The following is a 53,078-nucleotide window of genomic DNA, read 5'->3' as shown; positions in this document are numbered from 1 at the left end:
CCACCCCCCCCCCCCCCACTCCCCCCCCCCCTCCCCTCTCCCCCCCCCCCCCCCCCCCCCCCCCCCCCCCCCCCCCCCCCCCCCCCCCCCCCCCCCCCCCCCCCCCCCCCCCCCCCCCCCGCTTCCGCGTGTGCCCGCCCATGTCGTGAGCCGCATCCCGAGCCACGTCGTGAGCCTTCTCTCCCATGGTGCGAAAGGTCACAAAAGCTGACTTACGGCTCCTTCGGCAGGGGGAGGGGGTGCGTTCGCCGTGTAGATTCCGGGGGCCGAGAGCCATGGAAGGGACCAATCCGGTGAACAAGAAGCTCGCGGCCGCACTGTCCGGCGGTGCGGTACTGGTGGTGGCGGTGTCGGGGTGCAGCAGCAGCGGTGAGGAGGGGCCCGACCCCAAGCTGGTGTCCTGGGCCAAGACGGTGTGCGACGCGGTGCCCGCGCCCAACGCCAAGATCCGGTCGGCCAACGCCGCGATAGCGGCCATCGCCACGGACAGCAACCTCCCGCCCAAGAACGCGCAGAAAACGTACGCGGACGCCTTCCAGGACATGGCCGACGGCTACAAGGCGCTCGCGAACGCCCTCGACACCGCCGGCGCGCCCCCCGGTGTCGACGGTGGCGCCAAGCTGCAAAAGGACGCGGCCAAGAACCTTTCCGGCCTGGCCACGTCGTACGCCGATCTGAAGAAGAAGGTCGACGGGCTCAACACCAAGGACCAGGGCAAGTTCGCCCGTGGCCTCAAGGAGGTCGCCGCCCAGTCGAAGGAGATCGGCAAGCAGAGCGACAGCGGTACGCAGGCGCTGAAGCGGCTGGAGCAGGAGGACGTCAAGAAGGCCATGGCCAAGCAGCCCAGCTGCAAGGTCGCCGCGTCCGCCTCGGCCTCCGCACCGGCACCGGCGACCGCGGGCTGACGTCGGCGGACGCCGCGCGTGAAGTCGGCCCCGGGCAGCCGCCCCGGGCCACAATGGGGGCGTGACTGACTCCGGACTCGCTCCCCTGCCCGCTTCCGACCGGCCCGACATCGCCGCGCGTCTGAGGGACGCGCTGCTCGCCGCCTCCTTCACCGCCGACGGGCTGCTCGACCTGCTCGGCGCCGCCGCGTACGCGGCGCTGGCCCGCAGCGAGACCGTGCCCGCTCTCCGGGTGACCCGCGGCGACACGCCGCTGGAGACGCTCGTACGGCTGTTCCTGCTCCAGCAGCCGGTGCCGCACGCGCGCGTGGCGGCCGTTCTGCCGGTCGAGGAGGCCCTGGAGGCCGGCTGGCTCACGCGCGTGGGCGGCGACGAGGTGGCCGCCACCGTGGACGTACGGCCGTACGGCGGTCCCGGCGGCGAGGACTGGTTCATCGTCTCCGACCTCGGCTGCGCGGTCGGCGGGGCCGGCGGCATCGGGCAGCGCGCGGAGGGCGTCGTGCTGGGCGTCGGCGGCGCCTCGACGACCCTCGCCGGCATCACCGTCCGCACCCCCGTCGCCTCCGCCCTCGACCTCGGCACCGGCTCCGGCATCCAGGCCCTGCACGCGTCGCAGCACGCCACCCGCGTGACGGCGACCGACCTCAACCCGCGCGCGCTGCACATCACGGCGCTCACCCTGGCGCTCTCCGGGGCCCCGTCCGCCGACCTGCGCGAGGGCTCGCTGTTCGAACCGGTCAGGGACGACGAGACCTTCGACCTGATCGTCTCCAACCCGCCGTTCGTGATCTCCCCGCGCGCCCGGCTGACGTACCGGGACGGTGGCATGGGCGGGGACGATCTGTGCCGCTCGCTCGTTCAGGAAGCGGGGGAACGGCTGAACGAGGGCGGGTTCGCGCAGTTCCTCGCGAACTGGCAGCACGTCGCAGGGGAGGACTGGCAGGACAGACTCAGGTCGTGGGTGCCGCGCGGGTGCGATGCCTGGATCGTGCAGCGCGAGGTACAGGACGTCACACAGTACGCCGAGCTGTGGCTGAGGGACGCCGGTGACCACCGCGGGGACCCTGCGGAGTACCAGGCGCGGTACGACGCCTGGCTCGACGAGTTCGAGGCGCGCAAGGTCAAGGGGGTCGGCTTCGGCTGGATCACCCTGCGCCGGACCGGGTCCGCCGAACCCGTGGTCACCGTGGAGGAGTGGCCGCACCCGGTGGAGCAGCCGCTCGGCGAGACGATCCGGGCGCACTTCGACCGGCTCGACTATCTCCGGACGCACGACGACGCGGCGCTGCTGGACAGCCATTTCAAGCTCGCCGCCGAAGTGGTCCAGGAGCAGGTCGGGCTGCCCGGCGCCGAGGACCCGGAGCATGTGGTGCTGCGCCAGCACCGCGGGATGCGCCGGGCGACGAAGGTGGACACGGTCGGTGCCGGATTCGCGGGCGTGTGCGACGGCACGCTGAGCGCGGGCCGCATCCTGGACGCCATCGCGCAGCTCGTCGGCGAGGACGCCGTGCTGCTCCGCGACCGCACGCCCGCGCAGATCCGGCTGCTGGTGGAGCAGGGCTTCCTGGAGCCGGTGCGCTGAGTGGGGCGCGCGGGCCGGAGTGCCGTGCGCGGCGGAGTGCGGTGCGCGGGTGGAGTCCGGCGCGCGGCGGAGTGCGGCGCGGGTCGGAGTCTCGTGCGGGCGGTGCCGGGGGAGGTGCCGCACCCCGGACGCCCGTGCCGTGCCGTCGTGAGCGCGCGGTCCGGTCGTAGGGGCGGTCCGGCCGTCTTGCGAGCGGGGTGTGGGCAGCGTCGTATGCCGGGGGCACGGGCCTGGAGGCGATGCCGGTCGGGGCCGGCATCGGACCCTTTCCGGAAAACGGCCGGAAAAATATGTACGCCGCGTCCGGAGGGCCCCCGTTCGAGCAAAGGTTCGAATATGTCCCGGCCTCCCGTTCACCCCGAAGTCGCCTGTCCGTCTCCCGCGCGTGCCACCCTCCCGGCGCTGGGCGGAGCCGACGGCAGGGAAGGGGTGGGCGGGCGATGGAGAGTGGTCCGGCGATCTTCGCGGGAGTGGTGTTCGCCCTGTTCGGGGCCGGTCTGCTGGCCTGGACGGGGACTCGCCTCCGGCGCCAGGAGCCGGTTGCCCACGGTGTGAGCCGTGTCGCATCTGCCGTGTCCGCGAGCATGGCCGGAACGGTGGCGCTGGCCCTCGGTGTGTACTGCCTGACCCGGCTCTGAGACCGGTGGGCGCCATGTCCACCCGGTAAGGGGAGCGTCACGCTCCGGACAGGGGTGCGGGGGTGGCCGGGCAGTCCGGGCGGCAGGAATGGCGGTAGTCGGGTTACCGTTCGAGTGGCCGTTGTGGGCTTTTCCCGTTTGACACGGGGGCGGGATGTAGCGTCACACTCCGCAGCGTCACACGAGCCAGTAGTACGCCGCGACCCCGGGACCAAGGCCTGGGGAGGCCCCAGCGTCGACCGGAGAGAAGAGCGAAGTTGTCCCCGACCAGCGAGACCGCACAGGGCGGTCGCCGACTCGTCATCGTCGAGTCGCCTGCCAAGGCGAAGACGATCAAGGGCTACCTCGGCCCCGGCTACACCGTCGAGGCGAGCGTCGGGCACATCCGCGACCTTCCCAACGGCGCCGCGGAGGTGCCCGAGAAGTACACCGGCGAGGTCCGCCGCCTCGGTGTGGACGTCGAACATGACTTCCAGCCGATCTATGTGGTCAACGCCGACAAGAAGGCCCAGGTCAAGAAGCTCAAGGACCTGCTCAAGGAGTCCGACGAGCTGTTCCTCGCCACCGATGAGGACCGGGAGGGCGAGGCGATCGCCTGGCACCTCCAGGAGGTCCTGAAGCCGAAGATCCCGGTCAAGCGCATGGTGTTCCACGAGATCACCAAGGACGCGATCCGCGAGGCCGTCGCCAACCCGCGCCAGCTCAACCAGAAGCTGGTCGACGCCCAGGAGACCCGCCGCATCCTCGACCGCCTCTACGGCTACGAGGTCTCCCCGGTGCTGTGGAAGAAGGTCATGCCCCGGCTGTCGGCCGGCCGCGTGCAGTCCGTCGCCACACGACTCGTCGTGGAGCGGGAACGCGATCGCATCGCTTTTCGTTCTGCCGAGTACTGGGACCTGACGGGCACCTTCGCGACCGGCCGCGCGGGAGACTCGTCGGACCCGTCGTCGCTGGTCGCCCGCCTCCAGACCGTCGACGGCAGGCGGATCGCGCAGGGCCGCGACTTCGACTCCCTGGGACAACTCAAGAGCGCGAACATCCTCCACCTCGACGAGGCGACCGCCCGCGCCCTCGCCGCCGCCCTGGAGAACACCCGCTTCTCCGTGCGGTCCGTCGAGTCCAAGCCGTACCGCCGCTCGCCGTACGCCCCGTTCCGTACGACGACGCTGCAGCAGGAGGCCAGCCGCAAGCTCGGCTTCGGCGCGAAGGCGACGATGCAGATCGCGCAGAAGCTGTACGAGAACGGCTACATCACGTACATGCGTACGGACTCGACGACGCTGAGCGACACCGCGATCGCCGCGGCCCGCGCCCAGGTCACGCAGCTGTACGGCGCCGACTACCTGCCGCCGCAGCCGCGCACCTACGCGGCGAAGGTGAAGAACGCGCAGGAGGCCCACGAGGCGATCCGTCCCTCGGGTGATCGTTTCCGCACGCCCGCGGAGACCGGCCTGACCGGCGACCAGTTCAAGCTGTACGAGCTGATCTGGAAGCGGACCGTCGCCTCCCAGATGAAGGACGCGACCGGTAACAGCGTCACGGTGAAGATCGGCGGTACGGCCGCCGACGGCCGGGACGTCGAGTTCAGCGCCTCCGGCAAGACGATCACCTTCCACGGCTTCCTGAAGGCCTACGTCGAGGGTGCCGACGACCCGAACGCCGAGCTGGACGACCGTGAGCGCCGGCTGCCGCAGGTCGCCGAGGGCGACGCGCTGTCCGCCGAGGAGATCACCGCCGACGGCCACGCCACCAAGCCCCCGGCCCGCTACACCGAGGCCAGCCTGGTCAAGGAGCTGGAAGAGCGGGAGATCGGCCGCCCGTCGACGTACGCGTCGATCATCGGCACGATCCTGGACCGCGGCTACGTCTTCAAGAAGGGCACGGCTCTCGTGCCGTCCTTCCTGTCCTTCGCCGTGGTCAACCTCCTGGAGAAGCACTTCGGTCGGCTCGTCGACTACGACTTCACCGCCAAGATGGAGGACGATCTCGACCGTATCGCCGCGGGCGAGGCCCAGGCCGTGCCGTGGCTGAAGCGGTTCTACTTCGGCGAGGGCCACGACGGCGTCGGCAGCGCGGCCGAGGCGGGCAACGGCGACGGGGACCACCTCGGCGGTCTCAAGGAGCTGGTGACCGACCTGGGCGCGATCGACGCGCGCGAGGTGTCCTCGTTCCCGGTGGGCAACGACATCGTGCTGCGGGTCGGCCGCTACGGCCCGTACATCGAGCGCGGCGAGAAGGACACCGAACAGCACCAGCGCGCCGACATCCCGGACGACCTGGCGCCGGACGAGCTGACCGTCGAGCTGGCCGAGGAACTGCTGGCCAAGCCCAGTGGCGACTTCGAGCTGGGCACCGACCCGGCCACCGGCCACACGATCGTCGCCAAGGACGGCCGGTACGGCCCGTACGTCACGGAGATCCTCCCCGAGGGCACCCCGAAGACCGGCAAGAACGCGGTCAAGCCGCGGACGGCGTCGCTCTTCAAGTCGATGTCACTCGACACGGTGACGCTCGAGGACGCGCTGAAGCTGATGTCGCTGCCGCGAGTCGTCGGCACCGACGCCGACGGCGTGGAGATCACCGCGCAGAACGGCCGGTACGGCCCCTATCTGAAGAAGGGCACGGACTCGCGCTCGCTGCAGTCCGAGGACCAGATCTTCACGATCACGCTGGAAGAGGCCCAGGCGATCTACGCCCAGCCGAAGCAGCGTGGCCGGGCCGCCGCCAAGCCGCCGCTGAAGGAGCTGGGCGAGGACCCGGTCTCCGGCAAGCCGGTCGTGGTCAAGGACGGCCGCTTCGGTCCGTACGTCACCGACGGCGAGACCAACGCGACCCTCCGCTCCGGCGACAGTGTCGAAACGATCACTCCGGAGCGTGGCTTCGAGCTGCTCGCCGAGAAGCGGGCGAAGGCTCCCGCCAAGAAGACCGCGAAGAAGGCGGCGGCTAAGAAGACCGCCCCGGCGAAGAAGACCGCTGCCAAGAAGACGGCCGCGAAGAAGACGACGGCCGCCGCCGCGAAGAAGACGACCGCCAAGAAGACCACCGCGAAGAAGGCGGCGGCTTCCAAGACGACGGCTTCCGGCACGGAGGACTGACGGCGGGGTCGGCAAGGGGCGACCGACAGCGGGCTCCGGCACGGTGGACTGCCAGCGGGTCGGGGCGGCGATGGCCTGCGTGACCGGGCTGTTGGTGTCTGGCCGGGCGGCGCCGGCCTCGCCGGGCGGTTGACGCCCGGCGGGCGGGAAGTGGCCGGCGGCCCGGCTGCCCGAGGCGGCGACAGCCTGGGCGGGGCGGCGTCCCCTGGCCGGGGCGGGACCGTCTGATTGGGTCGGTGCTCTACCCGCCGGGCCGGTGCTCTGCCGACCGGGCTGGCGATTTCCCCACCGGGTCGGTGCTCTGCCGACCGGGTCGGCGATCTGCTCACCGGGCCGGCGCTCCGCCCAGCGGGCCGAGGCTCTGCCCCCGGCCGGTGACCTCTCCACGCAAGCCGGTGGCCTCCCCATCAAGCCAGCGGCCTCTCCACCGGGTCGGCGCTCCGCCCAGCGGGCCGGCGCTCTGCCGACCGGTCCGGCGCTCCGCCCAGGGGTCGGTGCTCTGCCCCCAGCCCGGTGACCTCTCCACGCGTGCCGGTGGCCTCCCCATCAAGCCAGCGCGGCCTCCCCATCACGCCGGTGGCCTCCTCACCAAGCCGGCGGCCTCTCCGCCAAGCCGGTGGATGTTCTCCCGGGTTCGCTGAGCGAACGGGTCGGCGTCGTCCGGTGTCGGGTGGGCGGACGGTCGGACACGCGAGGTGTGGTGTCAGTGGCTGCGGATAGGCTGAACGCATGACGCGAGCCGAGCAGCCAACGGCCCACCCCACAGCACCGGACGACGCCCTGGTCGCGGACTCCCGCGAGCGCGCCGTCCGTTCCCTGCTGCGCCGACCGCAGCTGAGGCGCCTGTGGAGCGCGCAGCTGGTGAGCGGTGTCGGCGACACCCTGTCCCTCCTCGTGCTGGTCCTCCTGGTCCTCCAGGCGGCCATAGCCGAGGGGGCCTTCGGCGGTGGTTACCGGGGCGTGGCGTTCGCAGTGGCGACCGTCTTCGCGGCCCGCATCCTCGCCGCGCTGCTCTTCGGCGCCGTCCTCCTCGGCCCGCTGACCTCGCTCACCGCCCAGGAGGGCCCGCTCGACCGCCGCTGGACCATGGTCGGCGCCGACGGCCTGCGCGCCGCCCTGCTGATCGTCGCGCCCCTGTGGATCGACTGGACGCCGGACAACGCGCTCGCCGTCCTGCTGGTCACCGCCTTCGTCACCGGCGTCGCCGAGCGGCTGTGGACGGTGTGCCGGGAGAGCGCCGCCCCCGCTCTGCTGCCGGGCCCGCCCCCGGAGGGCGCGACGGTACGACCGCTTCCGGACCACCTGGACGCGCTGCGCCGCCTGTCGCTGCGGACGACCTTCCTGGCGGTACCGCTGGCCGCCGCCTCCCTGGTCGTCGCCGCCCTGCTGAACAACCTGCTGGGCACCGGCGTGGCCTGGTTCGACCAGCACCAGGCGGCCCTCGGGTCATATGTGGCGGCGGGCCTGTTCGCCGCCTCGCTGTCCGTGCTGACCTACCTGGAACTGCCCGACACGCGCACCCCGCGCGCGCGGTCCCCGCTGGAGGGCCTGCGCCGCCCGCGCACCGGCACCGGCGTCGACAAGGGCCGTACGGGCGCCATCCCGCTGCTCGTCCCGGCCTGCGCCGGAGTCGCCGGCGCGATCGCCGCGGCCGTCGCGGTGTGCGTGCTGCACGCCAAGGACCTCGGCGGCGGCCCGGTGCTCTACGGTCTGCTGGTGCTGGGCCTGACCGGCGGTGTCGCCGTGGGCATCCGTACCGCCCCCGCGCTGCTGCCCTCGCTCTCCCGCCGCCGCCTCCTGGCCCTGGCGATCGCCCTCACCGGCATCGCGCTGCTGGCCGCCGGGCTGGTCCCGGACGTCACCACGGTCCTGCTGATCGTCACGCTGGCCGGTGCCGCCGCGGGCGTGGCCGCCAACACCGGGCACACCCTGCTCGACCAGGAGACCGAGGACTACCGCCGGGCGCGCACCACCGAGCACCTGCACGCCGTGGTCCGCGTCTTCATAGCGCTCGGCGCCCTGGTCGCGCCCCTGGTCGCGGCCCTGATCGGCCCGCACCGGCTGGAGAACGGCAGGTTTGTCTTCGCGCACGGCGGTGCCGCCTTCACCCTGATGCTGGTCGGCGCGCTGCTGCTGCCGGTGGCCGCGCTGGTGCTCGCCAAGGTCGACGACCGCTCCGGCGTACCGCTGCGCCAGGACCTCAAGGACGCCCTGCTGGGCGGCGACGACCCGGTCACGGAACCGGCGGCGAACGGCTTCTTCATCGCCCTGGAGGGCGGCGACGGCGCCGGCAAGTCCACCCAGGCCGAGGCCCTCGCCGAGTGGATCCGCGGCAAGGGCCACGAGGTCGTGCTCACCCGCGAGCCCGGCGCCACCCCGGTGGGCAAGCGGCTCCGCTCGATCCTGCTGGACGTGTCCTCGGCGGGCCTGTCGCACCGCGCGGAGGCGCTGCTGTACGCCGCCGACCGCGCCGAGCACGTCGACACGGTCGTACGCCCCGCCCTGGAGCGCGGCGCCGTGGTGATCTCCGACCGGTACATCGACTCGTCCGTCGCCTACCAGGGCGCCGGCCGCGATCTGTCCCCGACCGAGATCGCCCGCATCAACCGCTGGGCCACCAACGGGCTCGTCCCGCACCTTACCGTCCTGCTGGACGTCTCCCCGGAGACCGCCCGGGAGCGGTTCACCGAGGCGCCGGACCGGCTGGAGTCGGAGCCGGCGGAGTTCCACGCGCGCGTGCGGGCCGGTTTCCTCACGCTCGCCGCCTCCGACCCCGGCCGTTACCTGGTCGTGGACGCCGGGCAGGAGCCCGAGGCCGTGACCACCGTGATCCGGCACCGCCTGGACACCGTGCTGCCGCTCTCCGAGGCCGAGATCAAGGCCCAGGAGGAGGCCCGCAGGAAGGCCGAGGAGGAGGCCCGCCGCAAGGCCGAGGAAGAGGCCGCCCGCAAGGCCGAGGAGGAGCGACTGGAGCGCGAGCGCCAGGAACAGCTCGCCAAGCTGCGCGCCGAGGAGGAGGAGCGCAAGCGCCGCGAGCTGGAGGAGGCGCAGCGGCGCGAGGCCGAACGGCAGGCGGAGGAGGCCCGGCAGCGGGCCGAGGAAGCGCGTCGGCGCGCGGAGGAGGAGCGGCAGCGGCTGCTCGCCGAGGAGAAGGCACGCGCCGAGGAGGAGGCCCGCCGCAGGGCCGAGGAGGAGCGGCGCCGCAAGCAGGCCGAGGAGGAGGCCCGGCTGCGCGCCGAGGAAGAGGCCCGGCAGGCCCGGCTGCGTGCCGAGGAGGAGGCCCGGCAGGCCCGGCTGCGTGCCGAGGAGGAGGCCCGGCGTCTGGAGGCGCAGCGCAAGGCCGAGGAGGCGCTGCTGCGCGCCGAGGAGGCCCGTCGGCAGGCTGCCGAGGCCGCGGCGGCGGCCGATGCGGCGGCCCGCAGGCCCAGCGCCCCCCTGCCCAAGGCGCCGGGTGTGGTCCCCGACGCGGTGACGGTCCCCACGCCGGTGGTGTCGCCCGAGGCTGCCGCGCGCGGTACGGACACGCGGGGCACGGACACGCGGGGCACGGACGACGAGACGACGGTGCTGCGGCCGGTGCGCGAGGAGCGCGGCGGTTCCGCCGACTCCGAGGTGACCGCCGAGCTGCCGCAGCCTCCGGCGTCCTCGGGGCCGGCCGAGGAGACCGCGGTGCTCCCGCAGGTGCCGCCGGGCGCGGCGGACGAGACGGCAGTGCTGCCGCCGGTGTCCGCCGACGAGACGGCCGAGCTGCCGTCGGTGGCGCCCGGCGCGGCCGACGAGACCGCCGTCCTGCCGCCCGTACGGAGCGACGATCCGGCGGACCGGGTGCCGCCCGGTTTCTTCCGCGACGAGCGGCCGGCCCCTGGCCCCGACGGTTCCGACGCACGCACCCGCGAGATGCCCCAGATCGACGCCGACGGCACCCCCCGCAGCCGGCGGCGCTCCGACTGGGCCGAGGAAACCCCCCTGGACGATCTGCCGACACTGGCCGACGAGCTGCTGGGCTCGTACGACGAGGGAGAGTACGGCGACCAGCCCGACGGCGAGGAACAGGGCCGTAGGGGCCGTGGCCGGGGCCGCCGGGGCTGACCTGACAGGTGCCGTCCGGGAGGAGGGGCGGGCCGGGGATTCCGGGCGCTGACGAAGAGCGGCAGCGGTACTTGCGGGCGCCGGTGCGGGCCGATGCCAGGGGCATGGGACATCGCCGGGCGGCGGTGCTCCCCGGCATCGGTGACTGCCGGCGCCGGCCGCCGCTCTCGCCCCATCCACCGAGGGTCGCGCGACCGTCACCGGCACAGCACCGTCGGCCGCCGCCCCGTCCTACCTCGGCCGCGCCCACCCGCGGGCCGGCCGCCCCGACCACCGTCCGCCCCCGACACCCCCGCGGCCACCTCGCCGGCCTCCGCCCCGAACGTCGGATTCCTCACCCCGGCCCCGCTCACCCCCACGACCGCCCCCGGTTGTCAGTGCCCACCCCCACAATGGATCCCGTGACGCGGAGTGTGACGGAAGGGCGGCGTGACCCATGAGCGTGTGGGACGACCTCGTCGGGCAGGAGAAGGTGAGCGCGGTGCTCGACGCGGCCGCGCGGGACGCCGACGCCCTCGTCACGGCCGCCGCCGCGGACGAACCGCTCCCCGAGGCGTCGAAGATGACGCACGCCTGGCTGTTCACGGGCCCGCCCGGCGCGGGCCGGAACCAGGCGGCGCGGGCCTTCGCCGCCGCCCTGCAGTGCGTGAGCCCCGACCGCGCCCTGGGCGGCACCCCCGGCTGCGGCTTCTGCGACGGCTGCCACACCGCGCTGCTCGGCACCCACGCGGACGTCACGACGGTCGCCGCGGTCGGCGCCGAGATCCTGGTCAAGGACATGCGGGACACGGTCCGCAAGTCGTTCACCTCCCCGGCGAACGGCCGCTGGCAGATCATCCTGGTCGAGGACGCCGAGCGGCTCAACGAGAAGTCGGCCAACGCCGTCCTCAAGGCCGTGGAGGAGCCCGCCCCCCGCACGGTGTGGCTGCTGTGCGCCCCCTCCATCGAGGACGTCCTGCCGACCATCCGCTCCCGCTGCCGCCACCTGAACCTGCGCACCCCGTCCGTCGAGGCGGTCGCCGACATGCTCGTACGGCGCGACGGCATCGAGCCCGAGGTCGCCGCCTCGGTCGCCAGCGCCACCCAGGGCCATGTCGACCGGGCCCGCCGCCTGGCCACCGACCCGGCGGCCCGCGAGCGCCGCGCGGCCGTGCTGAAGCTGCCGCTGCGGCTGGACGAGGTCGGCGCCTGCCTCAGGGCCGCCCAGGAACTGGTCGACGCCGCTGCCGAGGACGCCAAGCAGCTCGCCGAGGAGATGGACGGCAAGGAGACCGAGGAGCTGAAGGCGGCCCTCGGCGCGGCCCAGGGCGGCCGGATGCCGCGCGGCACGGCGGGGGTGATGAAGGACCTGGAGGACATGCAGAAGCGCCGCAGAACCCGTACGCAGCGCGACAGCCTGGACATCGCCCTCGGCGACCTCACGGCCTTCTACCGCGACGTCCTCGCCCTTCAGCTCGGCACGCGCGTGGCGATCGCCAACGCCGACGCCGAGGACGCCCTGGAGCGGCTGGCCCGCGCCAGCACCCCGGAGTCCACGCTCCGCCGCATCGAGGCGATCGCCGCGTGCCGCGAGGCGCTGGACCGCAATGTGGCTCCGCTGCTGGCGGTGGAGGCGATGACGATGGCGCTGCGGGCGGGCTGAGGGCACTGGGGCGGGCTGGGGGCACTGCGGGCTGAGGGCACTGCGAGCAGGCCGAGGCCTCCCACGCCCCCGTCCCCACGCCTCCGTCCCCGCGCACTCGTCCCCGCGCCCCTGTCCCTCGTACGGGCGACGTCGTCCCCCGCGCCTCATCGACATCCTCCGTACGAGCCATAAAAACCACGCATCGCACTCACTCCATCGCTCAGCGTTACTCTCGTGCGATGCAGACCAGGCCAACCCCTCCCCCGCCCCGTCGGCAGCGCCGTACCCGCACCCGCCCCCTCACCCGGCCGGCGATCCGCCTGACGACCGGCTTCCTCGCGGCCGCCGCGCTGCTCGTGTCCGCCTGCTCCGCCAGGAACTCGACCACATCGGCGGGCGGGACGGTGGAGGCGGCGCTCGCCGCGCTGCCGCGTTCGACGCCGTCGGCGCTGACGCCGTACTACGACCAGCGGCTGCGGTGGCGCGACTGCGGTGCCCCCGGATTCCAGTGCGCGACGATGAAGGCCCCGCTGGACTACGACAAGCCCGACGCGGGTGACGTCCGGCTCGCCGTCGCACGGAAGAAGGCCACCGGCAAGGGCGAGCCGCTGGGCTCGCTGCTGGTCAACCCGGGAGGCCCGGGCGGCTCGGCGGTCGGGTACCTCCAGCAGTACGCCGGCGTCGGCTACCCGGAGGAGATCCGCGCCCGCTACGACATGGTGGCGGTGGACCCGCGGGGTGTCGCCCGCAGCGAGCCCGTCGAATGCCTCGGCGGACGGCAGATGGACGCGTACACGCAGACGGACCAGACCCCCGACGACCAGAAGGAGCGGGACGCGCTGGTCGCGGCCGACCGGAAGTTCGCCGAGAGCTGCGGGGCCCGCTCGGCGCGGCTGCTGCGGCACGTCTCCACCGTCGAGGCGGCGCGCGACATGGACATCCTGCGGGCGGTGCTCGGCGACCGGAAACTGAACTACGTGGGGGCGTCGTACGGCACGTTCCTCGGGGCGACGTACGCCGGACTGTTCCCCGAGCGGGTCGGCCGGATGGTGCTGGACGGGGCGATGGACCCGTCCCTGGACGCGCGCCGGCTGAACCTGGACCAGACGGCGGGCTTCGAGACGGCGTTCCAGGCCTTCGCGAAGGACTGCGTACGGCACTCCGACTGCCCGCTCGGCGGGAGGGGAACGACACCCGCGCAGGTCGGCGAGCACCTGGAGGCGTTCTTCCGCAAGCTGGACGCCCACCCCGTCCCGGCGGGCGACCCGGACGGCCGCAAGCTGGGGGAGGCGCTGGCCACCACCGCGGTGATCGCGTCGATGTACGACGAGGGGTCCTGGGGGCAGCTGCGCGAGGCACTGTCCTCGGCGATGAAGGAGAACGACGGCGCCGGCCTGCTGGCCCTCTCCGACGGCTACTACGAACGGGACGCGGACGGCCGCTACAGCAATCTGATGATGGCCAACGCCGCCGTGAACTGCCTGGACCTGCCACCGGCCTTCACCGGCCCCGAGGACGTCCGCAAGGCGCTCCCCGCGTTCGAGAAGGCGTCCCCGGTCTTCGGTCCCGGCCTGGCCTGGGCCACCCTGAACTGCACGTACTGGCCGGTGCGGGCGACGGGCGGCCCGCACCGCATCGAGGCGAAGGGGGCGGCACCGATCGTGGTGGTCGGCACGGTCCGCGACCCGGCGACGCCGTACCGCTGGGCCCGCTCCCTGGCCGCTCAGCTCTCCTCCGGCCGCCTGCTGACCTACAACGGCGACGGCCACACGGCGTACGGCCGGGGCAGCGTCTGCATCGACACGGCGATCGACACCTACCTCCTCCGCGGCACCCCGCCACCCCCGGGAAAGCGCTGCTCATAACCCCTCCCCCCGGCCCCGGAACCGCCCGCTCCGGGGCCGGTACGAAGCACCCCCGGAAACTGTGTAGACTTACCGACGTTGCCGATCGCACCATGGTGCAGGCAGCACGCCGCTTTAGCTCAGATGGCCAGAGCAACGCACTCGTAATGCGTAGGTCTCGGGTTCGAATCCCGAAAGCGGCTCCGGTCAAGGCCAGGTCACGTAGTTCGTGACCTGGCCTTTTTGTTGCTAATAGGGGACTGCTAGTAGGGGGCTTGCGGGGCCTGGAGGCGGCGGCGGGCGGCCAGGAGGGCGATGTCGTCCTCGCACATGCCGTCGGTCAGCTGGGTCAGCAGGGTGTCGAGGAGGTGCTCCAGGGAGTCGTCGGCGGACAGGCCCATGGTGGTGAGGGTGTGGACGGAGTCGTCGATGTCCACACCGCGCTGTTCCACGAGGCCGTCGGTGTAGAGCAGCAGGACGGAGCCGGGCTCGAATGCGAACGTTGTCATCTCGTAGTCGCCGAGTTCCGTGCCGATGGGCGGGCCGGCCGGGAGGTGCATCAGGCCGGCGCTGCCGTTGGGGCGGATGACGAGCGGTGGCAGATGGCCGGCCGTCGCCGCGGTGCAGGTGCCGGTCTCGGGGTCCAGGAGGACGAGCAGGCAGGTGGCCGCGCGGTCGAGGCCGATGCGTGCCGCCCTGCGGTCCGCCTCGGTGAGCATGGCGTCCACGGGCAGTCCGGCGGCGGCGACGGTGCGCAGGACGGAGCGGTACTGGCTCATGGCCACCGCGGCCTGGAAGCCGTGTCCCATCACGTCGCCCATGACCAGCAGGGTGCGGCAGTCCGGGAGCGCGATGGAGTCGTACCAGTCGCCGCCGACGAGGGCGCTGCGGCCGGAGGGCAGATAGCGGGTCGCCACCTCGACCGTGGGGTGCGGGCGGTCGGGTTCGGAGAGCAGCGCGCGCTGGAGTTCCAGCGTCATCGCGTGCTCCTGGCTGTACCGGTGGGCGCTGTCGATGGAGACCGCCGCCCGCGCGGCGACGCCCTGTGCGGTCAGGATGTCGTCACTGCTGAACGCGGGGGAGGCTCCCACCCGCATGAGCAGGATGATCCCGACGCTGTGGCCGGCCGTGGGGAGGGGGACGACGAGCGCCGAGTGGACCCCGGCCGCCCGCAGGACCCGTACGCGCTCGGGGTCCACGACGACCTTCTGGAACAGTTCGTCGGAGGCCTGGTTGCCCAGCCACGGCCGCCCGCTGTCCATGCAGCGCCGGGGCACCGAGCCGCGCGGGAGATCGACGTACGGCTTGGTCCCGCCCAGCTCGCTCAGGTGCCGTTGCAGTTCGGGCGGTGCCGAGAGCTTCATCTTGCGCACCCGGAGCATGCCGGCCGGCGGCGGGGGCGCGCCGAAGAAGTCCTGCTCCACGATCCCCACCGCGGCGATGTCCGCGAGGGACGGCGCGAGGAAGTCCGCCAGTTCGGCGCAGGTGGCCTCCACGTCGAGGACGGTGCCGACCCGGGTGGCCGCGGCGTCCAGCAGGGCGAGCCGCTGGTGGGCGTTCTCCAGGTCGTCCAGGTACTGGCGCAGGTTGCTGGCCTCGACGGCGATCCCGCACACGCCGAGGACATGTCCCTGCACCTCCAGCCGGTGGAAGACGGCGCGCCAGAGCCTGCGTCCCACGGGGGAGGGGACACGTGTCGTTCCGGTCAGGGTGACTTCCCGGGGCTGCCCGTCGGCGAGCACCTCGATCAGCACGTCGTCGGCTGTCTGCACGTCCGGCAGCACCTCGGCGAGCGTCCTGCCGAGGAACGCGGTGGCCGGGACGCCGGTGACCCGGGACCAGGCCGGGTTGACGTAGAGGTAGCGCAGGTGACGGTCGAGGATGACCACGGGGGCGGAGGTGCCCTCGATGATCCCGCGCAGGAACCCGCACTCACAGGACATCCGGGTGCCGTCGACCGCCAGTGGGAAGGGCTCGGTGCCCATGCCCCTCGGCGTCTGGGGCGGGGCCTGGACCTCGGGAAACAGCCATGACGGCGGAGGTCGTTCTGCGTTCAACGTCATCTCCTGCTGTCCGGGTACGGGCGGCCCCTTTCCATCCTGGGAGGGCGGCAGATCCGACGCATCTCGGCCGCCCGCGACTGTGACGCATGCAACGCGTCCGGCGAGGAGGGAGCAGCACGGTGCCGCGGCTCGGCGGGGAAAACGCCGCGTCGAGGAATCGTGGCGCGGAGGAATCGTGACGCGGAGGAATCGTTGCGCCGAGGAATCCTGGCGTCGAGGAGCCCTGGCGTCGAGGAGCCGTGACGTCAAGGAATCCTGGCCCGAGGAATCCTGGCGACAAAACCGGATCAAAGACCCGGCAAAGTGAATCGGCGCCCGGTGAACCCGCGGACCTGAGGCAACATCTTGGTGAACAGCGGGCAGCGCGCGGTCGGGGCGCGCTGCCTTCGTCGGCCGGATGGGGTGAGGGACGTGGCGGAGCCGAGGATCGCGGTCGCCGTGGTGACCATGGGCAACCGGCCCGCCGAGGTCGACGCCCTGCTGGAGTCCGTGGCCAAGCAGGACCTCGCCCCCGTCCGCATCGTCATCGTCGGCAACGGCTGCCGGCTGCCCGAGTTCGCCCGCCGGCTCTCCCTGCCCGGCGAGGTCACCACCATCGACGTCGAGGAGAACCTCGGCTGCCCGGGCGGCCGGAACGTCGCGCTCGCCCGGCTGCGGGAGTTCGGGGACGTCGACGTCGTCGTGGAACTGGACGACGACGGGCTGCTCGTCGACGCCGATGTGCTGCGGCGCGTACGGGACCTGTACGCCGCCGATCCGCGCCTCGGCATCGTCGGCTTCCGCATCGCCGACGAGCACGGCGAGACCCAGCAACGGCATGTGCCCCGCGTGGGCAAGTCCGATCCGATGCGCGGGGGTTACGTCACCGGCTTCCTCGGCGGCGGGCACGCCCTGCGCATGGCGATGCTCGCCGAGACCGGGGACTGGCCCGCCGAGTTCTTCTTCGCGCACGAGGAGACCGACCTCGCCTGGCGGGCCGCCGACGCCGGCTGGGAGATCCTGTACGCCCCCGAGCTGCTCCTCCAGCACCCGAAGACCTCTCCGGCCCGCCACGCCATCTACTACCGGGTCAACGCCCGCAACCGTGTCTGGCTCGTCCGGCGTCGGCTGCCGCTGCCGCTCATCCCGGTGCACCTCGGGCTGTGGACGCTCCTCACCCTCGCCCGCACCCGCTCCCTGCCGGGGCTCAAGGCGTGGTTCGGCGGGTTCGCGGAGGGGCTGCGGGAGCCGGCCGGTGAGCGGCGGCCGATGCGCTGGCGGACGGTCTGGCGGCTGACCCGGCTGGGGCGCCCGCCGGTGATCTGAGCCGCGCGGCGAACCGGAAGACCAGAAGAGAAGAGCAACCAGGGGAAGGGGAGACGGGACGGGGGCCCCGGTCGTTCACCTCCGCCGGCCGGGGCCCTGGTCGTCCCCGGATCCAACCTGCGGCGACACTCCCCCGAGTTACGCGTCGTACGCGCGCGCCGTCGGGCCGGATCCGATGGAATGATCACATCAGGATTCGCCAACGGATCGCTAACATGTGGCCAACGGTTCGTCGGCGGGTAGCGGAGCGGTTGGCCGGAACTCGTCCGGCGGCAGCGCCAACAGCCCGTCCGGACCGGGGGATTCCGGTGCCGGCCGACGGTCGGCCGACGGGCAGAAGGTGGCGGGAAACCGCCCAGGACAGGGCGGATTTCCGCCAGGCGACGGTGGGCACCCGCCCGCCGCGGAGCGCGGTCGGCCCCGGCCGCGCGGGAAGGCAGTGGAGCGGCGTGATGCGGCGGTGCGAGCTGCGCTTCGGACTGCTGGGACCGCCGGTCCTCTACGACCGACCGCCGTACGAGATCTCGTACGGCGCCTCTGCCGGAACTCCCGGCGGCGCCTCTGCCGACCCTCTGGGCGACGCCTCTGCCGATCCTCTGGGCAGCCCCTCTCCTCGAGCCCCCGGTGAGCCCGCCGCCGGCAGCCCGGCCGAGACGACCGGCGCCGGGGCCCCCCACACACCCACGGCCTCCGCCGACTACATCCTTGACGACACCCCTGACGACACCCCCGACCACGGCGTCCGGGCCATCGGCAGCCCCAAGGTCCGCGCCCTGCTCGCCACCCTGCTGCTGGAGCCCGGCCGAGTCGTATCGGTCGAGGCGCTGAAGGACGCGTTGTGGGGCGGCGCGCCGCCCGTCTCCGCGCAGGCCTCCCTGCACAACCACGTCACCCGGCTGCGCCGGCTCCTGGACGACCCCGAGCGGCTCAGGGCCGTACCGCCGGGCTACGTCCTGCGGGTCGACCACGGTGAGCTGGACGTGCACGTCTTCGACTCCCGGGTCGCCGAGGCGCGGTCCGCGCACGCCCGGCGCGACTGGCCGGGTGTCGTCCGGGCCTGCGCCGGCGCGCTCGCGCTCTGGCGCGGCACCCCGCTCAGCGGACTCCCCGCCGACATCGGCGGCTACGCCCTCGTGCAGCGCCTGGAGGAGGCCCGGCTGCTCCTGCTGGAGTGGCGGTACGACGCCGAACTGGCCCTCGGCGGCGCTCGCTTGGCCGCGCTCATCCCCGAACTGGCGGCCCTGGTCGCGGAGTATCCGCTGCGCGAGGCGTACCACCGCCAGCTCATGCTCGCCCTGCACCGCACCGGCCGCCAGGCCGAGGCCCTCGCCGTCCACCGCGATCTGCGTGCCCGCCTGGTGGAGGAACTGGGCATCGAACCCGGCACGGCGGTCCGCGAGGCGCATGTCGAGGTGCTGCGGGGGAGCGGCGCGGGCCGGCGGGACGAGCAGTACGGCGATCCGCATCCGGGCGACCAGGACCGCCGGCTGTGGCAAAACCGTCAGCCGTGGCAGGACGGACAGCGGCAGGAGGGGCAGCGGCGACAGGACGGACAGCAGCGACAGGAGGGCCAGCAGCGGCGGAGCGGACCGCCGCGGCAGGGCGAACAGCCGCGCCCGGACGGGCAGTCGCACCCGGACGGGCAGTCGCCCCCGGACGGGCAGTCACCCCCGGACGGGCAGTCACGCCATGACGGGCAGCCGCATCAGGACGCCGACCTGCCCGCCGCCACCACCGCCACCGCCGGCGCCCCCACCTTCCCGGAGGTCTCCGGGAAGGTGGGAGATACAGAGGACGTGGAGAGCAGCGCGGGAGTCTCCGCCTCCCCGGCACCCCCCACCTCCGCACCGGACCCTGACCGGCCGACCGCACGGCAGACCCCCCGCCCGGCCCAACTACCCGCACCGCCGGCCCACTTCACCGGCCGTGCCGACGTACGCCGGCAGCTGCGGCGCGCGCTGACCGAGCCCGCCGCCCCGGCCCCTGCCGTCGCGGTGATCAGCGGTATGGCCGGCGTCGGCAAGAGCGCGCTGGCCCTGCATGTCGCCCATGAGCTGAGGGAACGTTTCACTGACGGCCAGCTCTATGTGAACCTGCACGGCGCCACCCCCGGCATGACCCCGCTCACCGCCGCGCAGGCGCTCGCCGCGCTGCTGCGCGACCTGGGCGCCGAGCCCCGGAACATCCCGGAACACCCTGATGCCGCCGCCGCGTTGCTCCGTTCACTGCTCGCACCCGCGCGCATCCTGCTGGTGCTGGACGACGCGGCGAACGCGGCCCAGGTACGGCCCCTGCTGCCGGCCGGGCCCGGCTGCGCGGTGATCGTCACCAGCCGTTCGCCGCTCACCGCGCTCGACGGCGCGCGGCGCTTCCCGCTCTCCCCGCTGACCGGCGAGGACAGCGCGGCCCTGCTGCGCGCGGTGAGCGGGCGGGCGGGACTGGACGCCGGCCATCCGCTGGTCGAGCTGACCGGGCGGCTCCCGCTGGCGCTGCGCGTGGTCGCCGCCCGGCTGGCGGCCCGCCGCGCCCTCACCCCGGACGTCCTCGCCGGGCAACTCGCCGAGACGGGCGGACGGTTGCGTCACCTGGAGTACGACGACCTGAGCGTCCGCCGCTCCCTGGCCGTCGCCCACGACGCGCTGGCCGCCGCCGAGCGCGAGGCCGACCGGGACGCGGCCCTCGCCCTGCGCCACATCGGCGCGCTCGACCTGCCGACCTACGGCGCCCCGCTGATCGCCCGCCTCACCGGCACCGACGAGCGCCGCGCCGAGGCCGCCCTGGACCGCCTGGTCGACGTCGCCCTCCTGGAGGAGACGGCGTACGGCCGCTACGCACCCCACGACCTGGTCCGCGACTTCGCCCGCGAACTGGCGGACGCCGAGGACGCCGAGAACGCCGAGACCCCCGAGGACGCCGACGGCGCACGGCCGGTCGCGGACCCGGCCGTCACGCCGGAGACTCCGGGGGCACCCGACCTGACCGCCCTGCGCTGGTACGCCGCCGTGGCCGAGCGGGTGTTGACGGCCGTCGTGGAGCCGGGGCTCGATCAGGACGACCGGCGGCGGCCGACCTCTGCGCAGCCGGAGGGGCACGCGGCGGACGTGGCCGCGCTGGCGCCCTTCGAGTCGGCCGAGGAGGCCTTCGCCTGGGGCGAGGTGGAGCTGGAGAACGTCGTCGCGCTGGTGGAGCGGAACGAGGACACCGGCGATCGGCGCACGGCCGCCCATCTCTCGGCGCTCGTACGGCTGCTGTTCCCGTATGCGCAGCGCAGCGGCCGGGTCGCGGAGATGGAGGTGCTGGGGCGTGCCGCGCTCGGTACGGCGCGGCGGCTCGGGGACCCGGCGGCCGAGGCGTACGCCCTCGGTGACCTGGCGGGCCTGCACTTCCTGACCGGCCGGCAGAACGACGCCCTCGCCCTCACCGACCAGGCCCTTCGGATCTGGGAGCGGCTGGGCAGGGCCTCCCGGATCCGGCGCTGCCTGAACAACCGCGGGCTGCTGCTGGAGGGGCTCGGGCGGTTCGAGGAGTCGGGGGAGGCGTTGCGGCAGAGCCTCGCCTACTCGCGGCTGCTGAACGACCCCTACGGCGAGGCTGTCACCCGCAGCCACCTCGGCAACCTCTACGAGCACACCGACCCGCGCGCCGCCATCGAGCAGCACCGGCGCTCGCTGGCGATCGGAAACGCCATCGGCGCGGTCATCGTGCAGCACTCGGCGCACTGCAACATCGGCTACGCCCATCTCACCCTCGGTGAACCGGCGGCCGCGGCCGGGCACTTCGAGGAGAGCCTGCGCATCCTCGGCGGCCACGGTGACTGGCACGGCGAGTCCCAGACCCGGCTCGGCCTGGTCCGCGCGCTGCGGCAGCTCGGGGAGGCCGAGCGGGCGGCCGGCGAGTGCGCCGAGCTGCTGCGCCGGGCCGACGCCCGCGCCGACCGCTACATGGGCGGGCTCGCCCTGCACCAGCACGGTCTGCTGCTGCGTGAGCAGGGGCGGCGGACGGAGGCGTACGACGCCTGGCGCGCGGCCCGCGAGGCGCTGGACGGCACGGACGAGCAGGCTGTCCTGGCCGAGCTTCGGGAGCTTCTGGAGGGCTGACCGGGCCTTGCGGAGCAGCTCACTTGGCGTCGGCATAGCACTCCACCACCGCCGTCGTGAACGGGAACCGCACCGGTGTGTCGCCGAAGGTCAGCCGGCCGGCGAGGGCGGCGGAGTCGCGGATGGCCTGGACGACGGCGTCGGCCTCCTCGGCGGGGCAGTGCACGATCACCTCGTCGTGCTGGAAGAAGACCAGCTCGGCCGCCATGTCCCACAGCGTGCGGCGCAGCGCGGCGAGCAGCAGCAGGGCCCAGTCGGCGGCGCTGCCCTGGACCACGAAGTTGCGCGCGAAACGGCCCCGCGCGCGGGAGTTGGTGGAGGCGTAGCCGGGGACCCAGGCGGTCTGGCCCTCCGGCTCCTCCTCGCCGGCCGGACCGACCGGGATGCCCGCCTCCTCCGCCGCGTCCTCGCCCGCCCCGGCGGCCGGCGGACAGGTGCGGCCCAGCCAGGTGCGCACCAGCCGGCCCTCCTCGCCCGCGCGGGCCGCCTCGTCGACGTAGGCGACGGCCTTGGGGAAGCGGCGGCGGAGCGCGGCGAGGTTCTTCAGGCCGTCGCCGGAGGTCTGGCCGTAGACCGCGCCGAGCACGGCGAGCTTGGCCTGGTTCCGGTCACCGGAGAAGGCGCGGTCGGAGACGGACTGGTAGAGGTCGCTGTCGCGTCCGGCCACCTCCATCAGGCCGGGGTCGCGGGAGATCGCGGCGAGCACCCGCGGCTCCATCTGGTCGGCGTCGGCCACCACCAGCCGCCAGCCGGGGTCGGCCACCACGGCCCGGCGGATCACCTTGGGGATCTGCAGGGCGCCCCCGCCGTTGGTCACCCAGCGCCCGGTGACCGTGCCGCCGGCGAGGAACTCGGGGCGGAACCGGCCGTCGCGCACCCAGTCCTGCAGCCAGGACCAGCCGTGCGCCACCCAGATGCGGTACAGCTTCTTGTACTCCAGCAGCGGCGCGACGGCCGGGTGGTCGACGGACTGGATCTCCCAGCGGCGGGTCGACTTCACCTTGATCCCGGCCTGCGCGAAGGCCTTGATCACATCGGCGGGCAGATCGGGCCGCACCCGGCGGCCGAAGGCGGCGGAGACCTGGTCGGCCAGCTCGGCGAGGCGGCGCGGCTCGCCCCCGCCGGCGTACCGCTCACCGAGCAGGTCGCGCAGCAGCTCGCGGTGGACCTCGGCGCTCCAGGGCAGGCCCGCGTGGTTCATCTCGGCGGCCACCAGCATCCCCGCCGACTCGGCGGCGGTGAGCAGCCGCATCCGGTCGGGGTGGGCGGCCTTCTCGTGCCGCTTCAGTTGCTCGGCGTAGACCGCGAGCAGGTCCGGCAGGGGCAGCCGGGTGCCGGCGGGCTCGAACAGCGGGGACTGGGCGCCCGGTTCGGCCGCGCGCTGCGGCGGGTCGGGCGGTACGGGGCCGCCGCGGAGGCGGGCCAGGGCGGCGGCGGCCGAGCGCGGCTCGCCGTACCGTCCCTCGTGGCCCAGCAGGAGGGTTTCGGCGTCCTCGATGTCGTAGCACCGCTCCACTCGCACCCCCGTGGCGAGCAGTCGCGGGTAGACCTCGGGGGTCGACCGCCACACCCAGCGCGTCACCTCCGGGCGGCTCCGCACCGCCTCGGCGGGATCGCTCTCCCACCGCACCGGCCCGGCGGGCAGCCCTCCCGGGCCGAGGGGGGCGATGTCCACGCCTCCGTCCTCGGCCGGTGCGAGCGCCCACCGGTCGGTCATGAGTGCGAGTGTGGCAGGGGGGTCTGACAATCGCTCCGACCTGCGGATTCGGCCCTCTTCAGTCCTGGCCGGGCTCCGTGGATCCGGTCGCCGACCCGGCTGCCGCGGCCGCCTCCTTCTTCTGCTCCAGCAGCAGCGACAACACCTTGCCGACGTACTCCTCGGTGCCCGCCTTGGTGATGCCGAGACCGCTGAGGACGCCCTCGCCGTTCTCGTGCTCCAGCAGGGCGAGCAGGAGGTGCTCGGTGCCGATGTAGTTGTGGCCGAGCCGGAGGGCCTCGCGGAAGGTGAGTTCCAGGACCTTCTTGGCCTCGGGGCCGTAGGGGACGAGCTCGGGGACGTCGTCCGCGGCGGGCGGGAGCGCGGCGGTGGCGGCCTGGCGTACGGCGTCCAGCGGGACGCCCTGAGCGGTGATCGCCTTCGCGGCCAGGCCCTCCGGCTCGGCCAGCAGCCCGAGGAGCAGGTGCTCGGGGCGGCCCTCGGCGTTGCGGGCGGCCACCGCCTCGTTGTGCGCGGCCATGACCACGTTCCGCGCGCGCGGGGTGTAGCGGCTGAAGCCCTGGCTGAGGTCGAGGTCGGCGGACTCCTTGGGCACGAACCGCTTCTGCGCCGCCTGCCGGGTCACGCCCATGCTCCGCCCGATGTCGGTCCAGGACGCGCCCGAGCGGCGGGCCTGGTCGACGAAGTGCCCGATCAGGTGGTCGGCCACGTCACCGAGGTGATCGGCGGCGATCACCGCGTCCTGGAGCTGGTCGAGGGGTTCGGTGTGAACCTTCTTGATCGCCTCGATGAGGTCGTCGAGACGCACGGATGCCGTGATGTTCGGGTTGGTCGCCATACTGTCAACCGTAGGTTGCGCCGCGAGGGCTGTCAACTGATGGTTGACAGTGCACTGTTTCTGTTTCCATGGCCGCTGTCCACAGCCTGTGGACGGCCACCCCGCGCTGTCGGTCGGCCGTGGCACGATCGACGGCGTGACCAGTACCGCCAGCACCGTCGAACGGGCCTTCCGGGCCGCCCTCTACGACGACACCGACACCGGCCTCGACACGGGCGCCTCCCTGCTCGCCGCCGACCCCGCCGCCGACGCCGAACTCACGCGGCGCGGCGAGGACTTCGTGGCGACGGCCTGGCAACGCGGCTGGCAGCCCGCCGACGTCGTACGGCTGGTGCGGCGGGAGCTGGACGAGGAGCACGTCCGCCTGGCCGCCGCGCTGATCCGCGCGCAGGCCGGCCGGGACCGTCCGCGCGGGCACCGCTGGGCCGGCCAGCTGGCGGCGCTGCCCGCCGGCCCCGACCGCACCGCCGACCGCTTCTCGCACGCCACGGCCGTCCTCGAGCTGTACCGCCTGCTGCTGCGGCTGCCCGCCCTGGAGCCCCTGGAGGAGGAGCCCCGGCGCGCCCCCGGCCCGGCCGCCTCCCGCATGCTCACCCGCATCCGCGCGCTGCTCGCCAAGGCCGAGGCGACCGGCTACCCGGAGGAGGCGGAGGCACTCACCGCCAAGGCGCAGGAGCTGATGGCCCGGCACAGCGTCGACGAGGCGCTGCTCGCCGCCGAGGCGCCCGCGCCGGACGCGCCCGGCGCCTGCCGCATCGGGGTCGAGCCGCCGTACGAACAGGCCAAGGCGGTCCTGCTGGACGCGGTGGCCACGGCGAACCACTGCCGCGCGGTGTGGAACGAACCGCTCGGCTTCTCCACGGTCGTCGGCTTCGAGGCGGACCTGGAGGCGGTCGAACTGCTCTACACCTCGCTGCTGGTGCAGGCCACGCACGCGATGACCAGGGCGGAGGCCGCCCAGCGGGCCGGCGGACGCAAGCGGACCAAGACCTTCCGGCAGTCGTTCCTCGCGGCCTACGCACACCGGGTGGGCGACCGGCTCGCGGCCGCCGCCGAAACCCAGGTGACCCAGGATCTGCTGCCGGTGCTGGCCACGCGCGCGATAGCCGTCACCGGCCGGCTGGAGCGCATGTTCCCGGAGACCACCACCACCCGGCTCCGCGGGGTGAGCGACGCGGCAGGCTGGACCGAGGGCGCCCGCGCGGCGGACCAGGCCCAGGTCAGAGCCCGCCGCCGGTTGGAGTAACGCCCGCGGCAGCGGCGAACGCCGCCCTGACTCGCGCCGGCTGGAGCGAACGCCCCCGGCGGGAGTGAGGTCCCGTGGCCCCCGGGGCGAGGCTTTGCGGCCCTCTGCGTGAAGGGCCGGCGGACGGGGCCCAGGCCAGGGCCCGTCGGCGGCTGGACTGGCGCCCGCGGCCGGAGCGAACGCCCCCGGCGGGAGTGAGGTCCCGTGGCCCCCGGGGCTAGGCTTTGCGGCCCTCTGCGTGAAGGGCCGGCGGACGGGGCCCAGGCCAGGGCCCGTCGGCGGCTGGACTGGCGCCCGCGGCCGGAGCGAACGCCCCCGGCGGGAGTGAGGTCCCGTGGCCCCCGGGGCTAGGCTCCGCGGCCCTCTGCGTGAAGGGCCGGCGGACGGGGCCCAGGCCAGGGCCCGCCGACGGCTGGACTGGCGTCCGCGGCCGGAGCGACCGCAGGCGCCCTGGCTGAGGCGAGGCCCTCGGCCGGGGTGAACGCCTGCGGACGGGGCGAATACCCCTGGGTGGAGCGAGGCCTGCCGGCCGGAGCGAGCGCCCCCGGCTGGGGCGACGCCCTGCGGTCGTGGCGAAGGGCAGATGGGGCCCCGGACTGAGGGACTAGCGGGCCCGGTGGGCGGTGAGGCCCCGCGGCCTTCTGGGTAAACGACCCGCCGGACCGGGTCCAGGCCATGGCCCGTCCAGGCTGGAGTAGCCCGCAGCCGGGGCGAACACCGCTCCTGGCTGGAGCGATGCCCTCGGCCGGAGTGAGGACCTGCGGCCTCTGAAGTGAGGCGCCCGGAGTGAGGCCCCGCGGCCCCCGGCTGGGGTGAGGCCCCGCGGCTCTCTGGGTGACTCGCCGGTCCGGGCCCGGAGCAGGGCCCGCCCGCGGCTGGAGTAGCCCGTGCACGGGGTGAACGCCGCGACCGGCTGGAGTGAAGCCCTCGGCCGGAGTGAGGACCTGCGGCCTCTGAAGTGAGGCCCCCGGAGTGAGGCCCCGCGGCCCCCGGCTGGGGTGAGGCCCTCGGCCGGAGTGAGGACCTGCGGCCTCTGAAGTGAGGCCCCCGGAGTGAGGCCCCGCGGCCCCCGGCCCCCAGCCCCCGGATCGAGGACCCGCGGCCCGGAGTGAGAAGCGCCGGAGTCCGCGTGGTTCAGTCGCCGACCTGCTGGAACGCGCTCACGGAGGCGTCCGGGCCGCTGCCGTCGGACTTGCCGGCGACCGGGCCGTACTTCCACGGGAAGCTGCGGGCGGTGTCCGTTCCGGGCAGGGTGATCTTCACGGTCTTCGCGGCCAGGGCGTTCTTGGCGCCGTCGGCTCCGCGCACGTAGCTGATGGAGAAGGACGCGGAGTCGCCCTTGGCCAGCTCCAGCTTCTGGGCCTTCGCGCCCTTGAGCACGGGCACCGCGGCCTTGCCGGCGCCGTCGCCCAGGACGACCTGCGGGAAGTGGTCCAGGGTGCAGGGGGCGCTCTGGTTGGTGATGCTCACCGGGATCTCGCCGGTGTCGCCGGCGGCCGGGGCCACGCTCGCCGAGCCGATCTGCACGGAGACCCCGCCGATCTCGCAGGCGGAACCGCTCTTGCCGTTCTTGTCCCCGCCGCTGTCGTCGCAGGCGGTCAGCAGCAGGGCGGCGGCGAGGACGGTGACGGTGAGCGGAGTGGCGCGCATGAGCAGGTTCCCATCGAGGTAGTGACGGTCTCCTCGCATCATGGCCCCTGCACCCGGGGCGCGATCACGCGCCCCGGCCCGATTCACCGCTTCAGGGGCGCCTTCACTGCTTCACGGGTGCCGTCGGCAGCCCCGAAGGCAGCTTGCCGCCCTCCGCCTTGGTGTACGTCTCCTGGCCGGTCTTGCCCGACCAGGTCACCTTCAGCGTCGTACCGTTCACCGAGTCGACCATGCCGGTGGTGCGTTCCTTGCCGCCGTCGGGGCAGGTCAGGTGGATCATCCGCATGCCGTCCTCGGCGCCCGCGGTCCCGCTGCACACCGTCCCGCCGGTCGCGAAGACCCCGGCCTGCTTCCCGGTGATCACCAGGGCCACGATCTTGCCGTCGGCGGTGGTGATCCAGCTGCCCTGGAGCTTGGCGGAAGCGCCGGTCACCCCTGGCGAGGCCGTACCCGCCGACGACCCGGACGCCCCCGGCGAAGCCGAGGCCGACGCACCGTCCTTGTTCCCGGAACCGCCGCCCCCGTCGTCCCCGGAACCACCGCTGCACGCCGTCAGCGCCAGCACCCCCGCCAGTCCCGCGGCCAAGGCCGCGCCCCGCACCCTCGCAGTCGCACCTGTCACCGGAAAAGCTCCCTCCGCGGTAGCGGCCGGCCGCCCTCGCCGGACGGCCCGCAGCGCAAGCTACCAGCATTGATGTGCAGCGCATCGGTCTCCAGGCCGGCTGGTCTTGTGCGGTGCTGATCGCGCGGAGCGCCACGGTGGCGGTGCGGCGGATCCGGGCGTGAAGGTCCAGGCCGACCGGTTCGGCTGCTCGATGTACTGGTCGGACCTGGCGAAGATCGATCAGGCGCGGGTCAGTCCACGGAAGCCCGCCCGATGCCCGTGCCGCACAGCGGCACGGCACCGGACGAGCAGGCCGGAACCTCCTTCCCCCAGGAGGGAGAGCGGGTCGACGGCAGTTACCAGGAGGCCTTCCGGACCCCGGGCAGGTGACCCTGGTGGGCCTGTTCGCGCAGGCCGACCCGGGACAGCCCGAACGTGCGCAGATAGCCGCGCGGGCGGCCGTCGATCTGGTCGCGGTTGCGCACGCGCGTGGCGCTGGCGTCCCGCGGCTGCCGGCGCAGTTCCCGCTGGGCGGTGAGCCGTTCGGCCTCGGGGGTGGAGGGCCGGCGGATGATCTCCTTCAGCTCGGCGCGGCGCTCGGCGTACCGGGCGACGATCTCCTTGCGCCGCTCGTTCTTCGCGATCTTGCTCTTCTTCGCCATCAGACCCTCACTCCCCGGGCACGGATGCGGGCGACGGCCGCCTCGACGCCGATCGCGTCCACCGTCTTCACGGCCTTCGCGCTCAGCCGCAGCCGGACGTACCGGCCCTCGCCGGGCAGCCAGTACCGCTTGGTCTGGATGTTCGGGTCGAAACGGCGCGAGGTGCGCCGGTGGGAGTGGGAGATCCGGTTGCCGAAGCCCGGCCGGGCCCCGGTGAGCATGCAGTGTGCGGACACGGTGACGTAGCTCTCCTCAGACGCTGATGCTAATGGAATTCATTTTCAGTAAGGTAGCAGCATGGCACGCAACGAACTCCGCCCGGTCATCAAGCTCCGGTCCACCGCCGGAACCGGCTACACCTACGTGACCCGCAAGAACCGCCGCAACGACCCGGACCGCATGGTGCTGCGCAAGTACGACCCGGTCGCCGGCCGCCACGTCGACTTCCGAGAGGAGCGCTGACCCCCGCCATGCGCAAGGGAATCCACCCCGAGTACGGGCCGGTCGTCTTCCGTGACCGGGCCGCGAACCACGCCTTCCTCACCCGCTCGACGCTCGTCGGCAGGCCGAGCGGCAGGACGATCGAGTGGGAGGACGGCAACACCTACCCGGTCGTGGACGTGGAGATCTCCGACGTCAGCCACCCCTTCTACACCGGTACCGCGCGCGTGCTGGACACCGCCGGACGCGTGGAGCGCTTCGAGCGCAGGTACGGCAAGCGGGGCGGGGCGTGAGCCTGTCGGTGGCCGTCGTGGCCGGGCTGCACGCCGCGGCCCGCACGGCGGCCACAAGCCGGCTGCTCGCCGACGTGCCCGGGAGCGTCGTACTCCACCACGATCTCGCGACGGCCGCCGCCGGCACGGTCGTACGGACGGTCCGCGACCGTGACGGTGTCCTGTCCACGGGGGAGACGCCCCTGGTCAACGACTGTGCGTGCTGCGCGCTGCGCGAGGATCTGGTGCCCGAGCTGCGCCGGCTCGCCGACGCCGGCACGACCCGGCTGGCGGTCGTCGAGCTGTGGGACTCGGTCGAGCCCAAGGCGATGGCCGAGGTGATCGCGTCCGGCGGGCTGACCGTCACCTCCGTGATCACGGCCGTCGACCCGGCGCTGGTGCTGCCGTACCTCGGCAACGGCGACGATCTCGCCGAGGCCGGGCTCGCCGCGGCCGCCACCGACCAGCGCACGGTCGCCGACACCTTCGCCCGGCAGCTGGAGTACGCCCCCGTGCTCGCCGTCGCCGACTCCCCGGAGGCCGACGACGAGGACCGCGAGCTGCTCACGCAGCTCCATCCCACGGCCCGCCGGGTCCCGATCGGGGCGGACGCCCGCTCCCCGGAGTCGCTCGCGCGGGCCGCCCTGGCCGGGTTCGACGTGGAGGCCGCGGCCGCCGCCCAGCACCCGGCCTGCGCGCTGCTGCCCCAGGAGGCCGACGACCACGGCGTCTCCACCCTGGTCTGGCACCGCCGCCGGCCCTTCCACCCGGAGCGGCTGTACGCGGCGCTGGAGGACCTGACCTGCGCCGCCGCGCGCAGCCGGGGTCGGTTCTGGCTCGCGGACAAGCCGGACACGCTGCTGCACTGGGACGCGGCCGGCGGCGCGCTGTGCGTGGAGAGCGCCGGGCCCTGGCTGGCCGCGCTGCCGGACGCGGCCTGGGAGATGGTCCCGCCGGTGCGCCGGGCCGCGGCGGCCCTGGACTGGCACCCCGAGCACGGCGACCGCTGCAACCACCTGGTCTTCACCTCGCCCGCCCTCGACCGCGACGGACTCGCGCACCTGCTGGAGTCCTGCCTGCTCACCGACGCCGAGTACGCCGCCGGGCGGGACTCCTGGAGGAAGCTCCCGCCCGCCTTCGACACCCTGCTGGAGGTCTGATGCCTCGCAAGAGCGACCGCAAGCCGGTCCGTACCCGCCCCAACCCCCTGGACCAGGCGGGGGTGACCTACATCGACTACAAGGACACCGATCTGTTGCGGAAGTTCGTCTCGGACCGCGGCAAGATCCGCAGCCGCCGGGTCACCCGGGTCACCGCCCAGCAGCAGCGGCTGCTGGCCCGCGCCGTCAAGAACGCCCGGGAGATGGCCCTGCTGCCGTACTCGAGTCGGTGATCACGCGCATAGGTAGGCGTTTCCCTACGCTTGACTGGTAGGGAAACGCCTACCTATTGTCGTACCCATGACCATCACGCACGCCTCCTTCGTCACCCTCCCCGTCTCCGACCAGGACCGCGCCCTGCGCTTCTACCGCGACGTCCTCGGCTTCGAGGTCACCGCCGACCGGGACATGCCCCAGGGGCGCTGGCTCCAGGTGGCCCCCGAGGGCGCGCAGACCGTCTTCACGCTGTCCGGTCCGGGTATGGGCGGCTTCGAGCCCGGATCCGCGCGGGGGATCATGTTGGTCACGACCGATGTCGACGCGGACTGTGCCCGGCTCACCGCGGCCGGCACCACCGTGCAGGGTCCGGACGAACTCCCCTGGGGGCGGATGGCCTCCTTCACGGACCCCGACGGCAACGGTCTGATGCTGCTGACGGAGAAGGAAGGCTTCTGACCGCTCCATGAACGGTACGGGTACCGCCGCCGAGGACCGCGTCTTCGCCGCGCTCGCCAACGCCACCCGCCGCGAGGTGCTGCGGCTGCTGCGCGAGCGCGGACCGCAGCCCGTACAGGCCCTGGCCGACCACTTCGACATGCGCCGCCCGAGCCTCTCCGAGCACCTCAAGGTGCTCCGGGAGGCCGGTCTCGTCTCCGAGCAGCGCTCCGGGCGGCAGCGCATCTACCGCCTGGAGGCGGCCCCCCTGGCCGAGGTGCAGGACTGGCTCCATCCGTACGAGCGGTTCTGGCGCGAGCGACTGAAGGGCCTCGGCGATCTGCTCGACCGCATGCCCGACGATGAGCCGTCATGAGCCCGCTGCCCGAACCCGACGCCGACGACCTCACCACGATCCGCGTCGACCAGTTCTTCCCGCACCCTCCCGCCAAGGTCTGGCGCGCCCTGACCGAGCCCGAGCTGCTCGCCCGCTGGCAGATGCCCGGCGCCGAGGAGTTCCGGCTCCGCGTGGGCCACCGGTACCGGATGACCTCCGTCCCGCGTCCGGGCACCCGCTTCTCGGGTGTCGTGGAGGTGGAGGTGCTGGCCTACGACAGCGAGCGGATGCTGTCCCTCCGCTGGACGGACGCCGATCCGGCCAACCCCGCCGACTGGACCGTCACCTGGACCCTGGAACACGAGGGGCGCGGTACGCGTCTCTTCCTAGTGCACGAGGGGTTCGATCCGGACGACCCGGCCCAGCTGATGGCGCGGAAGATCATGGGCGGGGGCTGGAAGGGACATGTCCTGCCTGCTCTGGGGCAGGCGCTGGAACGGCTTCGGTAAAGCGGACGTCAAGACTGTAACCGCGGCACCACTCCTCGTGCACGTGCATCTGCTCATGCATCGGCACGTGAACAGAGCTATGATCCGGGTCAGTTGACCACAGCATCTATGGCCTCACCAGCCAGTGCACCACCGGGGAGCGACCTGTGGACCGCGACGTCGACGGCGTGTACGGGGGGTACGACGTGTACAACGGCATGGCTGCCACGCAGCTGAACGGAGTGGCCTGGCAGAAGAGCAGGCACAGCAACTCACAGGGTTCCTGCGTGGAGTTCGCGCGGTTGCCGGGCGGCGATGTCGCCGTACGCAACTCGCGTTTCCCGGACGGGCCGGCGCTCGTCTACACGCGCGCGGAGATCGAGGCGATGCTTCTCGGCGTCAAGGACGGCGAGTTCGACCATCTGATAGCGAGCTGAGGCGGGTACCTCGTCCGCGCGACGCCGTTGGCAACGATGTCGCGCGCGCGGGGGCCCGCACAGGTATATGCACGTGAAAAGTGGACGCGCGTAGACACAACGCGTCCACTGGGTGCCGTACCGGATCAGCCGGCCGTACGGAGCCGGAACAGCGCCCAGACGACCTTGCCGTCGAGCGCGCCCGCGAGCGGGTGCCAGCCCCAGCTGTCCGCGAAGGAGTCCACCAGGAACAGCCCGCGCCCCGACTCGGCGGAGAAGTCGTCCGAGTCGCGCGGGACCGGGGTCTCGTGGCTCGGGTCGCGCACCGCGCACACCAGCCGCTCGCTCCAGCGCATCAGGTGCAGCCGCACGCACGACTGGTGCGGCTCGGTGCGGCAGGGAGCGGAAGGCACCGCGTGGCGCAGGGCGTTGGTGACGAGTTCGGAGACGACGAGGCAGATGTCGTCGAAGCGGTCGCCGACGTCCCACTGCTCCAGGGTGTTCCGGGTGAAGCGCCGGGCCTCGCGCACCGCCTCGAAGCGGGCCGGGAGGGCGCAGGAGGCGGCATCGGACACGGCCGCGGGATCCAGCGGCGGAAGGCCCTGCCGTAACGGCTTGAGCATGGTCGATCCATTCGTCCCCATGCGAGGCACTCCCGGGAATTCGCGGTCGTTGCGATGCAGCGGTGGCGCGGCACCATGGTTTCGGATGCGCAGAGCAGATGCAAGGGCAGATGCACGTGCACGCGACCGAAATGGCACTGCCCGTACCGCTTCTTGGCCATTTTTTCTGCCATCTCCGCAAGGAGTCCGCCAGAGGTCCGGACCTCTCAGCGGTCGGGACCCGGCAGAAACGGCCGAGCTCTTTCCGTTTCCGTAACCGGGCGAGTACTGCTCGGAGTGTTTTAGTGGCAGACTTCGGCCCCTGAAGACGGTTGGGGAGGCTGGCGAACGTGAGCGCGGGAGAGCCCGGATCGGTGGTGCGGCGGATGCTGCTCGGCTCGCAACTCAGGCGACTGCGTGAAGCGCGGGGGATCACGCGCGAGAAGGCGGGATACTCGATCCGCGCCTCCGAGTCGAAGATCAGCCGGATGGAGCTGGGCCGGGTGAGCTTCAAGACCAGGGACGTGGAGGACCTGCTCACCCTCTACGGCATCACCGACGAGGCGGAGCGCGAGTCGCTGCTCTCCCTCGCCCGGGAGGCCAACGTGGCGGGCTGGTGGCACAGTTACACCGACGTCCTGCCCAGCTGGTTCCCCACCTACGTGGGCCTGGAGGGCGCCGCCGCGCTGATCCGCGCCTACGAGGTGCAGTTCGTGCACGGCCTGCTCCAGACCGAGGAGTACGCCCGCGCGGTCGTCCGGCGCGGCATGAAGGGCGCCGGCGTCGCCGACGTCGAACGCCGGGTCGCCCTGCGCCTGGAGCGGCAGAAGTACCTGCTCTCCGACAACGGCCCCGAGTTCCACATCGTCCTGGACGAGGCCGCCCTGCGCCGCCCCTATGGCGACCGCGAGGTGATGCGCGGCCAGCTCCAGCACCTGATCGACATCTCCGAGCGGCCCAACGTGCGCCTGCAGATCATGCCGTTCAGCTTCGGCGGGCACTCCGGCGAGAGCGGCGCCTTCACCATCCTCAGCTTCCCCGAGTCCGACCTGTCCGACGTGGTCTACCTGGAGCAACTGACCAGCGCCCTCTACCTGGACAAACGCGAGGACGTCGCCCAGTACGAGCAGGCCCTGAAGGAACTGCAGCAGGACAGCCCCGGGCCCGACGAGAGCAGGGACCTGCTGCGCGGCCTGCTGCACATGTCCTGACCCGCCCCAACTCCCTTTACCAGCAAGTAGGATGACGTCCGCTCAGGCATGCACGGATCTGGTGTCCGCTAGCGATTGAGGGATCACATGTCGTCCTACTTCACCGACCTGGCCCAGCAGTACATCGACGGCGAGTGGCGCCCGGGCACCGGCTCCTGGGACGTCATCGACTTCAACCCCTACGACGACGAGAAGCTGGCCTCCATCACGGTGGCCACGGTCGACGAGGTGGACCAGGCCTACCAGGCCGCCGCCCGCGCCCAGAAGAAGTGGGCCGAGACCAACCCCTACGCCCGGCGCGCGGTCTTCGAGCGGGCGCTGAGGCTGATAGAGGACCGTGAGCAGGAGATAGCCGACCTCATCATCGCGGAGCTGGGCGGCACCCGTGTGAAGGCCGGCTTCGAGCTGCACCTCGCCAAGGAGTTCCTGCGCGAGTCGATCCACCTCGCGCTGCGCCCGGAGGGCAGGATCCTGCCCTCTCCGACCGAGGGCAAGGAGAACCGCGTCTACCGGGTGCCGGTCGGCGTCGTGGGCGTGATCAGCCCCTTCAACTTCCCCTTCCTGCTCTCCCTGAAGTCGGTCGCGCCGGCCCTGGCGCTCGGCAACGCCGTGGTGCTCAAGCCGCACCAGAACACCCCGATCGCCGGCGGCACCCTGCTCGCGAAGATCTTCGAGGAGGCCGGGCTGCCCGGCGGCCTGCTCAACGTCGTCGTCACCGACATCGCCGAGATCGGTGACGCCTTCATCGAGCACCCGGTCCCGAAGGTCATCTCCTTCACCGGCTCCGACAAGGTCGGCCGGCACGTCGCCACCGTCTGCGCCAGGCACTTCAAGCGCTCGGTCCTCGAACTGGGCGGCAACAGCGCGCTGGTGGTCCTGGACGACGCCGACCTCGACTACGCGGTGGACGCGGCCGTCTTCAGCCGGTTCGTGCACCAGGGCCAGGTCTGCATGGCCGCCAACCGGGTCCTCGTGGACGCCTCCGTCGCCGACGAGTTCACCGCGAAGTTCGTCGCCAAGGTGAAGACCCTCAAGGTCGGTGACCCGCGCGACCCGGAGACCGTGATCGGCCCGGTGATCAACTCGGCGCAGGCGAACGCGATCTCCGGCACCGTCGAGCAGGCCCTCGCCGAGGGCGCCACCGCCCTGGTGCGCGGTACCACGACCAACAACCTGGTCGAGCCGACCGTGCTCACCGGTCTCCCCGCGGGCTCCGCGCTGCTCCAGCAGGAGGTGTTCGGCCCGGTCGTCTTCCTCGTCCCGTTCGACGGGGAGGAGGAGGCGGTCCGGATCGTCAACGACACCCCGTACGGCCTGAGCGGCGCCGTCCACACCGGCGACATCGAGCGGGGCGTGGCCTTCGCCAAGCGGATCGACACCGGCATGTTCCACGTGAACGACGGCACCGTCCACGACGAGCCGATCGTGCCCTTCGGCGGCGAGAAGCACTCCGGCCTCGGCCGACTCAACGGCGAGACGACGCTGGAGGCGTTCACCACGGTCAAGTGGATCTCGGTGCAGCACGGCCGCAGCGGCTTCCCGTTCTAGCCGGTTTTTCGGTGTTCACGGGCCATTGAGGACAGGATCTGTCCTCAATGGCCCGTAGCGTGTTCGATGTCGGGGAAAACGGCCCCCGGCGAACCGGCCCCAGGAAAGGCGGCACGCCATGGTCATGCACGTTCCGGCGGAGGCGAAGGGCGACGAGCGCGGGGCGCTGCTCGCGTTCATCGAGGAACAGCGCGGCGGGATCCGCCGGGCGCTGCTCGGACTGACCGAGGAGCAGGCCCGTACCCGCCCCAGCGTCAGCGAGCTGTCCCTGGGCGGTCTGCTCAAGCACGTCGCCGAGGTCGAGCAGAGCTGGCTCGCCCGGGCGAAGCAGGAGCCGCCGGCGGTGTCGCGCGACGAGTCGAACTGGCACGAGACCTTCCAGCTGGTCGGGGACGAGACGGTGGCCTCGCAGCTGGCGTACTGGGAGCAGGTGGCCGCCGAGACGGAGAAGTTCATCCGGTCCGCACCCAGCCTGGACGACACCTTCCCGCTGCCGCCCGACCCCTGGTTCCCGCCGGAGGGCCGTGTCTCGCTGCGCTGGCTGTGCCTGCACCTGATCCGCGAGTTCGCCCGGCACGCCGGCCACGCCGACATCATCCGCGAGTCCCTGGACGGCAAGACCGCGTTCGAGCTGGTGGCGCTGGCGCAGGCCGGATAGCCGTACGGCCCTAACCTGGACGGCATGTCAGCGATCCGTCTCCTCGTGCTGGGCGCGGTGCGCCAGCACGGGCGGGCCCACGGCTACCAGGTCCGGGGCGACCTGGAGTACTGGGGCGCGCACGAGTGGTCCCACGCCAAGCCGGGCTCGATCTACCACGCCCTGAAGCAGATGGCCAGGCAGGGACTGCTGCACGCGCACGAGATCGCGCCGTCCACGGCGGGCGGACCGCCGCGCACCGAGTACGAACTCACCGACAAGGGCACCGAGGAGTACTTCGCCCTGCTGCGGGACGCACTGGTCACCTACGACCAGCGGGGCGACGTGAAGACGGCCGCCCTCGGCTTCATGGTGGACCTGCCGAGGGCGGAGGCGGTGGCCCTGCTGAAGGAGCGGACCCGGAGGATCGCCGCGTGGCGGTCCTCGGTCACCGAGCACTACGTCCCCGAGGACGGGCCCGAACAGCTGGGCCACATCGGCGAGATCATGAACATGTGGGTCCACACGGCCGACTCCGAGGCCGAGTGGACCCGCGGGCTCGTCGAACGCATCGAGAACGGCGCCTACACCTTCGCCGACGAGGGCGAACCGTTCGTCGGACTCCTCGCCGAGGACGCGGGCCGCCGGGGCGAAACCCCCTAGGGTCCCGGCCCTAGTGGTGGAACCCGGTCGCCGCGCCCTTGTCGCGGGTCAGCGGGTGCGGCTGGCGGCGCAGCTCGGGCAGCAGGCGGGTCAGGTCGTCCACGAACAGGTCGGCCAGGTCGTGCGAGAAGCCGTTGCGGCACACGATCCGCAGCACGGACAGGTCCTCGCGGTTCGCCGGGAAGGTGTAGGCGGGCACCAGCCAGCCGCCCTCGCGCAGCCGCCGGGAAACGTCGAAGACGTCGTACGACGTGACGTCGTCGGCCGTGGTCAGCGCGAACACGGGAAGCTGGTCGCCCCGGGTGAGCAGCCGGAAGTCGCCGAGCGCCGCGATCTTGTCGGCGAGGGAGCGCGCCACGTCCCGGGTCGACTGCTGCACCGCCCGGTAGCCCTCGCGGCCGAGCCGCAGGAACGTGTAGTACTGCGCCACCACCTGGGCGCCGGGCCGGGAGAAGTTCAGCGCGAAGGTCGGCATCTCGCCGCCCAGGTAGTTCACCCGGAAGACCAGCTCCTCGGGCAGTGCCTCCCGGTCCCGCCACAGCGCCCAGCCGACGCCCGGGTAGACCAGCCCGTACTTGTGGCCGGAGGAGTTGATCGACGCCACGCGCGGCAGGCGGAAGTCCCACACCAGGTCCTCGTCCAGGAAAGGCGCCACCATCCCGCCGGACGCGCCGTCCACGTGCACCGGGATGTCGAGCCCCGTGCCCTCCTGGAGGGCGTCCAGGGCCGCGCACAGCTCGGCGACCGGCTCGTAGGAGCCGTCGAAGGTCGAGCCGAGGATGCCGACGACCCCGATGGTGTTCTCGTCGCACAGCTCCACGGCGGCCTGCGGGTCCAGGTGGAAGCGGTCGCCCTCCATGGGGACCAGCCGCGCCTCCACCTCCCAGAACGCGCAGAACTTCTCCCAGCAGACCTGGACGTTGATCCCCATCACCAGATTGGGCCGCGCCCCCGGATACCGGTCGGCGTTCCGCTTCGCCCAGCGCCGCTTGAGCGCCATCCCGGCGAGCATGCACGCCTCGCTCGACCCGGTCGTGGAACAGCCCACCGCGGCCGACGGGTCCGGTGCGTTCCACAGGTCGGCGAGCATGGCCACGCAGCGCCGCTCCAGCTCGGCCGTGCGCGGGTACTCGTCCTTGTCGATCATGTTCTTGTCCCGGCACTCAGCCATCAGCACCCCGGCCTGCGGCTCCATCCAGGTGGTGACGAAGGTGGCCAGATTGAGCCGGGAGTTGCCGTCCAGCATCAGCTCGTCGTGCACCAGCTGGTACGCCGTGGCCGGGGGCAGCGGGACGTCCGGGAGCCGGTGGGTCGGCGGGGCCGCGGTCATGCCGCCGACCGGGTTGGCCTCCCCGAAGAACGGGTTGACCGACACCGTCCGCGCCTCGTGCCGCTCGGGACCTTTGTGCAGGGCCATGGGAATGTGCCTCCAGGGGTTCAGCGGACCGGGGTGCCGTCCCCGCGCAGCTGCATCTGCGGGCGGCCCGTCACCAGCAGCCAGGCGGGCAGCGAGGCGATGCACAGCAGGGCGGTGATCGCCGGGGAGGCGACCAGGACGGCGGCGGTGAACAGGCTCACCCAGCCCTGCCGGGTGATCGCCAGGAGCATGCCGAGGACGGCCGTGGCCACGCCCAGCGAGGGATGCACGGCCGGTACGAGCGCGTGGGCGGCGAGCCCCAGGGCGGTGCCGACGAAGACCGCGGGGAAGATCCGGCCGCCCCGGAAGCCGCAGGACGCGGCGACGAGCAGCGCGGCCAGCTTCACCACGGTCATCACGGCAAACTGCCCCGCCGACCAGCCCTCCGGGTCACGGGCCAGCTCCCCGACCTCGGAGAGCCCCTTGAACAGCGTCAGATGCCCGCCGAGGACCGCGAGCGCCCCCAGGACGACCCCGCCGGCCGGGAGCATCAGCATCGGGTGCCGCAGCCGCCGGAAGGCCGCGTGGACGTGGGGGAAGGCGTACACGGCGCACAGGCCGAGCGCCGCGGCCGCCGAGGCGATCACGAGCGCGGCCAGGACGTCCCTCGCGTGCGGGTGGCCCATGGGCGGCAGGCCCAGGTCGAAGGTCGGACGGGCCACCAGCGTGGTGGTCACGGCCCCGCACGCGCCGGCGGTCAGCGGGGCGAACAGGTTGTCCCACAGCCTGCCCTGCATGGGCCGTCCCGCCAGCGCCTCGGAGATGACCAGCGCCGCCGCCACCGGCGTGCCGAACAGCGCGCCGATGGTCGCCGCCTCCGCCAGCACCGGCCACAGGGTGCCCGGGGTCCGGGGCAGGAAGCGCCCGCCGAGCCAGGCCGCGAGAGCCACGTTCACGGCGATGACCGGGTTCTCCGGGCCGAGGCTCGGGCCGCCGGCCAGCATCAGCCCGGTGGCCACCACCAGGCCCGGCAGTACGGCCGGCGGCAGGACGGGGGCGTTCAGCCCGAGGGTGGCGGGGTCGGGTCCGGCGTGTCCGGGCACCTTCCAGACCACCAGCCCTACGACGGCACCGGTGGCCGTGAGCATGATGAACATCCACAGCACGGAGTACCGGCCCACCCCGAGCGCGTCCGGCAGCGGCCCCCACAGCACCCGCTGGAGCAGCTCCCCCGCCGTGCTCACCCCGACGAAGACCAGGCTCGCGGCCACGCCCACGACGACGGCGGGCAGGATGAACGGCAGCAGAGCCCGTGCCGGGGCGGTCGGAGCGCTCGGGGGCGCCTGCGTCGTCTCCTGGGCCACGGGCTCACCATAAGCGGACAAAAGGTATGCAACATCCCGAACGAAATCCGGCTTGCACCTCACGCGACGTGAGGCCCCAGCGTGGAGGCGTACCGACGACAAGGAGCGGAAAGTGAGCTACTCCGTGGGACAGGTCGCGGGGTTCGCCGGAGTCACGGTGCGCACCCTGCACCACTACGACGAGATCGGCCTGCTCGTGCCGAGCGAGCGGACGTACGCCGGCCACCGGCGCTACAGCGACGCCGACCTCGACCGGCTCCAGCAGATCCTGTTCTACCGGGAGCTGGGCTTCCCGCTCGACGAGGTCGCGGTTCTGCTCGACGACCCGGACGCCGACCCGCGCACCCACCTGCGCCGCCAGCACCACCTGCTGACCGCCCGGATCGAGAAGCTGCAGAAGATGGCCGCGGCCGTGGAGCACGCCTTGGAGGCACGCACGATGGGCATCGACCTGACGCCGCAGGAGCGGTTCGAGGTGTTCGGGGACAAGGACCCCGAGCAGTACGCCGAGGAGGTGGAGCAGCGCTGGGGCGACACCGAGGCGTACGCCGAGTCGCAGCGCCGCGCCGCCACCTACACCAAGGAGGACTGGAAGCGCATCCAGGCCGAGGTCGACGACTGGGGCCGGCGGTACGCCGCCCTGGTCGCCGGGGGCGAGCAGCCGTCCGGCGAGGCGGCCATGGACATGGCGGAGGAACACCGGCAGCACATCAGCAGGTACTACTTCGAGGTCCCGTACGAGATGCACCGGTGCTTCGGGGAGATGTACGTCTCCGACGAACGCTTCAAGGCGTTCTACGACGCCCTGGGGCCCGGTGTGGCCGAGCACCTGCGCGACGCGATCCTCGCCAACGCCGACCGGCAGACCTCCTGACCGGTCCCGGCCCGGGAGCGCGCGGGGCTCACTCCCGGGCCAGGACCACCGCCGTGCCGTAGGCGCACACCTCGGTGCCGACGTCCGCGGCCTCGGTCACGTCGAACCGGAACATCAGCACCCCGTTGGCGCCACGCGCGCGTGCCTGTTCCACCAGGCGCTCCATGGCCTGGTTGCGGGTCTGCACGAGCGTCTTGGTGAGCCCCTTCAGCTCACCGCCGATCATCGACTTCAGCCCGGCGCCGATCTGGCTGCCGAGGTGCCGCGAGCGCACGGTCAGGCCGAACACCTCGCCGAGCACCGTCTGCACCCGGTACCCGGGCACGTCGTTCGTCGTCACGACCAGCACGTCCGGCTGGGGGCCCTGGCCACCGCCGTAGTCATCGAGTCCCATGAGTCACAGCTTTCTCCCGGTCGCCGCACAGTGCATCCTGGAACGGCCGGTGGAACCTGGGGCGGTCACATCACGTTGATAGCTTTGTGCGGCGGTACACCGCCACCGGCGCCGTCCGCCAAGCCGCCTTCACCCCTCAGGAGCCCGGACCCGTGATGACACTCGCCCTCGGCCCGAGCTGGCTGGACCCCAACTATCTGCTCGACACCTACAGCATCTGGGGTCTGCTGCTCATCGTCTTCGCCGAGTCCGGCCTGCTCATCGGCTTCTTCCTGCCGGGTGACTCCCTGCTGTTCACCTGCGGCCTGCTGATCACCTCGGGTGACCTGGACTTCCCGCTGTGGGGCGCGATCGCCCTGATCTGCGTCGCGGCGATCCTCGGCGACCAGGCGGGCTACATGTTCGGCAAGAAGGTCGGCCCGTCCCTGTTCAACCGCCCGGACTCCCGCCTGTTCAAGCAGGAGAACGTCACCAAGGCGCACGAGTTCTTCGAGAAGTACGGCCCCAAGTCCCTGGTCCTGGCCCGCTTCGTGCCGATCGTGCGCACGTTCACGCCGATCATCGCGGGCGTCAGCGGAATGAAGTACCGCTCGTTCCTGATCTTCAACGTCATCGGCGGCGTCCTGTGGGGCGCGGGCGTCACCCTGCTCGGCTCCTGGCTCGGCAACATCGACGTCGTCAAGAAGAACATCGAGGCGATCCTCATCCTGATCGTCCTCGTCTCGGTGATCCCGATCGCGATCGAGTTCCTCCGCGCGCGCGGCAAGGAGAAGAAGGCCGCGCAGACCCGGCCGGAGCCCCCGCGGCAGCCGCAGTACCAGCAGCCGGCCTACCAGCAGCCCCCCGTCATGGACGACGCCACGACCCGCCTGCGGCGCATCGAGCCGGAGCAGGAGTACCCCTCGCAGTACGACCAGCAGCAGCCGTACCAGCAGCAGCCGTACCAGCAGCAGCCGTACCAGCAGGAGCAGCAGCAGTACTGGGATCAGGGCGGCTACGACAACCAGTACTACGACCAGCAGCAGTACCCGGAGCAGCAGTACCCGCAGCAGCAGTACGACCCGAACCAGTACCCGTACGACCAGGGCAACCACCGCGCCCCGTAAGGCCGGCCGGCGTCTAGAAACCCCTGGTCCGCTTGGCGGCCCTGCGCTTCCCGGCGGAGCCGACCCGCAGGAACAGGCGGAAGACCTCCGAGCCCAGGTTGACCCCGATCGCGATGGCCAAGGCCAGCGACGCCGCGTTCGCCAGCGACACCAGGCCCTTGTCCACCTCGTTCTGCGCCATGCTCAGCAGCCCGAAATAGGTCGCCGAACCGGGCAGCAGCGGTCCGATCGCCGCCGTCGTGTAGGGCAGCGCCGACGCGAACCGGTACCGCGACAGCAGCTGCCCGAACAGACCCACCAGGCCCGCCGCCACGGCCGTGGACGCCACCGGCGAGATGTCGGCGACGTAGTGCATCGCGCCGTACACCGTCCACGCCACGCCCCCGTTGAGGGTCACCCAGAGCACGGTGGATCGTTCCTGCTGGAGCAGCACCGCGAACGTCATCGACAGCAGCATCGACGCGGCGATCTGCACCACCGGCCGCTCGTTGATGATGAGCGCCGCGTCCGGGTTCAGCTTGCCGCCGACCTTGACGCCGAAGTACAGGACGATCAGGACGCCGGTGACGATGCCGACGAAGAAGTACATGACCTCCAGCAGGCGGGCGGAGGCGGTGATGTAGAAGCCCGTCAGCCCGTCCTGCACACCTGCCACCAGCGCCCGCCCGGGCAGCAGCGCGAACAGCCCACCGGTGACGACGGCGGACGCCTTCACATCGACGTGGGCCAGCGCGAACGCCACCCCGATCGCCGCGGGCGGCATCGCGGCCACCGTGAACTGGTAGAACTCCGGCAGCCCGCGCCCCGCGCACAGCCACGCCAGCCGGTCGCCGAGCATCGCGCCCACCGCGGCCGCCACGAACACGATCAGATCACCGCCGACCAGCACGGAGGCCGCGCCCGCGAGCAGCCCGCTCGCCAGGCTCAGCGCCCAGCCGGGGTACGGGTGCCGGTTGCGGCGGATCTCCGCGAGGCGCCGGTAGGCCTCCTCCAGGGAGACATGGGTCTCCGGGTCGGTCAGGTCGTCCACCAGCCGGAAGACGGCCGCCAGCCGCGTGTAGTCGGTGCCCCGCCGCCGGACCGTCCGGGACGCCGTCACCGGGTCCTCCACCAGGGACGGCTGGTGCGAGATCGACAGCAGCGTGAAGGTGACGTTCGGCTCGCAGCGGTCCAGGCCGTAGGACCGGCACACCGCGAACATCGCGGCCTCCACGTCCTCCGCGCCCTCGCCGCCGGCCAGCAGCAGCTCCCCGATACGCAGGGTCAGGTCCAGCACGCGCGGGACGGCCGGGCCGCCCTCCTCCTCGCGCTGCACCGGCTCCGGCGCCGGCCGCTCGGTCACCGGCATGCGCAGCATCGTGCGCATCCGGTCCTGCCAGGGCGCGTCCTTGACCAGGCTGACCAGCGGCACCCCGGCGGCCGGCGTGAACGCGGCCGGCGCGTCCTTCGCGCTGTAGGTGCGCGGCGTGCTGAACGCCGACCCCTCCGGCTCGGCACTCGGCGGCTGCGGCGCCTCGAGTCCCTCCGGCACCGCGAACTCGGAGGTCGTCTCCGACTCACCGCTCCTGGGGACGTCGAGTCCCTGGGGAATGGCGAACTCGGACGTGATCTCCGGGTCGTACCGCGCTTCGTCGGACCGGGGTTTGCGGTCCTCCGCCTCCGTCACCTCGCACCGCTTCCCTGAACGACACCTTCCGTAGGCCTCAGTATGCGCATGGGTACGCAAACGGGCCGCGCCACCCCACGCAGGGTGCCGCGGCCCGCGGAAGACAAACCGGCCGGTCAGTGACCGCCCTGCTCCTTGAAGCGCTTGTACGACCGCTCGATCTCCGCCTCGGCCTCCGTGCGGCCCACCCAGTTGGCGCCCTCGACCGACTTGCCGGGCTCCAGGTCCTTGTACACCTCGAAGAAGTGCTGGATCTCCAGGCGGTCGAACTCCGACACGTGGTGGATGTCGCGCAGGTGCTCCACGCGCGGGTCGGTGGCCGGAACGCACAGCAGCTTGTCGTCGCCGCCGGCCTCGTCCGTCATGCGGAACATGCCGATCGCGCGGCAGCGGATGAGGCAGCCCGGGAAGGTCGGCTCGTCCAGGATGACCAGCGCGTCCAGCGGGTCGCCGTCCTCGCCGAGAGTGTTCTCGACGAAGCCGTAGTCGGTCGGGTAGGCGGTCGAGGTGAAGAGACGACGGTCCAGGCGGATCCGACCGGTCTCGTGGTCCACCTCGTACTTGTTCCGCGAACCCTTCGGGATCTCGATCGTGACGTCGAACTCCACCGGTGGCTCCTCCATGATCAGCACATAGTTCTGGTGGTTAAGTGTCCCTCACGCAGGTGTGTGATCGCGAAAGGGGCTGGTGGTCGTGCCAGAGCTGAGGCCTTGGCGAGCCGCGAGACCGCAGATGGAGCGGATCGCGAACGCCGTACGACCGCGTCTGGCGAGCGCCGTGACGGCCGCCGGGCCGCGCATCGCGCGGCTCACGAGAGCCGTGCGTGTCAGGCCTGTGCACCTCCCCCGTCCGCGGACCGTCAGGACCTGGCAGTACACCGCGGGCGCCGCCACCGCCGGCCTGGCGCTGGCCGCCGGCGTGGTGACCGTGGCCGGTCCCTGGGACGCCACGGGTCAGCGTACGGCCGAGCGGGACCGGGCCGCCGCCCTGGAGCGGGCAGGTGGCGCAGATCACGGCCGCTCCGGTGCGGCCGCGGGGGCGCCCCGGCCCGCGCCGAGCGCCGGACCCGTCCTGACGGGCCTGGGCGGCACCACGGGCACCGTCGGCACCAAGAAGGCCGCCCCGCGCGGACAGACCCTCGCGGACGCCCTCAGGCCCCTCCTCGACACCCCCGCGCTCGGCGACGCCCACGCGGCGGCCGTCGTCGACGTCCAGACCGGTGAACGGCTGTACGACGCCGACGCCGGCCGGGCCCTCACCCCCGCCTCCACCACCAAGATCGCCACCGCGGTCGCCGCCCTGTCCGCGCTCGGCCCCGACCACCGCCTCACCACCCGCACCGCCCTCGAACCCGACACCCGGGAACTCGTCCTGGTCGGCGGCGGCGACCCCACCCTCACCGCGCACGCCCGCAGCGGCGGCTGGGCGAGCCTGCGGACGCTGGCGGCGGACACCGCGAAGGCGCTGGACAAGCGCGGCATCCACCGGATCACCCTGTCCTACGACACCACCCTCTTCACCGGCCCCGCCCTGCACCCCATCGGCGTCAACGACAACCTCGCCCCGGTCACCGCCCTCACCGCCGACGAGGGCCGCACCGACGACTCCGCCAGCGGCCCGGTGCCCCGCGTGGGCGACCCGGCGGCGGACGCGGCGGCCAGGTTCGCGGGCTTCCTGAAGGACGCCGGCATCACCACCACGCACCCCGGCCCGTCCAAGGCCAGCACGCGCGCGGAGACCCTCGCCCGCGTCTCCTCGCCCCCGCTGTCCGCCCTGGTCGAGCGGATGCTGACCAACAGCGACAACGACATCGCGGAGGCCCTGGCCCGCCACACGGCCGTGGCGAGCGGGCAGCCGGCGAGCTTCGACGGCGGCGCCGAGGCCATCGCCACACAGCTGCGGGGGCTCGGCCTGCCGATGGCCGGTGCCGCCTTCCACGACGGCAGCGGCCTCGACCGGGACGACCGGCTCACGGCCGACCTCCTCACCGCCCTGCTGGTCAAGGCGGGCGACCCGCACCGCCCCGGCCTGCGCCCCGTTCTCACCGGCCTGCCCGTGGCCGGCTTCACCGGCACCCTGAGCACCCGCTACACCGACGGCGCGTCCGGCCTCGTCCGCGCCAAGACCGGCACCCTGACCGGCGTGAACACCCTCGCCGGCACGGTCGTGGACAGCACCGGCCACGTCCTGGCCTTCGCCTTCCTGGCCTCGAACACCCCGAACGCCACGGAGGCCCAGTCGGCCCTGGACAAGGCGGCCACGGCACTGACGGGGTGACCGCGCGGCACCGGGCGGCCGGAAAGCGCTCCCCCGGCCCTGCCGGCCCCACACGGCTGCCCCAAGCGGGAGCGCTCACGTACGGTTGACAGCATGACTGGCTTCGGCGGCACCGCATCTCCCGGGATGGTCGACTGGAACCTCGCGGTGGCAACCGCGACACGGCTCGTACGCCCCGGTCCCGACGTCAGCCGCGACGAGGCCAGGGCCGTCGTCGCGGAGCTGCGCCGGCACGCGAAAGCCTCGGAGGGCCACGTCCGGGGCTTCACTCGTATGGGCACCGAGGACACCCACGACACCCCCGTCCTCGTCGTGGACCGCCCCGGCTGGGTCCGGGCCAACGTCGCCGGCTTCCGGGAGATCCTCCGGCCGCTCCTGGAGAAGATGGCGGAACGGCGCGGCAACAACCCGGGCAGCGCGGTCCTCGGCGCCGTCGGCGGCAAGGTCACCGGCGTGGAACTCGGCATGCTCCTGTCGTTCCTGTCCTCCCGTGTCCTCGGCCAGTACGAGACCTTCGCCCCCGCCACCCGCGACCTCCCGGCCGGCGAGAACGGCGGCGGCCGGCTGCTGCTCGTCGCGCCCAACATCGTCCACGTGGAGCGCGAACTCGACGTCGAGCCGCACGACTTCCGCCTCTGGGTGTGCCTGCACGAGGAGACCCACCGCACCCAGTTCACCGCCGTTCCCTGGCTGCGGGACCACCTGGAGGGCGAAATCCAGTCGTTCTTGGCGGAGACCGACGTCGACCCGATGACCTTCCTGGAGCGCATCCGGGAAGCCGCCCAGTCCCTCGCCGGCGGCCGCCCCGAGGGCGAGGAGGAGGACGGCGGACGCTCCTTCGTGGAGCTGGTGCAGACCCCCGCCCAGCGGGAGATCCTCGCCCGTCTGACGGCCGTGATGTCCTTGCTGGAGGGCCACGCCGACTACGTCATGGACGGCGTCGGACCGAGCGTCGTACCGACCGTCGCGGAGATCCGGGAGAAGTTCCAGCAGCGCCGCGCGAAGGGCGCCTCCCGACTGGACCTCGCCCTGCGCAAGCTGCTGGGTCTGGATGCCAAACTGAAGCAGTACCGGGACGGCGAACGCTTCGTGCGGGCCGTGGTCGACCAGGTCGGCGTCGACGGCTTCAACCGCGTGTGGACCTCGCCCAACACCCTGCCCACCAAGGCGGAGATCGCCAAACCGGCGGACTGGGTCGCGCGGGTGCACCGGAAGGCCGAATCGTGAACGACCCGGGGAAGTCGTGAAACGAATCCGGCCGACGGCAGGCGAACGCCCCTCCAATCACCCGTCCGAGGGACCGTGAGCCATGCGTAGGCGTGCAATGCTCGGGGAACGGCCCGCTTCTGTCACCATCGACACACTCTGAGTGACCGTCTCGGGCTCACCCCCCGAAAAACTTCATGAAGGGAACCGGACATGGGTCCCCATCCTGCGGTCGCGGCGATACGCCTGGCGGTCCGCCGCGTCCTCCACGACATCCTCAACGACCAGACCTCCCGCGCGCACGCGAGCCCGCAGCTCGTCGGCGCGGCCCCGGACCGGACGGCCGAGCGGCCCCCCTCCCCGCTCGTCCTCGTCGCGTGCTCCGGCGGCGCCGACTCCATGGCCCTCGCCTCCGCCCTCGCCTTCGAAGCCCCCAAGCTCGGCATCCGGGCCGGCGGGATCACCGTCGACCACGGCCTCCAGCCCGGCTCCGACCTCCGCGCCGACGAGGTCGCCCTGCGAATGCGCGGGCTCGGGCTCGATCCGGTCGAGTCCGTCGCCGTCACCGTCGGCCGCGAGGGAGGCCCCGAGGCCGCCGCCCGCGACGCCCGCTACGCCGCCCTCGACGAAGCGGCCGAACGCCACGGCGCCGCCGCGATCCTGCTCGGCCACACCCGCGACGACCAGGCCGAAACCGTCCTGCTGGGTCTCGCCCGCGGCTCCGGCATCCGCTCCCTGTCCGGCATGGCCGCGGTCTCGGGGGCCGGCGGCCGTTACCGGCGGCCCTTCCTGCAGCTCGACCGGCAGACCGCCCGCAAGGCCTGCATGGTCCAGTCGCTGCCCGTCTGGGACGACCCGCACAACGCCGACCCCGCCTACACCCGCTCCCGGCTCAGGCACGAGGGCCTGCCCGCCCTGGAGAAGGCCCTCGGCAAGGGCGTCGTCGAGGCGCTCGCCCGCACCGCCCAGCTCTCCCGCGACGACGCCGACGCCCTCGACGCCTGGGCCCGCCAGGCCGAGGCCTCCGTACGGGACGCCGCCGGCCTGCTGGAGTGCGCCAAGCTGTACGCCCTCCCGCCCGCCGTACGCCGCCGGATCCTGCGCCGTGCCGCCATCGAGGCCGGTGCCCCGGCCGGTGCGCTGTTCGCCCGCCACATCGAGGAGATCGACCGTCTGATCACCGGCTGGCGCGGTCAGGGAGCCATCAATCTCCCGGGCAAAGTCGTCGCCCAGCGGCAGGGTGGCAGACTGGTGATTCGGCAAGGCTGAATCCCGACCCTCACGGAGTGACGCTCCGGCGGGCCGGGCAGCCGACGGCCGTGCGTGCGGCCGGAGCCGGTGGCCGCGCTCGCGGCCGTAAGTGCGGGACGACCGAAAGTGATGCGGGTGGACGCGAAAGACATGGGTGCCGACCTCCAGCAGGTGCTCATCACCAAGGAAGAGATCGACGCGAAGCTGGCCGAGCTGGCCGCGAAGATCGACGCGGAGTACGCGGGCAAGGACCTGCTGATCGTCGGCGTGCTCAAGGGCGCGGTGATGGTCATGGCGGACCTCGCCCGGGCGCTGTCCACCCCCGTCACCATGGACTGGATGGCCGTGTCCTCCTACGGCGCGGGCACCCAGTCCTCCGGGGTCGTCCGCATCCTCAAGGACCTCGACACCGACATCAAGGGCCGGCACGTCCTGATCGTCGAGGACATCATCGACTCCGGGCTGACCCTGTCCTGGCTGATCAACAACCTCGGTTCGCGCGAGCCCGCCTCCCTGAAGGTGTGCACGCTGCTGCGCAAGCCGGACGCCGCCAAGGTCGCCATCGACGTCGAGTGGGTCGGCTTCGACATCCCGAACGAGTTCGTCGTCGGCTACGGCCTCGACTACGCCGAGAAGTACCGCAACCTGCCGTTCGTCGGTACGCTCGCGCCTCACGTCTACGGCGGCTGAGCCACTCGGCGCAAGCGCGCCGGGATGATCGGGAACCCCAGCGGGCCCCGGGCCGTTGGAGCATGCAGAGACGGGATCCCAGCCGTCGAAACGGCTCCGTGCGGCTTCGGGCAACAATGCTGGGGTACCGTCAGAAGAACTGTCTTATCAAACTCACTATGGCAGGAGGGACGGGGCGGCACCGCTCCGTATGGATGGACGTGAAGCGATACTTCCGTGGGCCGGTCATGTGGATCGTGCTGGCCGTCCTTGCCGTGGTCGTGTTGATGCAGGTCGTCGGCTCGTCCGGCGGCTACAAGACGGTGGACACCGGCCAGGTCGTGGCGGCGATCAACGACAACAAGGTCGAGTCGGCCAAGCTCACCACCGGTGACGAACAGAGCATCAAGGTCACGCTCAAGGACGGCTACAAGGTCGAGGGCAGCTCCAAGATCCAGGCGAGCTACATCGGCGACCAGGGCGTGCAGCTGGCCGGAACGCTGCAGACCAAGTACCAGGAAAAGCAGATCACGGACGGCTACACGGTCTCGCCGTCCAAGCAGAACCCGTTCGTCGGCGTCCTGCTCTCCCTGCTGCCCTTCGTCCTGATCGTGGTCGTCTTCCTGTTCCTGATGAATCAGATGCAGGGCGGCGGCTCCCGGGTCATGAACTTCGGCAAGTCCAAGGCGAAGCTCATCACCAAGGACACCCCGAAGACGACCTTCTCCGACGTCGCGGGCTGTGACGAGGCCGTCGAGGAGCTCCAGGAGATCAAGGAGTTCCTGCAGGAGCCCGCCAAGTTCCAGGCCGTCGGCGCCAAGATCCCCAAGGGCGTGCTCCTCTACGGCCGCCCGGGTACCGGCAAGACCCTGCTCGCGCGCGCCGTCGCCGGCGAGGCGGGCGTCCCGTTCTACTCGATCTCCGGCTCCGACTTCGTGGAGATGTTCGTCGGTGTCGGTGCCTCCCGGGTCCGTGACCTGTTCGAGCAGGCCAAGGCGAACGCCCCGGCGATCGTCTTCGTCGACGAGATCGACGCGGTCGGCCGCCACCGCGGCGCCGGCCTCGGCGGCGGTCACGACGAGCGCGAGCAGACCCTGAACCAGCTGCTGGTCGAGATGGACGGCTTCGACGTCAAGGGCGGCGTCATCCTGATCGCCGCCACGAACCGCCCGGACATCCTCGACCCGGCGCTGCTGCGCCCGGGCCGCTTCGACCGGCAGATCGCGGTCGACCCGCCGGACCTGCAGGGCCGTCTGGAGATCCTCAAGGTCCACCAGAAGGGCAAGCCGGTCGCGCCCGACGTCGACCTGTCCGCCGTGGCCCGCCGCACCCCGGGCATGACCGGTGCCGACCTCGCCAACGTGCTGAACGAGGCCGCGCTGCTCACCGCCCGCGGCGACCAGAAGCTGATCGACAACAAGGCGCTGGACGAGGCGATCGACCGTGTGGTCGCGGGCCCGCAGAAGCGGACCCGGATCATGTCGGACAAGGAGAAGAAGATCACCGCGTACCACGAGGGCGGTCACGCCCTGGTCGCGGCGGCCTCGCCGAACTCCGACCCGGTCCACAAGATCACGATCCTGTCCCGCGGCCGTGCCCTGGGCTACACGATGGTCCTGCCGGACGAGGACAAGTACTCGACCACGCGCAACGAGATGCTCGACCAGCTCGCCTACATGCTGGGCGGCCGGGCGGCCGAGGAACTGGTCTTCCACGACCCGACCACCGGCGCCGCGAACGACATCGAGAAGGCCACGAACCTGGCCCGCGCGATGGTCACCCAGTACGGCATGACCGAGCGTCTCGGCGCGATCAAGTTCGGCGGCGACAACAGCGAGCCCTTCCTCGGCCGTGAGATGGCTCACCAGCGCGACTACTCGGAGGAGGTCGCCGCGCTGGTGGACGAGGAGGTCAAGAAGCTGATCGAGACCGCGCACAACGAGGCCTGGGAGATCCTGGTCGAGAACCGCGACGTGCTCGACAACCTCGTCCTCCAGCTGCTGGAGAAGGAGACCCTGGGCAAGGAGGAGATCGCCGAGATCTTCGCCCCGATCGTCAAGCGCCCGCCGCGGCCCGCCTGGACCGGTTCCTCCCGCCGTACCCCGTCCACCCGCCCGCCGGTGCTCTCCCCCAAGGAGCTGGCACTGACCAACGGTGCGAACGGCGCGACGGCGGCGATCAGCACGGCCAAGTCGACGGCCGCGGAGTCCGCCCCGGTGACGGAGCAGACCCCGGAGGACCGCCCGGAGAGCTGACCGGCCGACCGCGAGCAGACCAGTTTCGGCCAGCAGGGCCGGAATGAATGCCGCGCCCCCCAGGTTCTAGCCTGGAGGGCGCGGCATTTCGCATGTCCGCAGACGGAACGCGAGGAAAACGCGCGTGCAAGGCACAGGAACGAGGGACCAGATGACCGACCCGGTGACGCTGGACGGCGAGGGCCGCATCGGCGAGTTCGACGAGAAGCGCGCCGAGAACGCCGTGCGGGAGCTGCTGATCGCGGTCGGTGAGGACCCGGATCGCGAGGGGCTGCGGGAGACGCCGGCCCGGGTCGCGCGGGCCTACAAGGAGATCTTCGCCGGCCTGTGGCAGCAGCCGGAGGACGTCCTGACGACGACCTTCGACCTCGGACACGACGAGATGGTCCTCGTGAAGGACATCGAGGTGTACTCGACCTGTGAGCACCACCTGGTGCCGTTCCGGGGTGTCGCCCACGTCGGCTACATCCCGTCCGAGACCGGCAAGATCACGGGCCTGTCCAAGCTGGCCCGCCTGGTCGACGTCTACGCCCGCCGGCCGCAGGTGCAGGAGCGTATGACCACGCAGATCGCGGACTCCCTGATGGACATCCTGGAGCCGCGGGGTGTCATCGTCGTGGTCGAGTGCGAGCACATGTGCATGTCCATGCGCGGCATCCGCAAGCCGGGCGCGAAGACCATAACCTCGGCCGTGCGCGGTCAGCTGCGGGACGCGGCGACGCGGAACGAGGCGATGAGCCTCATCATGGCGCACTGACGGCGCTGGCGGCGCTGACGGCGTTGCCGAGCGGGGCCGGCGGTCAGGCCACCGGCTCCGCTCCCGGGTGGTTCTGGTCGTCGTCCTCCGGGAGCTTGCAGACCCGCTCCAGGAACATGGCCGCCGCTATCACGCCGACGCCGGCCAGCACCGAGAAACCGGCGTAGATCGCCTGGTCGCGGCGGGCCGGGATGTCCAGCTGCTCCAGCAGGAAGACGCCCGTGCCGCCGTACATCCCGGCGACGAGCGCGGCCACCAGGGCGCTGGCCTGGCCGAAGACAACCGCTCGGGCGGCCATCAGCGGGTCGACGCCCTTGGCGCCGGGCCGGCGCTCGCGCTGGGCCTTCAGACGGGCGCGCAGCGAGAGCGCCGTCGAGAGCAGGACCACCGCGATCAGCGCGAGGACGATGGGGGCGGCCACGGGGACGCTGGGAAGGGTCCCGATCGAGTTCCAGAGGCGGGCGCCCGCCCAGGACAGGACGCCGGCCACGACGAACACGCCCGCCAGCACCCTGATGCGCAGCTCTCTCACGGTGTCCCTTCAGTTCCCCCGGACCGTCCCGGACGGTGGTCGTCCTGGTCTTGACCCGTGTCGATGTCTTGACCCGTCTCGACCTTAACGACTACTCGGGCAGCCGGAGTTCCAGGTCCGCGCGCGGCGCCACACCCTCACGGGTGATGCCGGCCAGCAGATCGGCCACCGTGCCGCGGCCGGGGAGCTGTGCCTCGGGGTCCACGTCGTGCCAGGGCGCGAGCACGAAGGCCCGCTCGTGGGCGCGCGGGTGGGGCAGGGTGAGCTGGGGGTCGTCGGAGGTGACGCCGGCGTAGGCGACGATGTCGACGTCCAGTGTGCGCGGGCCCCAGCGCTCGTCCCGGACGCGGTGGAAGGCCTCCTCGACGGCGTGCGCCCGCTCCAGCAGGGAGGAGGGGGGCAGGGTGGTCTTGAGGACCACGACCGCGTTGAAGTACGACGGCTGGCTGCCGGGCTCGACGCCCCACGGCTCGGTCTCGTACACCGGGGAGACGGCCTTCACACGGACGCCCGGGGTGTCCTCCAGGGCGTCGACGGCGCCCTGGAGGGTCTCCAGGCGGTTGCCGAGGTTGGAGCCGATCGAGATCACGGCCCATTTGGGGTTGCTCAGTGTCGTGTCGGCGGCGTCCACCTTCTCGACGACCGAGGCGGGCACCGGCTGGACGGTCGGGTCGCTGTGACCCTGGCGGAAAGGTCGGGTCATACTCGGCTCCGGGTGATGGTGACGGTCACGTCGTCGAAGGGGACGGTGATCGGCGCGTCCGGCTTGTGGACGCAGACCTCGACCTCCTGAACCCCTTCGTGCTTCAGGCAGGTCCGGGCGATCCGCTCGGCGAGGGTCTCGATGAGGTCCACCGGCTCGCCCTCGACCACGGCCACGACCTCCTCGGCCACGATGCCGTAGTGCACGGTCTTCGCCAGGTCGTCGTCGGCCGCGGCCGGCCGGGTGTCCAGGCCAAGGACGAGGTCCACGATGAAGGTC

General features: G+C 72.4%; 46 protein-coding genes and 1 tRNA gene (1 of these 47 cut by a window edge). 31 read left to right on the top strand and 16 right to left on the bottom strand.

Annotation, left to right across the window (positions count from 1 at the left end):
* Nucleotides 1–275 precede the first annotated feature (275 nt).
* The 8 genes from ACZ4U1_RS36220 to ACZ4U1_RS36185 all read left to right on the top strand — a co-directional run bounded on the left by ACZ4U1_RS36220 (nt 276) and on the right by ACZ4U1_RS36185 (nt 13,980).
* Complete coding sequence (locus tag ACZ4U1_RS36220; protein WP_467908414.1) at nt 276–905, top strand: small secreted protein; 630 nt, start codon at nt 276–278, stop codon at nt 903–905.
* A gap of 61 nt (nt 906–966) precedes the next feature.
* Entirely contained in the window at nt 967–2,487 is a 1,521-nt protein-coding gene (locus ACZ4U1_RS36215) for a DUF7059 domain-containing protein (RefSeq protein WP_467908413.1), read from the top strand.
* Between the two features lie 440 nt (nt 2,488–2,927).
* Nucleotides 2,928–3,125, top strand: coding sequence for a hypothetical protein (locus tag ACZ4U1_RS36210; RefSeq protein WP_467908412.1), 198 nt, complete (start codon nt 2,928–2,930; stop codon nt 3,123–3,125).
* A gap of 257 nt (nt 3,126–3,382) precedes the next feature.
* A complete protein-coding gene (topA, locus tag ACZ4U1_RS36205) occupies nt 3,383–6,220 on the top strand; it encodes a type I DNA topoisomerase (RefSeq protein WP_467908411.1) in 2,838 nt (945 codons plus the stop codon).
* A 729-nt stretch (nt 6,221–6,949) separates the two neighbouring features.
* Complete coding sequence (gene tmk, locus ACZ4U1_RS36200) at nt 6,950–10,309, top strand: dTMP kinase (protein ID WP_467908410.1); 3,360 nt, start codon at nt 6,950–6,952, stop codon at nt 10,307–10,309.
* Between the two features lie 436 nt (nt 10,310–10,745).
* Nucleotides 10,746–11,951 (top strand): DNA polymerase III subunit delta', encoded by a 1,206-nt coding sequence (locus tag ACZ4U1_RS36195; protein ID WP_467908409.1) that lies wholly within the window; start codon nt 10,746–10,748, stop codon nt 11,949–11,951.
* Between the two features lie 221 nt (nt 11,952–12,172).
* Nucleotides 12,173–13,798: an alpha/beta hydrolase gene (locus ACZ4U1_RS36190; RefSeq protein ID WP_467908408.1), complete on the top strand. Its 1,626-nt coding sequence runs from the start codon at nt 12,173–12,175 to the stop codon at nt 13,796–13,798.
* Between the two features lie 108 nt (nt 13,799–13,906).
* A tRNA-Thr gene (locus ACZ4U1_RS36185) sits at nt 13,907–13,980 on the top strand.
* A gap of 60 nt (nt 13,981–14,040) precedes the next feature.
* Here the strand turns inward: ACZ4U1_RS36185 and ACZ4U1_RS36180 are convergent.
* Nucleotides 14,041–15,762, bottom strand: a complete 1,722-nt coding sequence (locus tag ACZ4U1_RS36180; protein WP_467908407.1) for a PP2C family protein-serine/threonine phosphatase — start codon at nt 15,760–15,762, stop codon at nt 14,041–14,043.
* A 489-nt stretch (nt 15,763–16,251) separates the two neighbouring features.
* Here ACZ4U1_RS36180 and ACZ4U1_RS36175 point away from each other — a divergent pair, with 489 nt between their 5' ends.
* Entirely contained in the window at nt 16,252–17,145 is an 894-nt protein-coding gene (locus ACZ4U1_RS36175) for a glycosyltransferase family 2 protein (RefSeq protein ID WP_467908406.1), read from the top strand.
* A 452-nt stretch (nt 17,146–17,597) separates the two neighbouring features.
* A complete protein-coding gene (locus ACZ4U1_RS36170; RefSeq protein ID WP_467908405.1) occupies nt 17,598–21,242 on the top strand; it encodes an AfsR/SARP family transcriptional regulator in 3,645 nt (1,214 codons plus the stop codon).
* A 19-nt stretch (nt 21,243–21,261) separates the two neighbouring features.
* On the opposite strand, the gene ACZ4U1_RS36165 is transcribed toward ACZ4U1_RS36170, so the two are convergent.
* Entirely contained in the window at nt 21,262–22,959 is a 1,698-nt protein-coding gene (locus ACZ4U1_RS36165) for a bifunctional 3'-5' exonuclease/DNA polymerase (protein WP_467908404.1), read from the bottom strand.
* A 58-nt stretch (nt 22,960–23,017) separates the two neighbouring features.
* Nucleotides 23,018–23,797, bottom strand: coding sequence for a Clp protease N-terminal domain-containing protein (locus ACZ4U1_RS36160; protein WP_467908403.1), 780 nt, complete (start codon nt 23,795–23,797; stop codon nt 23,018–23,020).
* Between the two features lie 136 nt (nt 23,798–23,933).
* Between ACZ4U1_RS36160 and ACZ4U1_RS36155 the strand changes: the two genes are divergently transcribed.
* On the top strand, nt 23,934–25,043 hold the full coding sequence (locus ACZ4U1_RS36155) for a DUF2786 domain-containing protein (protein ID WP_467908402.1): 1,110 nt from the start codon (nt 23,934–23,936) through the stop codon (nt 25,041–25,043).
* 1,134 nt (nt 25,044–26,177) lie between these two features.
* Here the strand turns inward: ACZ4U1_RS36155 and ACZ4U1_RS36150 are convergent.
* The 4 genes from ACZ4U1_RS36150 to rpmB form a co-directional block, all read right to left on the bottom strand.
* On the bottom strand, nt 26,178–26,693 hold the full coding sequence (locus ACZ4U1_RS36150; protein WP_467908401.1) for a DUF4232 domain-containing protein: 516 nt from the start codon (nt 26,691–26,693) through the stop codon (nt 26,178–26,180).
* A 103-nt stretch (nt 26,694–26,796) separates the two neighbouring features.
* A complete protein-coding gene (locus ACZ4U1_RS36145; RefSeq protein WP_467908400.1) occupies nt 26,797–27,315 on the bottom strand; it encodes a hypothetical protein in 519 nt (172 codons plus the stop codon).
* Nucleotides 27,316–27,653: 338 nt separating this feature from the next.
* On the bottom strand, nt 27,654–27,959 hold the full coding sequence (gene rpsN / locus ACZ4U1_RS36140) for a 30S ribosomal protein S14 (RefSeq protein ID WP_467908399.1): 306 nt from the start codon (nt 27,957–27,959) through the stop codon (nt 27,654–27,656).
* Nucleotides 27,959–28,195: a 50S ribosomal protein L28 gene (gene rpmB, locus ACZ4U1_RS36135; RefSeq protein WP_344352841.1), complete on the bottom strand. Its 237-nt coding sequence runs from the start codon at nt 28,193–28,195 to the stop codon at nt 27,959–27,961. Before rpmB ends, rpsN begins: the two co-directional genes overlap by 1 nt.
* A 61-nt stretch (nt 28,196–28,256) precedes the next feature.
* Here rpmB and rpmG point away from each other — a divergent pair, with 61 nt between their 5' ends.
* From rpmG to ACZ4U1_RS36095, 8 genes are all read left to right on the top strand, one after another.
* Nucleotides 28,257–28,421 (top strand): 50S ribosomal protein L33, encoded by a 165-nt coding sequence (gene rpmG, locus ACZ4U1_RS36130; RefSeq protein ID WP_201843023.1) that lies wholly within the window; start codon nt 28,257–28,259, stop codon nt 28,419–28,421.
* A gap of 8 nt (nt 28,422–28,429) precedes the next feature.
* Complete coding sequence (locus ACZ4U1_RS36125) at nt 28,430–28,693, top strand: type B 50S ribosomal protein L31 (protein WP_467908398.1); 264 nt, start codon at nt 28,430–28,432, stop codon at nt 28,691–28,693.
* Nucleotides 28,690–29,832 carry a CobW family GTP-binding protein gene (locus tag ACZ4U1_RS36120; RefSeq protein ID WP_467908397.1) on the top strand — a complete coding sequence of 381 codons (1,143 nt, stop codon included), beginning with the start codon at nt 28,690–28,692 and terminating at the stop codon, nt 29,830–29,832. Before ACZ4U1_RS36125 ends, ACZ4U1_RS36120 begins: the two co-directional genes overlap by 4 nt.
* On the top strand, nt 29,832–30,065 hold the full coding sequence (gene rpsR, locus ACZ4U1_RS36115) for a 30S ribosomal protein S18 (RefSeq protein WP_467908396.1): 234 nt from the start codon (nt 29,832–29,834) through the stop codon (nt 30,063–30,065). Before ACZ4U1_RS36120 ends, rpsR begins: the two co-directional genes overlap by 1 nt.
* A 67-nt stretch (nt 30,066–30,132) precedes the next feature.
* Nucleotides 30,133–30,507 carry a VOC family protein gene (locus ACZ4U1_RS36110; protein WP_467908395.1) on the top strand — a complete coding sequence of 125 codons (375 nt, stop codon included), beginning with the start codon at nt 30,133–30,135 and terminating at the stop codon, nt 30,505–30,507.
* A gap of 7 nt (nt 30,508–30,514) precedes the next feature.
* Nucleotides 30,515–30,862, top strand: a complete 348-nt coding sequence (locus tag ACZ4U1_RS36105; RefSeq protein ID WP_467908394.1) for an ArsR/SmtB family transcription factor — start codon at nt 30,515–30,517, stop codon at nt 30,860–30,862.
* Nucleotides 30,859–31,332, top strand: coding sequence for an SRPBCC family protein (locus ACZ4U1_RS36100; protein WP_467908393.1), 474 nt, complete (start codon nt 30,859–30,861; stop codon nt 31,330–31,332). Before ACZ4U1_RS36105 ends, ACZ4U1_RS36100 begins: the two co-directional genes overlap by 4 nt.
* A 146-nt stretch (nt 31,333–31,478) precedes the next feature.
* On the top strand, nt 31,479–31,748 hold the full coding sequence (locus ACZ4U1_RS36095; protein ID WP_189303518.1) for a DUF397 domain-containing protein: 270 nt from the start codon (nt 31,479–31,481) through the stop codon (nt 31,746–31,748).
* Between the two features lie 125 nt (nt 31,749–31,873).
* Here ACZ4U1_RS36095 and ACZ4U1_RS36090 read toward each other — a convergent pair whose 3' ends face one another.
* Nucleotides 31,874–32,350, bottom strand: a complete 477-nt coding sequence (locus ACZ4U1_RS36090; RefSeq protein WP_467908392.1) for an ATP-binding protein — start codon at nt 32,348–32,350, stop codon at nt 31,874–31,876.
* A 365-nt stretch (nt 32,351–32,715) separates the two neighbouring features.
* Between ACZ4U1_RS36090 and ACZ4U1_RS36085 the strand changes: the two genes are divergently transcribed.
* The 4 genes from ACZ4U1_RS36085 to ACZ4U1_RS36070 all read left to right on the top strand — a co-directional run bounded on the left by ACZ4U1_RS36085 (nt 32,716) and on the right by ACZ4U1_RS36070 (nt 36,388).
* Complete coding sequence (locus tag ACZ4U1_RS36085; protein ID WP_467908447.1) at nt 32,716–33,540, top strand: helix-turn-helix domain-containing protein; 825 nt, start codon at nt 32,716–32,718, stop codon at nt 33,538–33,540.
* Between the two features lie 87 nt (nt 33,541–33,627).
* Nucleotides 33,628–35,088, top strand: a complete 1,461-nt coding sequence (locus ACZ4U1_RS36080) for an aldehyde dehydrogenase family protein (RefSeq protein WP_467908391.1) — start codon at nt 33,628–33,630, stop codon at nt 35,086–35,088.
* Between the two features lie 118 nt (nt 35,089–35,206).
* The gene (locus tag ACZ4U1_RS36075) at nt 35,207–35,746 is read left to right on the top strand and encodes a DinB family protein (RefSeq protein WP_467908390.1); all 540 of its coding nucleotides are present in this window, start codon (nt 35,207–35,209) and stop codon (nt 35,744–35,746) included.
* 24 nt (nt 35,747–35,770) lie between these two features.
* Complete coding sequence (locus tag ACZ4U1_RS36070) at nt 35,771–36,388, top strand: PadR family transcriptional regulator (RefSeq protein ID WP_467908389.1); 618 nt, start codon at nt 35,771–35,773, stop codon at nt 36,386–36,388.
* A gap of 10 nt (nt 36,389–36,398) precedes the next feature.
* Here ACZ4U1_RS36070 and ACZ4U1_RS36065 read toward each other — a convergent pair whose 3' ends face one another.
* Nucleotides 36,399–37,805 (bottom strand): glutamate decarboxylase, encoded by a 1,407-nt coding sequence (locus tag ACZ4U1_RS36065; protein ID WP_467908388.1) that lies wholly within the window; start codon nt 37,803–37,805, stop codon nt 36,399–36,401.
* 20 nt (nt 37,806–37,825) lie between these two features.
* Nucleotides 37,826–39,109 (bottom strand): ion channel protein, encoded by a 1,284-nt coding sequence (locus ACZ4U1_RS36060; RefSeq protein ID WP_467908387.1) that lies wholly within the window; start codon nt 39,107–39,109, stop codon nt 37,826–37,828.
* Nucleotides 39,110–39,221: 112 nt separating this feature from the next.
* Here ACZ4U1_RS36060 and ACZ4U1_RS36055 point away from each other — a divergent pair, with 112 nt between their 5' ends.
* Nucleotides 39,222–39,983 (top strand): MerR family transcriptional regulator, encoded by a 762-nt coding sequence (locus tag ACZ4U1_RS36055; RefSeq protein ID WP_467908386.1) that lies wholly within the window; start codon nt 39,222–39,224, stop codon nt 39,981–39,983.
* 28 nt (nt 39,984–40,011) lie between these two features.
* Here ACZ4U1_RS36055 and ACZ4U1_RS36050 read toward each other — a convergent pair whose 3' ends face one another.
* A complete protein-coding gene (locus ACZ4U1_RS36050) occupies nt 40,012–40,377 on the bottom strand; it encodes a YbjQ family protein (RefSeq protein ID WP_467908385.1) in 366 nt (121 codons plus the stop codon).
* A 152-nt stretch (nt 40,378–40,529) separates the two neighbouring features.
* Here ACZ4U1_RS36050 and ACZ4U1_RS36045 point away from each other — a divergent pair, with 152 nt between their 5' ends.
* Nucleotides 40,530–41,483 (top strand): DedA family protein, encoded by a 954-nt coding sequence (locus ACZ4U1_RS36045; RefSeq protein WP_467908384.1) that lies wholly within the window; start codon nt 40,530–40,532, stop codon nt 41,481–41,483.
* 13 nt (nt 41,484–41,496) lie between these two features.
* On the opposite strand, the gene ACZ4U1_RS36040 is transcribed toward ACZ4U1_RS36045, so the two are convergent.
* Nucleotides 41,497–43,149 carry a threonine/serine exporter family protein gene (locus tag ACZ4U1_RS36040; protein ID WP_467908383.1) on the bottom strand — a complete coding sequence of 551 codons (1,653 nt, stop codon included), beginning with the start codon at nt 43,147–43,149 and terminating at the stop codon, nt 41,497–41,499.
* A gap of 116 nt (nt 43,150–43,265) precedes the next feature.
* A complete protein-coding gene (locus tag ACZ4U1_RS36035) occupies nt 43,266–43,757 on the bottom strand; it encodes an inorganic diphosphatase (protein WP_356859771.1) in 492 nt (163 codons plus the stop codon).
* Between the two features lie 124 nt (nt 43,758–43,881).
* On the opposite strand from ACZ4U1_RS36035, the gene dacB reads away from it, so the two are divergent.
* The 6 genes from dacB (at nt 43,882) to folE (ending at nt 51,564) form a co-directional block, all read left to right on the top strand.
* Nucleotides 43,882–45,426, top strand: coding sequence for a D-alanyl-D-alanine carboxypeptidase/D-alanyl-D-alanine endopeptidase (gene dacB, locus ACZ4U1_RS36030; RefSeq protein WP_467908382.1), 1,545 nt, complete (start codon nt 43,882–43,884; stop codon nt 45,424–45,426).
* 126 nt (nt 45,427–45,552) lie between these two features.
* Nucleotides 45,553–46,653 (top strand): zinc-dependent metalloprotease, encoded by a 1,101-nt coding sequence (locus ACZ4U1_RS36025; protein ID WP_467908446.1) that lies wholly within the window; start codon nt 45,553–45,555, stop codon nt 46,651–46,653.
* A 192-nt stretch (nt 46,654–46,845) separates the two neighbouring features.
* Complete coding sequence (gene tilS, locus ACZ4U1_RS36020; RefSeq protein WP_467908381.1) at nt 46,846–47,901, top strand: tRNA lysidine(34) synthetase TilS; 1,056 nt, start codon at nt 46,846–46,848, stop codon at nt 47,899–47,901.
* A gap of 111 nt (nt 47,902–48,012) precedes the next feature.
* Nucleotides 48,013–48,573 carry a hypoxanthine phosphoribosyltransferase gene (gene hpt, locus ACZ4U1_RS36015; protein ID WP_030342680.1) on the top strand — a complete coding sequence of 187 codons (561 nt, stop codon included), beginning with the start codon at nt 48,013–48,015 and terminating at the stop codon, nt 48,571–48,573.
* 194 nt (nt 48,574–48,767) lie between these two features.
* Nucleotides 48,768–50,807, top strand: coding sequence for an ATP-dependent zinc metalloprotease FtsH (gene ftsH, locus ACZ4U1_RS36010; RefSeq protein WP_467908380.1), 2,040 nt, complete (start codon nt 48,768–48,770; stop codon nt 50,805–50,807).
* Between the two features lie 151 nt (nt 50,808–50,958).
* Nucleotides 50,959–51,564: a GTP cyclohydrolase I FolE gene (gene folE, locus ACZ4U1_RS36005; RefSeq protein WP_467908379.1), complete on the top strand. Its 606-nt coding sequence runs from the start codon at nt 50,959–50,961 to the stop codon at nt 51,562–51,564.
* A gap of 43 nt (nt 51,565–51,607) precedes the next feature.
* Here the strand turns inward: folE and ACZ4U1_RS36000 are convergent, their stop codons facing one another.
* The 3 genes from ACZ4U1_RS36000 to folB all read right to left on the bottom strand — a co-directional run.
* A complete protein-coding gene (locus ACZ4U1_RS36000; protein ID WP_467908378.1) occupies nt 51,608–52,096 on the bottom strand; it encodes a DUF3180 domain-containing protein in 489 nt (162 codons plus the stop codon).
* 91 nt (nt 52,097–52,187) lie between these two features.
* Entirely contained in the window at nt 52,188–52,799 is a 612-nt protein-coding gene (gene folK / locus ACZ4U1_RS35995) for a 2-amino-4-hydroxy-6-hydroxymethyldihydropteridine diphosphokinase (protein WP_467908377.1), read from the bottom strand.
* Nucleotides 52,796–53,078 carry the 3' portion of a dihydroneopterin aldolase gene (gene folB / locus ACZ4U1_RS35990; protein WP_059251576.1) on the bottom strand. It continues 77 nt past the right edge of the window, so the window shows 283 of its 360 coding nt (coding positions 78–360); its start codon lies beyond the right edge, outside the window; the stop codon is at nt 52,796–52,798. The genes folK and folB overlap by 4 nt, the downstream gene beginning before the upstream one ends.

This window comes from Streptomyces sp. NPDC028928 (genome assembly GCF_055564915.1).
Note: the sequence above shows the minus strand (reverse complement) of the source record. Positions and strands in the feature narration are given on the sequence as shown.

Bases quoted from the DNA above. Each gene is read 5' to 3' on its own strand.
- ACZ4U1_RS36100 (WP_467908393.1), top strand. From the start codon at position 30,859: ATGAGCCCGCTGCCCGAACCCGACGCCGACGACCTCACCACGATCCGC.
- rpmG (WP_201843023.1), top strand. From the start codon at position 28,257: ATGGCACGCAACGAACTCCGCCCGGTCATCAAGCTCCGGTCCACCGCC.
- ACZ4U1_RS36125 (WP_467908398.1), top strand. From the start codon at position 28,430: ATGCGCAAGGGAATCCACCCCGAGTACGGGCCGGTCGTCTTCCGTGAC.
- ACZ4U1_RS36070 (WP_467908389.1), top strand. From the start codon at position 35,771: ATGTCAGCGATCCGTCTCCTCGTGCTGGGCGCGGTGCGCCAGCACGGG.
- ACZ4U1_RS36110 (WP_467908395.1), top strand. From the start codon at position 30,133: ATGACCATCACGCACGCCTCCTTCGTCACCCTCCCCGTCTCCGACCAG.
- ACZ4U1_RS36220 (WP_467908414.1), top strand. From the start codon at position 276: ATGGAAGGGACCAATCCGGTGAACAAGAAGCTCGCGGCCGCACTGTCC.
- ACZ4U1_RS36075 (WP_467908390.1), top strand. From the start codon at position 35,207: ATGGTCATGCACGTTCCGGCGGAGGCGAAGGGCGACGAGCGCGGGGCG.
- folE (WP_467908379.1), top strand. From the start codon at position 50,959: ATGACCGACCCGGTGACGCTGGACGGCGAGGGCCGCATCGGCGAGTTC.
- folK (WP_467908377.1), bottom strand. From the start codon at position 52,799: ATGACCCGACCTTTCCGCCAGGGTCACAGCGACCCGACCGTCCAGCCG.
- ACZ4U1_RS36050 (WP_467908385.1), bottom strand. From the start codon at position 40,377: ATGGGACTCGATGACTACGGCGGTGGCCAGGGCCCCCAGCCGGACGTG.
- ACZ4U1_RS36025 (WP_467908446.1), top strand. From the start codon at position 45,553: ATGGTCGACTGGAACCTCGCGGTGGCAACCGCGACACGGCTCGTACGC.
- ACZ4U1_RS36065 (WP_467908388.1), bottom strand. From the start codon at position 37,805: ATGGCCCTGCACAAAGGTCCCGAGCGGCACGAGGCGCGGACGGTGTCG.
- ACZ4U1_RS36150 (WP_467908401.1), bottom strand. From the start codon at position 26,693: ATGCGCGCCACTCCGCTCACCGTCACCGTCCTCGCCGCCGCCCTGCTG.
- ACZ4U1_RS36190 (WP_467908408.1), top strand. From the start codon at position 12,173: ATGCAGACCAGGCCAACCCCTCCCCCGCCCCGTCGGCAGCGCCGTACC.
- ACZ4U1_RS36090 (WP_467908392.1), bottom strand. From the start codon at position 32,350: ATGCTCAAGCCGTTACGGCAGGGCCTTCCGCCGCTGGATCCCGCGGCC.
- tilS (WP_467908381.1), top strand. From the start codon at position 46,846: ATGGGTCCCCATCCTGCGGTCGCGGCGATACGCCTGGCGGTCCGCCGC.
- ACZ4U1_RS36105 (WP_467908394.1), top strand. From the start codon at position 30,515: ATGAACGGTACGGGTACCGCCGCCGAGGACCGCGTCTTCGCCGCGCTC.
- rpsR (WP_467908396.1), top strand. From the start codon at position 29,832: ATGCCTCGCAAGAGCGACCGCAAGCCGGTCCGTACCCGCCCCAACCCC.
- hpt (WP_030342680.1), top strand. From the start codon at position 48,013: ATGCGGGTGGACGCGAAAGACATGGGTGCCGACCTCCAGCAGGTGCTC.
- ACZ4U1_RS36180 (WP_467908407.1), bottom strand. From the start codon at position 15,762: ATGGGCACCGAGCCCTTCCCACTGGCGGTCGACGGCACCCGGATGTCC.
- tmk (WP_467908410.1), top strand. From the start codon at position 6,950: ATGACGCGAGCCGAGCAGCCAACGGCCCACCCCACAGCACCGGACGAC.
- ACZ4U1_RS36080 (WP_467908391.1), top strand. From the start codon at position 33,628: ATGTCGTCCTACTTCACCGACCTGGCCCAGCAGTACATCGACGGCGAG.
- ACZ4U1_RS36210 (WP_467908412.1), top strand. From the start codon at position 2,928: ATGGAGAGTGGTCCGGCGATCTTCGCGGGAGTGGTGTTCGCCCTGTTC.
- ACZ4U1_RS36165 (WP_467908404.1), bottom strand. From the start codon at position 22,959: ATGACCGACCGGTGGGCGCTCGCACCGGCCGAGGACGGAGGCGTGGAC.
- ftsH (WP_467908380.1), top strand. From the start codon at position 48,768: ATGGACGTGAAGCGATACTTCCGTGGGCCGGTCATGTGGATCGTGCTG.
- rpsN (WP_467908399.1), bottom strand. From the start codon at position 27,959: ATGGCGAAGAAGAGCAAGATCGCGAAGAACGAGCGGCGCAAGGAGATC.
- ACZ4U1_RS36160 (WP_467908403.1), bottom strand. From the start codon at position 23,797: ATGGCGACCAACCCGAACATCACGGCATCCGTGCGTCTCGACGACCTC.
- ACZ4U1_RS36170 (WP_467908405.1), top strand. From the start codon at position 17,598: ATGCGGCGGTGCGAGCTGCGCTTCGGACTGCTGGGACCGCCGGTCCTC.
- ACZ4U1_RS36195 (WP_467908409.1), top strand. From the start codon at position 10,746: ATGAGCGTGTGGGACGACCTCGTCGGGCAGGAGAAGGTGAGCGCGGTG.
- dacB (WP_467908382.1), top strand. From the start codon at position 43,882: ATGGAGCGGATCGCGAACGCCGTACGACCGCGTCTGGCGAGCGCCGTG.
- ACZ4U1_RS36085 (WP_467908447.1), top strand. From the start codon at position 32,716: ATGCTGCTCGGCTCGCAACTCAGGCGACTGCGTGAAGCGCGGGGGATC.